The following is a 56,263-nucleotide window of genomic DNA, read 5'->3' on the forward strand; positions in this document are numbered from 1 at the left end:
GCGGAGTACCGCTCGACCCACCCTACGAATGGAATTGGCTGGTTGTTGGAAAAATTGCCGCTGGTGGATGTGACGTTGATCGTTCACCAGTGGCTGACGCGGAGTGTCGCTCGAGCTGACTGCCGCGGCGGGAGAGCGGCGCGCGACCTGGCAATTGGTCGGCGCGAGTTTCTCGAGCGAAGCAGGCAGCCGTTGCGCACTGCAGAGCGTGGCTACTGGCTGGCCGCGGGTGACGAATCGCATGAACGAATTCACGCGTTCGTCGGCAGGTCCGCGGCAGAACAAACGAACGAAACATCCCCCTTTGGCGTTTTGGCGTTGAAAGCTTCCGTTGGGAAACTTCCGGTTGATGGACGGGAGTCGAACCCGTAACTGGCAGATTCTTGGTCTGCTGCTCTACCTTTGAGCTACCTTGTCGTCGATCCGGTTCAAAACCCAGTGAGGAACAAGCGGCGATGACGGCTTATTGGCCGACCGCGATTGCCCCTGGCGCCGGTATCGTCGTTGCTTGAAAACACTTGGAAGCACGAGCGCGAGGAGTCGAACCCCGTGAGGCAGTTTTGGAGGCTGCTGGCCCACCCAGGAGCACACTCGTGTAAAAACCGATCTGGTAGAAGAGACGCTGCAGCAGCTGGCAGGTTCGATGGTGCGGAAAAAATCGCGGGTACTGCTCCGGCAGATTCAGGCGACTTTTGACCGTGAGCGTGTAAAATGAGTCCATGAATCGGCTTGCGCCGTCCCTCGACCACCATTTTCGGGGGCCTGACTGGCGAAAAGAGTACTTCTCACTCGGCTCTGCGTTGTTGGTCTTGGAACATGAAGTCCGCACCCTTATCCACCGCGACTGGGTTCGATCCCGTCCGCCTGATAGAAACCTATCAGGTCGGGATCTGGCGCTATTTGCGGGCCCTGGGTTGCGATGCGGCCCAGGCCGAGGACCTCACCCAAGAGACCTTCCTGGCTGCGTTGCAACGTCCTTTTCAGGACATCAACCCAGCCGCGACCAGTGCCTACCTGCGAAAGATTGCCTTCAACTTTTACATTTCCTATCGTCGCCGGGCCGGCAAGGTCACGGCGGTCGAAAATGTAGAAGAGCTCGACCGAACCTGGTCCCACTGGGCCGGCGAGGACGACGGCGAAGGGTTGTTGGATTTGCTACGAGATTGCTTGAAAGGGCTCACCGAACGAGCCCGCCAATCGCTGGAGATGCGGTTTCGCGACCAAAGCTCCCGCCAAGATATTGCCACTGCCCTCGATATCTCCCCCGACGGAGCCAAAAACCTGATGCAACGCGCCAAGCAACAGCTGCGCGACTGCATTGAGAGCAAAATAGACATCAAATGAGTTCTGCAGGAAAAGACAACCGCGACGACGACCATCTTCTGGATGGCTGCTTGGATGAAGTCCTGGGTGGACGCACTCCCCAGGATCTCTCTGCGCGCATCATGCAGGCCTGGGCCATGCGCCGACAGGCGAGTGCCATTGATGTCATCCTGCCGCCGCTGCCGGGCCCGCCGATCGAGACCCTGCCGCTGGAAATCGCTCCGCACGCGCTTCACGAAGTCGAGCCGCCGCTGCCGCAGTCCGCTGCAGTGACAGCCGCGAATGGTCATTACTCGACCGTTCGTCGCACTGCCGCGCGTAAGCGCAAGCCCGATAACAGTTGGCTGTGGTGGGCCGCTGCCGCTTGCGTTGCTGGCCTCGGCGTGACCGTCACCATTGTGGCTCTCAACCAAAACCCTGCGGGCCGAGCGCTCGTCAAACCCGCCAAGCCGGAGCAGCCGAAGCAGGAACAGATTGCCAAGGCTAACAACCCCAGCAACAACTCCGCGAATAGCGGCGGGAACTCGGTTGCTGTCAAGCCGCAGCCAAAGACGCCGAATCAAAACATCAAGCCGGCTCCACAGATCGTCGACAAGGGACCACCTTCCGACGGCATGCCGACGGAAAATACCACGCCGCGCGAAGTCACTTCGCCGAATGTGCCGACCCCATCTCGCCAACCGAAGCCCGCGGTCAACGTGCATCAGTTGGTCGAAAAGAAACCCGGCCAAGCCCTCAGTGATGCGGAAGTTGTTTCCTACATCAACTCATCGCTCGCTCAGTCGTGGAAAGACAACAAGGTCCAGCCTTCACCCGCGGCCAGCGACGAAGAATGGTGCCGCCGCGTCTATTTGCGCACGCTCGGTCGCATTCCCACGGTCGATGAGGTTCGCAAGTTTGCCGTCGATCGCAAAAGCGACAAGCGCGAACGGCTGGTCAATCAACTGATGGATAGCGACGGCTATGTCGAACAATTCGCCGGTCACTGGGCCGGTGTGTGGTCAAATCTGCTCGTCGGTCGCACGCTCGGCGGCGATGCCGAAGCGCTCGCCAGCCGTGATGGTCTCGAGCAGTTCCTGCGGCAATCGCTCGCCACGAAGAAGCCGTACTACGAACTGGTGTACGACCTGCTGACGGCAGAAGGTTCGGCTCAGCCGGGCACACCTGATTACAACGGCGCGGTGAACTTTCTGGTGGCATCGCTGGGCAAGGATGGCACGCTGGCCACGGCTCGCACGTCGCGGATTTTCCTCGGTCAGCAGCTGCAATGCGCCCAATGCCATCAACATCCGACGAATGACTGGAGCCAGCAGAATTATTGGGCGATGAATTCGTTCTTCCGCCAGGCCCGCGTGCAGCAAGTGGCTGGTGTGACGCGCTTGAGCGACGAGGACTTCGTCAATCGCAAGACAATCACGACGACCGGCGAAGTCTATTTCGAACGGCCGAACGGCACGGTCGGTGCCACCGGCCCGATGTTTGTCGATGGCACGAAGATCGCGCCGAGCGGCAAGCTCTCGGATGTGAACCGCCGGCAGGAACTCGCTCGCCTGGTGATCAACTCGCCGCAGATGAGTTCAGCCCTCGTCAATCGTCTGTGGTCGCACTACTTCGGCTACGGTTTTACGCGGCCCGTCGATGACATCGGCCCGCAGAATCTGCCCTCGCATCCCGAGTTGTTGGCCAAGGTCTCCGAACAGTTCGCCGCACACAACTACGACATGCGGAAGGTGATGAAGTGGCTCGTCCTGAGCGACGCCTTCGGCCGTTCGAGTCGCATCACCGGCAACAACCTGGCCGATGCTCCCGATGCCGGCAGCGTGCCGATGTTCAGCCATTACTACACCCGCCAACTGCAAGCCGAGGAAGTTTACAACTCGCTGCTGATCGCAGCCGACCTGCGGAAGAAAGCGCCGAATCAAAAGGAGCTGGAAACCGCCCGCGTCGATTGGCTCGCGCAGTTCAACCGGCCGATGGGTACTGACGACTCCGAAGAAGAAACGAACTTCAACGGCAGCGTTCGTCAATCGCTGATCATGATGAACGGCGACCTGATGCGTCGCGCCGTCAGCAGCAGCGATGGCAGCTTCATGAAGAGTCTGCAGCAGAGCAACCTCAAGCCTGAAGAAAAGGTCGAACACCTCTTCCTCGCCGCTCTTTCACGTCAGCCCAGCAAACGCGAGCTCGACGCCGTCCGCCAGATCGTGGCCCAAAACCGCAACAATCCCGCGGCTGCGCTCGAAGACATTTGGTGGAGCTTGCTCAACAGCAACGAGTTTATTCTCGATCATTAGTCGTCGATCCGCTCCGCGGTCGATGAACGCAGTCAAGAATCTTCGTCGCAGTTTTGGCGGCAATCTCCACGGCCTATCGCGTGTCGCCTCCATTCATCGACCGCGGAGCGTTCGACGACTACGGTTCGCCGAACAAGATTTTCTTCTTATCCCGATCAATCCCAACTAAGCCGCCAGTCACGGGATCGAACGCAATCCCTTGGCCTGTGAATGGCGATTCTTCCCGACGGACGAACTCCAGAACCTTTCCTTCGCGCGGCAGACGTAGCCGATACAGCACGCGGTGGTCGTGATCGGTCACAAGCAGATCGCCCTTCTGCCACACGCCGCCGCTAACGCTCATTGTGCCGATGTGGCGGAGCATCTCGGCAGGATAGGTCCAACGACCCAGCTCTTTCCACTCGCGATCGAATCGGACGAGGAACGTCTTGTCGTTCGTCGCGCCGTAGTGAGCAAAGTTGCACCACCAATCGGTGTTGCCTTCTTGCTTCACGCACCAGGTGAGACTGCCGCCGAAGTTGCCGAAGTCTTTGTAGATCTTTAGCTCCATCGTGGCGGGATCGAGCACGCGGATCTCGCTTTACTCCGGCAAACGCGGATAGTTGGAATGGGCGCAGTACAGCAGACCGTCGACGAAGAAGCCGCTGTTGAGATGCTTGGCTTCGCCGGTGCTTACGCTCAATCGCTCGCCTGTTTTGCGATCGTACTTGGCGATTTTTTCGCTGGCGATCGCGTACACAAACTTCGTATCGGCAGCGGCGGCTTGATGTGCTTCGGCAGCGGCGAGCTGGTGTGTCTGTCGCCAGGTGATTGCTGGCTCCTCGGCTTGCGTCGCCAGAAAACTTCCTGCTACGCCGAGCGCCGGCAACAGCAGAGCGAGCAACAGTATCGAAACGGCGGAGCGGTTCATAGAAGCTCGGCGAAATAGGCAGCACGGCTTGTAAGGGGAATGCTCATCATAGTATTGTCTGCGGTGGTTCCTGTCGCTGTGTCGCTGCATTGAGTCACTGCCATGAAGATCGACCGCCTCGATTTGTTTCACGTGGCCATGCCGCTAATCTCGCCGTGGCGAACGGCGTATGGCGAGGATGCTGCGATCCATACGGTGCTGTGCCGCATGACCAGCGGTTCGGTCGTGGGTTGGGGCGAGAGTTCGCCGCTGGCGGCGCCGTGCTACAGTCCGGAATGGGGCGGTGGCATCTTTGCGGTCTGTCGCGATTGGCTCGCGCCGGCCTTGCTTCACCAGGATGTGACTAGCGGCGAAGATCTGCAGCGCCGCCTCAGCCATTTCAAAGGGAACCCGTTCGCCAAAGCCGTCCTCGACACGGCTTGGTGGAGCCTGGCGAGTCGCATGCAGAACAAGCCGGTTCATCAGTTGCTGGGCGAATACGCCGGTTGCACGCCGCGCGAGGAAGTCGCCGTTGGTGCTGACTTCGGCGTGCTCGATTCGGTCGACGAATTGCTGAATTGTGTCGATGGCGCGGTCGAGCAGAAGTTCCCGCGGATCAAATTGAAGTTCCGCCCCGGTTGGGATTTGCCGATGCTGCACGCCGTGCGCAAGCGTCAGCCGACGCACCCGATTCATATCGATTGCAACAGCGGCTATCGACTAGGTGATCTGCCGTTGTTTCGCGAGATCGACGAATTGAATCTCGCCATGGTCGAACAACCGCTGCAGCACGACGACCTGGTCGATCACGCCGAACTGCAGCGCTCGATTCGCACACCGGTTTGTCTTGATGAGAGCCTCATCACGGTGCGACAAGCCCAGCAAGCGATCGCGCTCGGCAGTTGCCGTTATGCAAACATCAAACCGGGTCGCGTCGGCGGACTGACCAACGCCGTGCAGCTTCATAATGAGTTCCAGCGCGCCGGCATACCCTGCTGGGTTGGCGGCATGCTCGAAAGTGCGACCGGCGCAGCTTTGTGTGTTTCCCTCGCGATGCTGCCGAACTTCACGTATCCCGCCGACATTTTTCCCAGCAGTCGCTTCTATCATCACGACCTGAGTGATCCACCGCTCGAACTGATCCGCACGCAAGAAGGCCTACCGGGAGTGCGTGCGCCTCGCGAACTACCGGAACCAAATCTGGATCGGCTGGCCAAGGTTACGGTGCAATCGGCCTAGAGTCGTCGACCGCTCCGCGGTCGATGAATGGACGTCACCGCTTCAAACTCCATTCGCCGAAGTGCCGAAAGTCGCTACCGCGCCCTTTCGGCGGCGCGCGATGAGTTAATCTCCGTTCATCGACCGCGGAGCGGTCGACGACTTTGATCTGCTAAGATTTAGCATGGCGAGTGAGAAGAGTACCGGAATCGTGCTGCGGCTGGTGGAGTTTAGCGAGACCAGCCTGATCGTAACGATGTTCACGCGTGAGTTCGGCAAGGTAACCGCTCTCGCCAAAGGGGCCCGTCGGCCGAAGGGGCCGTTCGAATCGGCGCTCGATCTGTTGGCGGTGGCTCGCATCGTGTTTCTCCGCAAGTCGGCCGATGTGCTCGATCTGCTGACCGAAGCCAAGCTCGACCGGCGGTTTCGCGCAGCGGGACGCGATCTCAATCGCCTCTACTCGGCTTACTATGTCGCCGAGTTGCTCGCCGAACTGACCGACACGCACGACCCGCATCCCGAGCTTTTCGATGGTGCGAATCAGGCCCTGCTAGCGCTCGATGGCGAGGTGCCGCCAGCCACCGTCATTCTCTGGCTCGAAATGCTGGCACTCGCGCAGGTCGGTCATGCCCCGACGCTCGATCAATGCGCTGCTTGCAGTCGCGAGGTGGAAATCACGCCTCGCGTACCCTTCGGCTTGCTAGCAGGTGGGTTGCTCTGCGCGAATTGTCGCAGCGGCCAACGGCAGGTGGTCAGCGTGCGGGCCGAAACGATTCGCACCCTCAAGCAATTTGCGTCTACAGCGGAAAACTGGCAGCAATTGGTGGTGCCAGCAGCCGAGCGAGGCGAACTGCGCGGGCTGCTGAATAGCTACATCAACCACCTGACGGGACATCGCTTGCGCTTGCAACCTTTTCTGCATGGACTCACTGCGGCCGATCAGGTAAAAGACCGCCCCTGAACGTTTTCTGCACTCACCTGGGGACGGTATGCCAAGGACACGGATGTCCAAAATCGGCAACTTCGCCTGGCCGCTTTTGCTGGTCGCGCTGCCTGCTGCGCTGGGTTGCCAGTCGATCGTCCCACGGTCTACCAAGCCCGATCAGGTGGTGGTCGCGAAGGACATGTTCGACGAGTCCGATGATTCGATCGCTGGTGATGCCCTCGAATCGATCACTTGGGACGATTTCAAGCTCGATAATGTCAAACGGTTAGCTGCCAAAGCCACCGGCAATGGTCCGAATCGCAAGACTGCCAAAAATGAGTTCTTGAAGGCCGAAACGCTCTACAAGCAAGCGGCGGAAAAACCTGAGAACGAGCGCGCCGCGCTGTTTGCCCAGGCCGGTGCTGCTTACGTGGAAGCCGCCGACAAATGGCCTGGCTCGGCGCTCGAACAAGACGCGCTCTTCATGGCCGGCGAGAGCTATTTCTTCGCAGACTACTATCCCACCGCGAATGCCAACTACGAACGTCTGATCAAAGCCTTTCCCAACAGCCGTTATCTCGACACTATCGACCAGCGTCGGTTTGCCATCGCACGCTACTGGCTCGAAACTCAGCGTAAGAACCCCGAAAGCTGGTACGGGGTGAACATGTTCGATCAGCAACGTCCTTGGCGCGATACACACGGCAATGCACTGCGGGTGTACGACAAGATCCGCGTCGACGATCCGACCGGTCGGCTTGCCGATGACGCCACGATGGCGGCTGCCAACGAGCACTTCCTCAATCGCAAGTACGAAAAGGCCGACGACTACTACAGCGATTTGCGCAAGGCTTATCCCACGAGCGAGCATCAGTTCAACGCGCACTTCAGCGGCATGAAAGCCAAGCTGCTGAGCTATCTCGGACCGAACTATGGCGGCACGGCGCTCGATGAAGCCGAAAAACTGATCAAGCAAATGAAGCGGCAGTTCCCCAAGGAATACGCCGCCGAGCAGGATTATCTCGACCGGGCTGCCGCGGAAATCCGCTACAAGAAAGCCGAAAAGCTCTACAACATGGCGGAGTATTTTTACCGCCGCTCAGAATACGGCGGCGCTACGCATTACTATCAACGCGTGATCAAAGAATACGAAGATACGCCGCTCGCGCAGAAGGCCCAGGAACGCATCGGTGAAACCTCCGGCAAACCGGCCAAGCCACAGCAATATGCTCCGTGGCTGGTCGATCTGCTGCCGAAACGCGACAAGATCCAGCGCATGCTCGATTCGGTCGACGAGTACGAAAAGACTCACCCGCGCAATTCGCAGGGCACGAGCGGAAACGAAATCCTGCCCGCTTCGGCTCAGCAACCCGTGGGAACGGGGAACTAGTTCGTGGTGCGCTTCCTTCTCATCGCCGTCGCTTTGCTCGCAGCCAACACCGGCTGCGCGGGGTACCAATTCGGCACTCGCTCGCTCTATCGTCCCGACATTCGCACCGTGCACGTCCCCATCGTGCAATCCGATAGCTTGCGGCGAAATCTCGGCGAACGGCTGACCGAACACATCTGCAAACAGATCGAGCTGAAGACGCCGTACAAACTGACCGATGCCGCCTCGGCCGATAGCGTGCTGACCGCGCGAATCATCAGCGAGAATAAAAAGGTTCTCGCCGAAAACGGTTTGGATGAAGCCCGTGACGTCGAGACCGATTTCTTCGTGCAAGTTCGCTGGGTCGATCGCCGCGGCGATCTGATCATGAGTCACACCGACGTGCCAGTGCAGCCATTACTAGTCAACGTCAGCCAGGCCACCAACTTCGTCCCCGAAGGTGGCCAGTCACTCGTCACTTCGCACGAAGAGGCCCTCTTCCGCCTCGCCGATCAAATCGTCGGACAACTCGAAATGCCCTGGTGAGCCGCTTTATTCACTCAAGCGGATTCGCGGATCGAGCCAGACGAAGAGCAGGTCCAGCAGCAGGTTGAGCGAGACAAATAGCAGGCAGATGACGATCGCGCCGGCTTGCACGGCGACGTAGTCCTTGTCGCCGAGAACTGCTGTCGCGATGTACGTTCCCATGCCGGGCCAATCGAAGATCGTTTCGGTCAGCACCGCGCCCGAGAGGAGCAAGCCGACCTGCAGCCCCGCGATGTTCACCACCGGCACGGCCGCATTCGGCAAGGCATGTCGCCAGACGCAGCGCCACAGGCTGCAACCTTTGGCGCGGGCAGTTCGCAGATAATCGGCCGCGAGAACGTCGAGCATGGCTGCGCGGGTGATCTTCGCGACGATCGCGGCGGGAATCGTCGAGAGGGCCAGCGCTGGCAGAATCAAATGAGCCGCAGCCGACAGCCAGAGATCGGGGCGGCCGCGCAGCAATGTATCGATCAGATACAAACCGGTGATCGACTGAAAGTTGCCCGAGATGGAGAGCAGCGGATCGATGCGCTGGGAAGTCGGTAAGAAGACGAACACCTCGCGCAAACAGATGCCGAGGAAGAAGACGGGAATGCTCACGCCGATCAGCGAGCCAGCCGTACAGAGCCAATCGGGCCAGCGATTTCGCCAGACCGCCGCGGCCACTCCCGCGATGACGCCCAGCGGCAACGCAATGAAGCACGCCGCCGCCGTGAGTTCGACAGTGGCTGGAATGCGCTGGCGCAGTTCGTCGTTCACGCTCGAATTGACGCGCGACAACGAATTGCCGAGATCGCCGGTTGTCGCCACTTGCCAAAAGAAACGGCCGAGCTGCTGATAGATCGGATCATTCCAGCCGTATTGTTCGCGCAGCTCGTTGATCTTTTCGATGTCTGGATGCTGGCCGAAGCGCGCGAGAATCGGATTGCCCGGCAACAGACGAACGGCGATGAAGACCAGCGACACGGCCACGATGACCGTCACCGCGGCATGGGCAATTCGCCAGCCGAGGTAACGAATCACGGCTGGGCCTCCGCGTTGAGCTTCACCTTTCCGAGTCGCACCAGACCGGTGGGATGCAAGTGATAGCCCGACAGCCGTTTCGAAAATGCGGCCCGCAATTGCATATGGGCCAGCGGAATCACCGGCACTTCGCGAAAGACGATCTGCTGGGCTTCGAGATACAACGGCAGCCGCTTCTCGAGGTTCATCTCGCGCTGGCCGGCGAGCAACAGTTCATGAAACTTTGGATCGCGAAAGCGACTGAGGTTGTTTCCCTTTTCATTGATGTTGTCGGGATCGAGCAGCTGATACAGGAAGTTATCGGGATCGCTGTTGTCGCTCGTCCAACCGGCCAATCCCAGTTGATGGCGGCCCGACATCAAGTGATCGAAATGCTCCGTCACGTCGCGCCCGCTCACGGTCAGATTGATGCCGATCTCGCGCAGCGAATCCTTCAAAAAGCCGGCGATGATCGTCGGCTGCGGCATGTACGGTCGCGCCTGGCTCATCACCGATAGATTGAGATCCAGCGGCAATTTGAACTTTTCCTCAACGGCCGCTTCCATCATTAACTTCTTCGCTTGAGCAACATCGTACGGATAGCTTTGCAAGCTCGCATCGTGACCCCACATCGCCGGCGGCACCATGCTGACAGCCGGCGCGGCATGGCCATCGAAGCCGGTTTTGATGAGAGCATTTTTATCAATGGCGTGGGCAATGGCTTGGCGAACCTTGCGGGAGTTGAGCGGCGATTTTTCGACCTGTAGCGACAGATACGACACATTCATGCCGCTCAGCTCCTGAGCGACGAGTTGCGGTTCTTTCGAGACGGCATCGAAGTCATGCGGCGCGAGGCTGTCGACTAGATGGACCTCGCCCCGCTTGAGGCGTTGCACGCGCGTCGTATTGTCCTTCACCGGGACGATGATCAGCTTTTTCAGCGGCGGTGCACCGCGCCAATGTTTGTCAAAGCCCTCGAGCACCAGTTGCTGGTCGCGGTTCCATTGCACCATCTTGAACGGCCCGGTGCCAATCGGCATGTCGGCGAATTTTTTGCCGAGCTTGGCGAGGGCTGCGGGGGAAACGATGCTGGCCGGAAACATCGCCAAGTTCGTGAGAAAGATCGCACTCGGTTCTTTCAAATAAAATTCGACGACGAGCGGATCAGGCGTTTCGATGCGATCGATCATCGCGTACGCCGATTCGTATGGCCGCACATCGTCGAACAGCAGCGGATGTTTCTTCAGACGCAGCCGATCGAAGGTGAGCTTTACGGCAGCGGAATCGAATTTCGTTTCGTCATGAAACAGAACGCCGTCGCGCAGGTTGAACGTCCACAGTTTGCCGTCTTCGCTCACGGTCCACTTCTCGGCGAGCGACGGTACGAGCTCGATCGTTTCGTCGTGGTACGAGACCAGCGTATCGAAGACATTGGTAATGACGTGCACCGATTCGGCGATGTCGGTGTTGACCGGATCGAGCGTGCGCGGGTCGCTGGCTTGAGCGTAGATCAGGGTGTCGGTTTGCGGGGGAGGCTGCGTGCAACCGACGATAGCGAGGATGAAAACGAGAGGTGAGACGCGGGAGGTGAGAGACGAGGGGTGGGAAGAAATCACTTTGAACTCGCGAAAATTGGCAGTGACCGGCAGGCGGAGCAGTTTCGATTCTACGCAAGGCCGCGGCCTGCCGACAGGCGATGCAATCGTTACGACCGGCGCGAGCAGGTGTGAAAAGGGCTGGCTGGGCCTGATCGCAGCAACCGGCATGGGTTGAACAGGCCGCAGGATTTGACACGCATCCCAAGTGACCTAGTGTTTGGTGCAACCGCGCCTCGGGGAGGGGCGTTGGTTCTGGGCACGGCGGGGATAGCTGGGAGCTAGAGGGGACCCCGCCGTGCTTTTTCTTTTTTTAAGTTCGCCCTTCGTGCAGCGAGGATGAGCTCGGGAGCCAGGAAATGCCTGCCAGCCGAAGCCATTTCGTTCGCACTTTGCCCAGCCAGCGCCGGCGCGGCTTCTCGCTCGTCGAAGCTCTCGTCGCGCTCACGATCATGACCATGGCAGGGAGCGTGATGTTGCTCGCCATCGAGAGCTGCCTGACCAGCACCAGCGATGCGGTCGATAAACTGATCGCCGATGGAATGGCCAATCAGCTGCTCGACGAAATCTCGGTGCGGCGGTTCATGGCAGTGGGCGATACTCCGCTGACCATCAGCGGCCCCTCGGCCACCGAAGCGGCCGCCAGCGGCCGGCAACTTTTCAATGATCTCGACGACTACAAAAATGTCTCCTCCATGCCCGCCAAGGGAATCTGGGGAGAAACGCTCGGCACGGGGAACGACAGCGGCGGCGCGCGGAACACGAACTTCTGCATTCCCAGCACGCAATTCACCCGCTGGCGACAGCGCGTCGACATTTACTTTGTCAGCGCGACCGATCATTCGCAAAAGCTGACTTCGGGCACCAGTTATTACCGGGCCGTGGAAGTGAACATCGAATATGTCGCCACAACCGGCAGCGTGAAACCTCTTGCCAAGCGGAGACGCGTTTATGCGTATTTGCCTCCGCACACTTAAGCGCTCCCGCCGTTCGCAGCGCCATGGATTGTCGCTGCCGGAATTGCTGGCTTCGGTGCTGATCCTGGGGATGATTGCGGCTTCGCTAGGTGGCGTGGCATCGGCGGTGCGCACTGCGAATTCCTATTGCAGTGGCTATACGCAAGCCGCGCAACATGCGCGGGTCACGCTCGCGCGGCTTGAACGAAACATCTCGCTCGCGACGGCCAATGAGAGCTTTCCTGGCTGCCGGATTTTCTCGACCACGGTCAGCGGGGCGACGTTTCCCGATGCTGTGGTCGTGTGGAAACCGCTGACAACGGCTGCAGCGCCAACGGGCTTGCCGCGCGTCAATGAATTGCTGCTGTATACGTACAACCCTTCGACGCCGAGCCAGTTGCTCGAGATTCGGGATACGACGAATACAGCTGCTGCGCCTGCTGCTACAGCTACAAGTGCATGGAACACGCTGGTCAGCACACTGCTGACGAGCAACACGGCGACGCGGACAGTGATCACCACGCGGCTATACACCGCCAAGCCGAATGCTGCCGCGGCGACGCGCGGCGCGGTGCGGTTTCTGGCGATTGCCGGGCCGACCGACGCGCAATGGACCAGTTACCGCGCGGGAACGATGGCTTGGGACGATCTCGATTGGCCCATGGATCGCTACGGCGGCAGCTATGGCAGCCGGATGGTTTCGCTGCAGATCGAACTCCTGGTCGATGCCAACGATGGCGTGTCGAGCGGCAACATCCTGCCGTTCTTCGGTTCGGCGACTTACTCCTATCAGCTAAGCCGTTAAACATGTCACGCGCAAAATTCCTGCGAGCAAAACGCAAACAACGCCGCGGCATGGCCGTGGTCGTGGTGCTCGGCTTGCTCGCGATTACGCTCTCGCTCTCTTACGCGTTGCTCCGCACGCAAGGCACTGCTTCGCTTATCGCCCGCAACAGCTCGCGGCAACTCGATGCCCGTCTCGCTGCCGAAGCGGGCCTGGCCGCCGCGCTGCGCAAGATGCACGAGGATGGCTGGGCCGGCGTGAGCAGCACGCTGGCGGCGAACGTCGATACCAACACCAGTTACGCGGTGGCTTACACCACAGGCGATGCTTCGCTAGCCACGACCGATGCGAACTACGCCGAGTATCCGTTTCGCGTTACGATCACTTCGACTGGCACCGCGACTGATCCGCTGCAGCCATCGATGCAGACCATCTATCGCCTGCAAGCCGTCGTGCAACTCGTGCGGCGAGCGCTGCGCAGCAGCAACCCGACCGGCTGGTCGAACTATCTCACGCCGACCGTTTATCAGTGGAGCAGCAGCGATGCTCATCTGAATTTTCCGCTGCGGATCGAAGGGCCTACGACGTTTCTCGGCCGTGTGCGACTGGCTACCAACTATCCCGGCACGACGTCGACGCGCGATTTGTATTTGAAAGACCTCAACACGATTCGCACCTCGACCGGCGTCGACAACCGGCCGCTGAATAGCACCGTGACTCTCGGTACGACTTCGCAAACGTCGGACGTGACCAACAGCCTGTCGAACAGTCTCGGTCTGAGCATTGCTACATCAACGGCGAGCACATCGGCGCCGTTGACTCGGCCTGGCACCGTGACGACGTATCAACTCTATCCGGGCGGCACGAGTTACAGCATTCCGTCGATCACCACGACCTATGGTTCGACGCCGAGCAACATCACACTGGCTGCTGATCCGGTAGCGAATCCGCTCGGCGTCTATCGGAGCGAAGGACAGGTTACGCTCGGAAATAACGTGAAGATCACCGGCGTGCTGCTGGCCGGTGAATCGTCGGCCGAAGTGAGGATCTCCGGAACCGGTGTGGCGATCAGCGGCCGCAATCTGCCGCTGCTCGATGGGAGCACGACGAACTATCAGATGCCGGCGATCATCGCTGGCGATGATCTGCGCGTGATCAACAGCGGCAATGCCACGATCCGCGGTTTGACGATTGTGTGGGATGAATTCGAACTGGCCTACGGCAGCTACCTGCAGACGCTCGATTTTCAAGGGAAGCTGCTGACCGCGAAATTCCTCGGTCGCGGCCGGCAGGAATGGGACATCGACGACACCTACTGGGATCTCGATAAGTTTCTCTATCAGTACCAATATCAGAATCCGCCCGAGCCGAGCACGGTGACGAGCTTCCCCGAATGGATGCGGCGGCGGTATGGCTACAACTACACGCCGCAGTTGCTCAAGCTGCAGGCCAACACCGACGGCGCGCAATATCGCTGGCAAGATTGGACGCAAAGCGTCTATGTCAAAGGAACCAGCGACGCGGGGCTGCGCTGGAATGTCGTACGCATCACGCCGCTGCCGTAGCGCGATTAGATCTCTAGATATCCAACTCGTCGAGTTTATCGAGCAGATCATCGAGCTCGTCTTTCGGCTGAGCTGTTCCCGCTTGCCGCTTCGGCAAGCCGACACTGCTCCCGACGGCAGTTCGGCCGGCAAGTTGCAGTTGCTCATCGCGTTCGCGAACAGCGATTTGTTCCGCCGATTCGCCGGTGTCGGGTGCGCCGAATAAACGCGAGAGGTCGATCTTCATGCTGCCCGCCACTTCGGGCGAACCAGCGATCGAGGGCGTTTTGTGTTGCGGAAAGATGATCGCATTTTCGGGGCAAACGCGACTGCAGGCCGGGCAGCCCTTGCGACAGTTGTCGGGCTGTTCGACAAGAATCGTATCGGCCTTGTCGAGGCCATACACGCCGAAGAGGCAGAAGTCGATGCATTCCATGCAATTGGTGCAGCGGCTGTAATCGATGACCGGATACCATCGGCGATCGCCGGTCTCGGCGATGCGCACAACCTGCGCCGGAGCTTCTTCGGCGTGCAGCGGCAGCGCGGTGTCATTGGTTGGTTGCAGGAAGCGGGCGAAAGTATCGACGAGCGGCGGCGCCTTGTTCATTCCGCCGAGGCCACCGAGACCGCCCAAGCCGAGCAGTTGCATCGAGGCTTCGTTGGCGATTCGTTTGACTTCCGCGACAAATGCCGCGGCCTGGTTTTGCACGCGCAGATCCAGGCAGTAGATTTTCCGATTCGGCAGATCGCGCGAGTCATTTACTCGTGCTTTGTCATTGGCAGCTTCTTCAATTGTTTCGGCTGACTCTTCTTCGTCGTCCTCATCTTCCTCTTCGGTCGGCGACTTCAGCAGCGACAGGCCTTCCTTGCCGCGGATGCCCATGCGATCGAGCGTCCAGCGCGTGGCTCGGTCGTAGAGCCAGGCGAGAACGATCATGTTCCCTTTGATGTTGGTCAGCGCGAGCGTGCCCGTGCCATCGGGCTTCAGATCGTAGAGATGCGGCACGATGACCAGATCGAGGCCCGGCTCCATGAGAAGCGCAGCCGCAATGTCTTCTTCGAGTTGCCGTTTGGCGGGACTGGCACTTTGCCCCTGTGACAGGACGACAGCAATGCGTTTGGCCATGCAGCGCTACTCTTCGTGCAGATTGACGTCGCTCGAATCGGTGTCGACGGCCTGGTAATCTTCTTCGCCGAAGACGTGACCGTCGTCGTCGAGCACATGGCCGCCGTCTTCATCATCGACGACTAGCGGCTGCAGCGAATCCTGACGAGCGTCTTGTCGGGCCAGTACATCGGGTTCGTTATCGGGCCGGCCGCGGAGCTTTTGTTCGCGCCGTTGCAGATAAAGCTTGATCGGCACTTCGCCGAAATCCAAATGGTCGCGCAGGTAACCGAGCAAGTACCGGCGATACGAAGGCGTGAACGCACCCGGTTCGTTGCACATCAGCACGATCGTCGGGGGCTGCGTGCTCACCTGTGTGCCGAAATAAATCTTCGGACGCACGATGCCTTGCATCGGCGCCGGATGTTTTTCGAGGGCTTCACGCAACAGGCTGTTCAGCTTGGCCGTGGTCACGCGTTGCAGCGATTGCTTGAAGAGCATTTGCGCGTGATTGAGCAGGGCTTTCACATTCTTACCGGTTTGGCCGGTGATGAACGCGATCGGCACGTGCCACATGGTGCTGAAGGTATCGCGGAGATAATCGACCCACTTTTCCGTCGGCATCTGCCCGTAGAGCAAATCCCATTTGTTGACGACGAAGATGCAGGGCTTGTAGTTATCGGCGATGTATTTGCAAAGCTGCTTGTCGACTTTGCTCAGCCGTTGTGAGCAATCGAAAAACAGCAACACGACGTCGGCCCGGCGAATGCTGCGCTGGGCGCGGTGCGAGCTGTAGAAATCGATATCGGTCTTCACGCTGCGACTGCGTTTGAGGCCGGGCGTGTCGATGGCCATGAACGTTTTGCCGTCGAGCTCAAATCGCACGTCGACGCTGTCGCGCGTGGTGCCCGGCACTTCGCTGACGATGCAGCGCTCGGCGCGGGCCAGCGTATTGACGAACGTGCTCTTGCCCGTATTGCGACGGCCGACGATGGCCATCTTCATTTCGGGTTCGCCGACTTCTTCTTCCTCGTGCGTCTGCTCGGGCAGGCGTTCGAGAATCATTCGCAGCAGTTCTTCCTGATGGCGATTCTGCTGCGTGCTGACCTTGATCATCTTGCCGCGGCCGAGCTTATAAAACTCATCAGCCTGCGGATCGAGATTCTCGGAGTCGGCCTTGTTGGCGACCAGAATGATCGGCTTGTCGATGTAGCGCAGGCGGCGGGCGACTTCTTCGTCGAGCGGGAGCAATCCCGACCGCGTATCGACCACGAAGAGCACAACGTCGGCCGATTCGATGCCCGCTTCGATCTGGGCTTCCACTTCCTTCGTCAGATTGTCGCAATCTTCGATGCCGATACCGCCGGTATCGACGAGTTCGAAGAACCGCCCACCGGCTTCCATTAAGTAGACGATCCGGTCGCGCGTCACGCCGGCCTGGTCGTCGACAATCGAGATGCGGCGGCCAGCGAGCCAGTTGAGCAGGCTGCTTTTGCCGACATTCGGACGACCGACGATCACAACCTGAGGAACGGGCATGGGGACGGAACCAAACGGAGAGGCAGCGGGCGAGATTTGAATCTATGATAGCCGACGAGTAGTTCGTTCGTAATGGCTTGCGCTTGAATCGCCAGCCGAAATCCGGGCGAAAATTTCCGCATGCTGGCAATGCTGTTGCGGTGATTACGTATTGCTAATGCGAATTGACAGCCGGTTGTTGCAGCCTCAGGAATTCCAGCAAAAAGAATTGCCAAGGGCCGAAAGCCCGCTCTATCTTGAGCGTGACAATCGCTTCACGTCGCCAACGATGACGGACCGGACCCTCAATGCTTACGCCTAAAATGCTGCGCCTTGATTTGTTGGCCGTCGTAGCGAGTCTGCTTGTGCTCGCGACGGCCGCATTTGCCGCCGACCCTGTCCCTGCTTCCAAACCTCTTTCTCCCACCGAAGCCCTCGCAGCTTTTCAGCTCGCTGAGAAAGATCTGAAGATCGAACTCGCTGCCGCCGAGCCTGAGGTGGTCGATCCAGTGGCCATTCGCTTTGACGAGCGCGGCCGAATGTGGGTCGCCGAGATGGGCGATTATCCGCTCGGGCCGCCGCCGGGCGAACCGCCGTTGTCGCGGATCAAAGTGCTCGAAGATCTCGATGCCGATGGCAAGTTCGAAAAGGCGACGCTGTTCGCCGACAAGTTGTCATTCGTCACCGGCCTGCAGCCGTGGCGGGGCGGCGTGATCGTCACACTCGCCGGCCGCATCGCTTGGATGAAAGACACCGACGGCGACAGCAAGATGGACGTCGACGAGACCTGGTACACCGGTTTCGCCGAACAGAACTCGCAACTGCGAGCCAATCATCCGCGACTCGCGCTCGACAACCATGTGTACGTCGCCAATGGTCTGCGCGGCGGCGTGGTCGTTAACAAGCGTTTGCCCAACGAACCGCCGATCAATCTGCAAGGCCGCGACTTCCGCTTCGACCCACTCACAGGCAAAGCCGAGTCGATTTCCGGCAACGGCCAATTCGGCATGTGCTTCGACGACTGGGGCAACCGCTTCACTTGCACCAACCGCAACCCGGTCATCCATGTCGTGCTCGAAGATCGCTATCTAAAACTCGCGCCAAAGATTCCGATCGCCGCTGTTGTGCAAGATGTTGCCGCAGCGGCGGAGAAATCCAAAGTCTTTCCAATTAGCCGCGCGTGGACGACATCGAACTTGCATGCTGGAACGTTCACGGCAGCTTGCGGGGTGCATGTTTATCGGGGCGATACGCTGCGCGATGCTCACCGTCGTGGCGGATTCCGGCCGTGGGAAGATCTGCTTGGTGACAACAGCGTCTTCACCTGCGATCCCACGGGAAACTTTGTGCATCGCGAGAAAATGCAATCTGGCAGCCCGACGTTCTACAGTAGCCGTGCCTATGACAATAAGGAGTTTCTCGCCAGCACCGACGAGTGGTTTCGGCCCGTAAGTATCGAAACGGGCCCCGATGGTTATCTCTACATCGTCGATATGTATCGCTGTGTGATCGAACATCCCGACTTCGTGCCAGATGAATTGAAGAAACGACCTGACCTGCGGCTTGGTGATGATCGCGGCCGCATTTGGCGGATCACACTTAGCGATCAACCGAAAGAGGATTCTTCACCGGCTGCAGAAATTCTCAGGGACCGAGAAATGCAGGCCCGCAAGCGCGAACGCGAGAAAAAATCGATGATCGCAGCGGAAACCAGCGGGCTCGTCGCTCTGCTCTCGCATGAAAATGCCTGGCACCGCGAGACCGCTCAGCGACTGTTGCTGGAGCGGGCCGATCCGAAAACGCTCGAATGCGTGGCCGCGTCGTCTGGAGGCACTCGCGAAGCGGTTCATGCATTGTGGCTATTGCACGGACTCGGCCAACTCGACGCCAAATCTTTTGCGACTTACTTCGAGAGTACCAACCGAGAAGTGCAACGCCAGGCGCTGCTCGTTGCCGAAGAGCTTCTGGAGCAAAAGAAAATCGAACCTCATGTGGTTCAGCTGGATTCCGCCTTCCGCGAGAACGTCAAATTTCAATCGCTGCTGTTCAATCTCTCGCAGAAGGGAGACGCGCTCGAAGACGAGATCGATCCCAAAACGATCCCGCGCGATTGGGATTCGAATTGGCTGAAGTCCGCGGCACTGCTCCGCTATCATCAACAGTTGCTCCCGGTCTTTCGCAAATCAGCCGAATCGAATTTCGAACACTCTTCCTTTCAAACTGATGTCGCCCGCTTGATCGGCAGCAACAGCGACGATCGCGATGCCATGCGGGTCATCAAAATCAGCGGGCGCTTTCCAGCCGAGAAGATCATCACCATCGTCGAGGCCTTGGCAGCCGGACTTCAAAAGCGAAATCGAAAATTGGAAGATGTGCTGCGCGAATTGCAACGGCTGCAAGGAAATGACCAAGCCAAGCTGTATGCCAACGTCAGCCTCGAAATTGCTGGCGATGCCACGAAACGCTCGATTGATCGCCTGGCGGCAGTGCGCCTGCTCGGCTACCTGCCAGGAACTCAAGCCAGATTGCGCGCCCAATTGCAGGACGCTGCCAAGTTCCCCGCCGAATTGCAAACTGCACTCGTCGCCGCTCTGGCCCAGCGCGGTAATGAATCGGACCGCGAATGGCAGGAGTTGCTCGGCAGCTATGAAGCGAATTCCCTCCCCATCAAACGGTCCCTCATCGACAACAGCTTCCGCCGTACCGGCGGTCCGAAGCTGTTGCTGGAACAGGTGAAGACCGGCGTCATTCAGGCCGCTGAAATCGATCCGCTGAGACGCAAGCAACTGCTCGAAAGCAAAGATGCAGCGATCAATAAGCTTGCCGAGGAATTGTTCGCTGCGCTCAACCCTGCCAATCGACAGCAGGCGCTCGAAGATTATCAAGCTGCACTCAAGTTGAAAGGTGACTCGAAGCAAGGAGCGATGATTTTTGAAAAGAACTGCAGCACCTGTCATCGCGTCGGCGAGATTGGCGTGAATGTTGCGCCGGATATCAGCGATACGCGGACAAAGACGGCGGCGCAGTTGCTCGGCGATATCATTCAGCCGAATCGGGCGATCGACAGCAATTTCATCGGCTATCAGCTGCTGCTGAAAGACGGCACTGCCGTTTCGGGATTGCTCGCCGCGGAGACGAGTACGTCACTCACGGTGAAGCAACCCGGCGGAAAAGTGCTGACGATTGCGCGCGATGAGGTAGAGCAATTGAAAGCTACCGGCGTGTCGCTGATGCCCGATGGTCTGGAGAAGAACATTGCGCCGCAAGCGATGGCCGACTTACTGTCGTATCTAAAGAACTGGCGTTACCTCGACGGCAAAACGCCACTCTCGCCCGGCACGCCGTAGCTCCGATCTTAAATCGCCAAATGCCGGAACGTCGCGGAACGCGTTCCGGATTCACTTGGCGATTGACTTCGATTTAACTTTCGCGGAGCGAAAGTCGACGATGGGTTCTTACGAAACCTTGACGACGATCTTGCGCGGCTGCGCTTCTGGCTTCTTCTTGAATGTGAGATGCAGCACACCGTCGCGGAGTTCGGCTTCGATCGATTCTGGATCTGCCGTTTCGGGCAGCGTGATCTGGCGCTCGACCTTGCCGTAGGTCCGCTCTTGATGATGGTATTTGCGATCCTCCGGCGCGGGGCGATCGGCAACGATCTTAAGCAGGTTTTTCTCCAGCGTCAGCTCGATCTGCTCTTGCTTGATGCCGGGGAGTTCGACTTCGACGCGCCAAGCGCCATCTTCTTCCCACAGATTCGCCGGCGCGGCGAACGCGCGAACGTAATGGCTTGCCGTGCCGACGAGTTGATCAAAGGCTTGCTCGACATCGCGCGTCAAGCCATCGAGTGAACGAGGAAAAGCAACGGTCCAACGGGGTTTGCAGCTGTGCGCCATGACAACACCTCTCGACTGATTACGGAACAATAAGGAGCTAGTTTTTGCAGTGATTGCACCGTAGTCCTCAGCACTTCGCTGCGGCTCGGCGTTGAAGTTCTAGAAAGCAACAGCTGTGCCAAATCGCGAAGAGCATTTCGGCTGCTGTTTGCAAGTCGTTGATTTTCAGCGGCTTGCGAGTGGATTCAAAAATTGAAATTTCACCGCAGCGAGCAAACCGGCTCTGTCAAACTGACAGTTCGCTCCAGCGAGGCTGCGATCGGGAATGGTATATTCGTCATTCCCGCCCTTCCTTCCTGGAAACTCCGCCATGAAACGCCCCGCCTCGCTCTTCGTTTTGCTGGCTTGCCTCGTAGTTGCTGCAAGCGCTATCGCCGATGAAAAGTTAGCCGGCGTTGCTTGCCGAAGTGTCCACTGGCAATGGCGCGGAGCGGCGGGAACGGCTTTTTACAACGAGGTGATCGTCGATCAGTCGGCGCCGGGGACTTATTTTTGCGTCTGCGGTTTCAACCACGGCTACTTCGGCATTCAGCAGCTCGATGACAAGCGGAAGGTGGCGATCTTTTCGGTCTGGGATCCGGGCAAGCAGAACGATCCGACCAAGGTCGACGAAAACAATCGCGTCAAGTTGCTCTACAACGACGACGCGGTGCGGGTGAAGCGCTTCGGCAATGAAGGAACCGGCGGCCAATCGTTTTTGGATCTCGATTGGAAAGTCGGCGAGACGTATCGCCTAATGGTGACATGCGAGCGGAAGGATGACCGCACTGCCTACACCGGTTGGATCTATATGAACGAAGCCAAGGAATGGAAGAAGCTGGTGACGTTCAGCACGCTCACCAAGGATGAAAAGCTCGGCGGCTATTACTCGTTCGTCGAAGATTTTCGCCGCAACAAGGTTTCCGCGACCCAGCCGCGAATGGCTCGCTTCGGCAACGGTTGGGTGCTCGTCGATGGCAAATGGCAAGCGATCGAGCGCGGCCGGTTCACGGCCGATAACAATCCAGCCAAGACTATCAACGCCGGCTTGAAGGAACAGCTATTCTTTCTCGCCACCGGTGGCGAAACGGCGAACAGCGATCTGGAACTCAGCAAATCGATCGACCTGCCCGTTGCTGACCGCCAACCGCCCGCCGATGTGGCAAAGCTGCTGGCATCACCCGCAGAACCGGCACAACCGGCGAAGTAGAACAGTGATCGCGCCGCAGAACCCGCATCAGCCAGACGAGTGAAGCTCCTCTCCAACAGCACGACGTAAGTTCTCATTGGTCGAGAGTCTCTTTCCACCTGAGCTTTGCTCTTGAGGGCCCGTCATGCGCACTTACCTGTTCACCCTGTTTGCATTCGGCTTGGCCGTTGTGGGTCTGGCGGGATGCGGCGCCGCACCGGTGCAAGTGGCGGGGATGGACGTGCCAGAATTGCTGGAGTTGCTCGAAGACGAGCAAATGAAGAAGAACCCGCACGCCTACACCGAGGTCGACCTGGGGCAATTCAAAGTCACTCGCATGTTGCCCGCCGACGAAGGTCAGCTGGTCGTCCGCTTTCATCTCATCGGCGTCGTACCCGAAGCCAAACAGGAAGAGTTCACTGGGACGATGCCGAAGTACGAGACGCGGCTGCGGGATTCGATCTTGGCGCTCGTGCAAAAAGCCGAGCCAGAACATCTGTCGGACCCGGCTCTCAGTTATCTGAAGGCCGAAATGATGGCGACCATCAACGAGCAGATGCACACCCGCTTGCTGCGCAGCGTGGTCTTCAGCGATCTGTCGATCCAGCGGAAGTAGGTTTCGCGCGGGAATCTCGCTTGTCACTCTTTTCGGCGCGCCTGTCGCGCCCGGCGACAAGCGTGCGGCGGAATCGACTCGTTTTGACGCATAAAATGCGATTGTTACGAATTGCAGCCGCGGTATGCGCCGTGCTACGTTGAGGCGAAGCGCGACATTTCCTGCGCCACTATTCCACTCGGTCTTTTCGGGAATTTGATTTATGCAAGCGAAGCAACTTCAGCGGCGTCTGTTCTTGGCAGGTTTGGGGAGCGTGGCTCTGGTGGCCGCGACCTCGCGCCTTTCCTTGGCCCAGGAAAAGAAAGATTCCGCACTGAGTGCCGACGAGACCAAAAAGCTGAACACGGCCGTCTCAAAAGGCTTGGAGTTTTTGAAGACCAAGGGCCAGTCCGAAGACGGCTCGATCTCGCGCGGCATTGGCATCACGTCGCTCGGCATCGCGGCCATGCTGCAGAACGGTCTCACGCCGCAGGACCCAGCCGTGGCGAAGGGTTTGAAGCTGATCGAATCGTCGGCTCAGCCGAGCGGCGCCATCATGTCGCCGAAGAGCCGGTTTCAGAATTACGAAACCTGCCTCGCCGTCGTCGCCCTCAGCCTCGCCAACAAGGATAAGAAGTACGACGAAATCCTGAAGAAGGCCGACAAGTTCATTCGCTCGAACCAATTCGACGGCGAAGAAGGCCACGACAAAGACAGCGTGATGTTTGGCGGCGGCGGCTACGGCGCTGGCGGCCAAGGTCGCCCCGATCTGTCGAACACGGCCTTCATGGTCGAAGCTCTGAATGCCGCCGGTGCGAAGGCTGATGATCCTGCCATCCAAAATGCACTCGTCTTTGTGTCTCGCTGCCAGAACCTGGAATCGCCCTACAACACCACCAAGTACGCGGCTCTCGAAAACGACGGCGGATTCTATTACACCGGCGCTCTCGACAAGCCGAAGGAAGACGAACTGACGGCCAAGGGTGGCCTGCGGAGCTACGGCACGATGAGCTATGCCGGTCTGAAGAGCTTGATCTTCGCTGGTCTGAAGCAAGACGACCCGCGCGTGAAGGCCGTCAACGGCTGGATCAGCAAGAACTACGACCTGAAGACCAATCCCGGCATGGGCGGCTCGGGCTTGTTCTATTATTACCAGACGTTCGCCAAGACCTTGGATGTGGTCGGCGAAGCGAACATCAAAGATGCCAAGGGCGTGGAACACAACTGGCGAAAAGAACTTGTCGACGAACTGGCCAGCCGCCAGCGCGAAGACGGCGCGTGGGTGAACACCAACGGCCAATGGATGGAAGGCGATGCTAACCTCTGCACCTGCTTCGCCCTCCTCGCCCTGAGCCACTGCCGCGGGAAGTAGTACCGCATCCGGCAGAAGCATTTCGAAAATCACCAGCGGCTGGAACAAGTAATTTGTTCCAGCCGTTGTGCGTTGGAGGGAGATCGGTTCTGCCGCGACGAAGAAACGAGTTCAAGCGAGAATACTGTATACTCGCCTTTTCGTACTCTTCGGATCGAATTGCCAGCTCTGAATTCTGGCGAATTCAGCTACTTTAAAACGCATTGCTCCCATGTCCGCCTACCCCGTCGGCCTCAGTCAACCGCAACCCGATCGTCTGCTCATCGAATGGAGCGACGGCGAAAAGCGGTTATGCACGATCAAAGAAATGCGCGAAAACTGCCCCTGCGCAACGTGCCGTGAGAAGCACAACGCGCCGCCGCAGCCGGTGAATTTGAAGTCGCTGACGATTTTGAACGACGCCCAGCTGCAGCCGCTGCGGATCGTGTCGATGCGGCCGCTGGGAAATTACGCGTATAACGTCTCCTTCAGTGATGGGCATGACGCGGGGATTTTTACGTTTGAGTTGCTGCGGGTGTTGGGAGAAAAAACGTAGCCTTGAGTGATGCGTGCAGGGCGGTAGCTGACACCCGCTGCAAACGCTCTCCGCGAGAATTTCGAAGAGTCGATCTCATGAATGACGAGCCTTGGTATGGCGCGAAGTGCATCTTCCTTCATGCGAAAGGTGCTGGTCGTTCCAAGCAGTTTTACGAAGAACGAGTCGTCTTAATAAAAGCCGAGAACTTTGACAAAGCCGTTTCGCGGGCTGAGGTCATGGCAGAAGAGTATGCGAAAGGCCTTGATGGGTGCGCATACGCTGGATTCATGAATGTTTTCCACATCTTCGATGAGCAGATCGGCGATGGCACGGAGGTCTACTCGCTCATGCGAAAAAGCGATTTGAGCAAGGACGAGTACCTAGACAAGTTCTACGACACCGGGGCTGAGCGGAGCGGCGGCGCGGAAGCGTCGTCCTCCTGATGTGTCACTCGTTCTGTTCCGTTTAGAATCCATGGATGAAAACCGGCATCCAGGCAATGCTCGAGCTGCTGCATGGCAGCGGCGTGAAATATATTTTCGGCAACCCCGGCACGACGGAGTTGCCGCTCAATGAAGCGCTTGTCACCGACAAGCGGTTTCAATACATCCTTGGCCTGCAGGAAGTGCCGGTCATGGGGATGGCCGACGGCTACGCGATGGCGTCGGGCAAGCTCGCGGTGGTGAATCTGCACATCAGCTGCGGCCTCGGTCATGCGATGGGCATTCTTTACAACGCCTTTCGCGAAGGAACGCCGCTGCTCGTCACGGCGGGGCAACAAGATCGCCGGCTGAAGTTCGAAGAGCCGATTCTTGCCGGCGACATGGTCAGCGTCACCAAGCCGTGGACGAAATGGTCGTGCGAAGTGAACCGCGTGCAGGATCTGCCGAACGCGGTTCGTCGCGCGGTGCAAATTGCGCTAACACCTCCGACGGGGCCGGTGTTTTTGTCGCTGCCCATTGATGTGCAGATGGAACTGACCGAGGGGCTCGACCTCACGCCGCCGCAAGTGCCGAACACGCGCGTCAGGCCGCCGATGGAATCGCTGCAGCGGGCCATCGAAGTGCTGCTGAGCGCGAAGAACCCCGCCATTCTCGCCGGTAGTCGGATTGTCGAGCGAGATGCCGTGCAGGAATTGGTCGATGTAGCCGAGCGGCTTGGCGCGCCCGTCATCGCCGAGCCCGGCACCACGCACGGACGGCTGCCGTTTCCTTGCGACCATCCGCTCTATGGCCAGGGCCTGCCGCTCTGGTCGCCGGAAGTGCGCGAGCGTTTGAAAGAGTACGATGCACTCCTCGTTGTCGGCATGGATCTGCTGCGTCTGTATGTCTACTACGATCCGCCGCGGCCGTTGCCGGAGCATATTCGGCTGGTGCATCTCGACGAAGATCCGTATCAGCTCGGCAAAAACTATCCGCTCGATGTCGGCGTGCTTGGCGATACCAAAGCGGGCCTCGCCGATTTCGGCTCGATGCTGAAAATGATCGTGCCGCAGCTGCCGCCGGAACAGCGCGAGCTGATCGCCAATCGCAAACTGCGGCACACGGCCGAACACCTTGCCGCCCGCGAACGATTGAAAACGCAAATCGCCGCCGATGCCGACAAACGACCTCTCACGCCACTGGCACTCATGGGTGCGCTCGCGAATATTCTGCCGCCCGATGTGGCCGTTATCGAAGAAGCCGTGACAACGACGAACACCACCTTCGAGCGTCTCGGCGCATTGAAAAACACCACCGGCTACTTCGGTCATCGCGGCTGGGCGCTCGGCTGGGGAATGGGTGTCGCCATCGGCGCCAAACTCGCTTGGCCCGATCGGCCCGTTCTCGCCCTGCTCGGCGAAGGCGCAGCGGGCTACGGCATTCAAGGGCTCTGGTCGGCGGCGAAATACAACCTGCCAGTTGTCTTTGTCATCTGCAACAACGCGCAATATCAAATCCTGAAAATCGGCGCGAAGGGTCTGCAGCTGCCGCATGCGTTGAATGATCAGTACGAAGGCCTCGATCTCGTCGGCCCGGAAGTTGACTTCGTCAAAGTCGCCGAAGGTTTCGGTGTCGCTGCCAAACGGATCAGTGAGCCCGATGAACTTTGCGCCGCGATTCAAACCGCCTGGCAAGGGAATCGGCCGCTCCTGATCGACGTGCCGATCAGCCGCGTGACGCAACCGCGTTTGCAATACGGTTAGCGCGAGCCGTGGATTACAATGGATGGCTCGCAGCTCCCTTTCCCGCGCCGGCTCCATCATGACTTTGCAGATCATCCACAACGCCACGTGCACTGCTTGCAGCTGCGTCTGCGACGATATCGAGCTGCACCACGATGACGTCCGCATTCACGAAGCCAGGCGAGCCTGCGAACTCGGTACGCCTTGGTTTTTGAATTACACCACGGCGAAGAATTTTCCTGCGGCGTTGATCGACGGCAAAGAAGCGACGCTCGATCAGGCTGTCGCGGCGGCAGCGGACTATTTGCATGCTGCCGATATGCCGCTGATCTACGGATTGAGCAACACCAGTTGCGAAGCGCAGAAGGAATGCGTCGCGCTCGCCGATCAACTCGGCGGTCTGCTCGACAGCGATCGCCATGATCTGACACAAATCGCCGTGCAGATGGGTGGCAAGGTAACGTGTACCCTCGGCGAAGTGAAGCAGCGGGCCGACCTGGTCGTGTATTGGGGCGTCGATCCGGAGGAGAGTTATCCGCGCCACATGTCGCGCTACACCGTCATGCGAAAAAGCAAGTTCCTGCCGCACGGCCGGGCCGATCGCACCATGGTGCTGGTGAATGTCGAAGAGAGCAAGAGCTCGGAAGAAGCCGATCTAGTGCTGCGGGTCACGCCAGCGAGCGACTTTGAACTGATCGCGATTCTGTGCGCGATGCTGCGAGGCCATGAAGTCGCCGACTCCGCCATCGCCGAAACGGGACTGAATCGCGAGCAGCTGGTCGATTTGATTACGCGCATGAAGAGCTGCAAGTTCGGCTGTTTTTTCTTCAGCACCGGCTTGTCGATGACGCGCGGCAACTACATGAATAGTGCGTCCATTCTTTTGCTCGCCGCCGAGCTGAACGCGTTTACTAAGTTCGTCGCCATGCCAATGCCAGGCCATGGCAATGTCACTGGCGCCGACGCCGTCATGCGTTGGCAAACCGGTTATCCCTTCAGCGTGTCGTTTAACCGCGGCTATCCGCGCTACAACCCGGGAGAGTTTTCGACCGAAGAAGTCCTCTCGCGTGGCGACTGCGACGCCGCGATCATCATCGGCGCCGATCCTGTTCCCGCGCTGCCGCCGGCTGCAATCGACCATCTCCGACGCATTCCCACCATCGTGCTCGATCCGCAGATCACGCGCACCAGCCAACTGGCCCGCGTACACATCACCACTGCGCCGCACGGCCTTGCCGCTGGCGGCACTGCTTATCGCATGGATGAGCTCTCGATGCCGCTCAAACCGGCCCTCACGTCGCCCTATCCGACCGATATCGAAGTCATTCAAAAAATCAAAGCCGCCGTCGCAGAAAAGCCGTTCTGGCTCGCAGAAGGAAGCCAGCCGCGAATGCTGCACGCGGAATAAGCGACGTGGGATTCGATCGGCCGTTGATCTACAATGCGGTAGGAGGAACCAACATGGCGACTGGCACGCTGCAGCGGCACCTCGGCCACGACGATCACGGCCGCGAGCTGACGTACGAAGAATTTCTCGCAGGAGATTACGAGGAAGGCTACCGGTACGAACTCATCGAGGGGAGGTTGTACGTGTCGCCTTTTCCAAATTATCCGCATGACTGGATGCTGTCGCATGTAAACGAGTTGCTAACGATTTATCGCGTAAAGAATCCGGCGGTTGTCGCGCGGCTCTCGAGTGCCTCTCGGGTTTTTATCCCAGGCAAGACAAAGACGACTTGCCCCGAACCCGATTTCGCCCTCTATCAAAGCTGCCCGCCAGGCCGAGAGGTCAAGTGGCAAGACATCAGCCCCATGATCGTGGTAGAAATTGCCAGTCCGTTCAATTCCGAAAAGGACTACGTCCGCAACGTTGAGCTCTATCAACTCGTGCCGTCCATTCGCGAATATTGGGTCTTCGATAAATACGCCGACGACAACGGCCCGACGTTGCGTGTTTATCACCGCAGCGCGGCGCGGCAGTCGTGGGAGATTTCCGACTACGGCCCGCGCGATGTCTACACCACCGAGCTCCTCCCCGGTTTTCAATTGCCAGTTTGTCCGCCGAAGTGAGAGATCATGCTGCGTATCACGGGCGGAAAAGTCTACGACCCAGCCAATGGGATCGATGGCAAGATCAAAGACATCTTCATCGGCGATGATGGGCGGTTTGCTGCGGCTGCCGAGGGCGGTCGCACGATTGATGCGAGCGGCATGATCATTTTTCCCGGCGGTGTCGATGTACACACGCATGTCGCCGGCGGCGCGATCAACTTTGCTCGCGCGATGACCCCCGAAGATCATCGCCGTACGCAAGCCTTCATGCGGACGAAGACCCGCCGCAGCGGCCTCGGCGGCATGGCCCCGACGACTTTCGCTACGGGCTATCTGTATGCCGGCATGGGTTTCACCACGCTCAACGAAGCCGCCGTGCCGGTGCTGAATGCTCGACACACACACGAAGAGCTTGCCGATATTCCGATTGTCGACAAGGCCTCGCTCACGCTGATGGCCAACAACGAGATCATGCTCGATCAACTCGAGAAGGGGGAGTACGAGCGGGCCAAGCAAGTCGTCGCCTGGTATCTGTGGGCCGCGAAGTCGTACGGCATTAAAGCGGTGAATCCTGGCGGAGTCGCAGCGTGGAAGTGGGGTAAAGACGCCAAACAGCTCACCTCGCCCGTCGAAGGTTATCACAATCTCACGCCCGGCAGCATCGTCACGCAGCTCGCGCAGATCTGCGACGATCTGGGTTTGCCGCATCCGATTCATTTGCATTGCAACAATCTTGGCGCGCCGGGCAACATCTCGACGACGCTCGACACGCTCAAGCATCTCGAAGGCCGTCGCGCTCACATCGCTCACTCACAGTACCACGCTTACGGCGGCGACGGCTGGGACACCATGTGCTCGGCCACGATGGAACTAGCCGAGTATTTCAACACGCATCCGAATATCACCACCGATGCCGGCGCAGTCGTCTTTGGCGATACCGTCACCATCACCGCCGATGGGCCGTGGCAGCATTTGCTGTACAAGTTGACCGGGCGGAAGTGGGGCAACATCGATGTCGAAAACGAAACCGGCTGCGGCATCGTGCCGTACACCTATCGCCCCAGCAACCTGGTGAACGCGGTGCAATGGGCAGCCGGCTTGGAATTGCTGCTGCTCATCCAAAGCCCTTGGCAAGTCTTTCTGTCGACCGATCATCCCAACGGCGGTTGCTTCTGGCGATACCCGGAAATCATCGAGCTGCTGATGCGGTCCGATGTTCGCAAAGAAGCCCTGAAGCGATTGCCGGACAAAATCAAAGGAAAAATCAAGCTGCCGGAGATCGATCGCGAATACACACTGCTCGATGTCGCCACGGCGATGTCGGCTGGTCCGGCGCGAGCGCTCGGTTTGCATCACAAGGGAAATCTCAGCGTCGGCAGCGATGCTGATCTGGTGATTTACGATTACGACGACAACGTCGCGCGCATGTTCAGCCATCCGCGTTACGTGATCAAAGGTGGCGAGCTGGTGCTCGAGGACGGCGAAATTCGCGAAGCGCCGCAGGGTCGCGAATATCTGGTCCGTCCTGCTTACGACCCGAGCACCGAAGACTTCATGCGCCCGCTGTTCGAAGATTGCTATACGATGTCGTTCGAAAACTATCCGGTCGCGCTGGAGCGAATCGATCGGCCGCATTTGCAAAACTGCGTTCCTGCAGATCAACCTTGAGCGCAGAGCTTGTCCAACTCATGACAATCACCTTCTATCTCAAACGCGAACCGACCGTACCTCTCGAAGCTGAAGTGCTGTCGCCGGACGTCATGGCCGATTTGTCGAATGCCGAGATTCGAGCCCTCACCGTCTTTCATGGTAAACGGCAAGTTCGGCTAGATGAGTTTTTTGACGTCGAGGGAGAGCGAAGTGCCGATTTGGAGTTACACGGCGGGTTGCACAAAGTTCGTTGGATCGGCCATCGCATGTCGCGCGGCAGCGTTGTCATCCGCGGCTCGGCTGGCACGCACCTGGGCGCGTACATGCGCGGCGGCAGGATTGAAGTTCACGGCGATGCCGGCGACTGGATCGGCGCTGAGATGCGCGACGGTCTGATTCATGTCCACGGCAACGCGGGTGGCCAGATCGGCGCTGCCTATCGCGGTTCGCTGCGGGGCATGACCAATGGCACGATCATTGTCGACGGCGCGGCGGGTGTGGAGGTCGGCATGCGGATGCGCCGCGGCACGATCGTCGTCGGCGGTCCGGCTCAGGACTTCGCCGGTCTGCAAATGAAGGGCGGCACGATCATTCTGCTGAGCGGCGCCGAGATTCGCACTGGCGCGTGGATGAAGCGCGGCACGATCATCTCGCTCAAGCCGCTGCACCTCATGCCGACGTTCACGCAGGCGGCAGATACCAATCCCACTTTCGTCAGCTTGATTGCGAAATATCTGCAGCCACTCGGCGTTAAGCTTCCTCACGGCGACAATAGCGTGTATCGCCATTATTCCGGCGATCTGGCCGTCTCTGACAAGGGCGAGATCCTCGTGTGGCAAGCGGCTTCTTAGGCTTTGTCTTTTCCTAAATCAAGAATCACAGCCCCAGCCAAGTGCCGCCTTGATAGGCGATGAACGCGCCAACGTAGGCCAGGCCGGTCATGTAGAAGAACGTGAAGATCGGCCACCAATAGGAGCCAGTTTCGCGTTTCATGATGGCCAGGGTCGACGCGCACTGAGCACACAGCGCGAAGAACACCATCACCGACAGCGCGACGGGCCGAGTGTAAACCGGTTTGTCGGTGCCGTCCCATTTGGCGTCTTTGAGTTGTTCGTGCAGCGGCGTCGAATCTGCTTCAGCACCTTCGCCCAGGTTATAGATGGTGCCCAGAGTCGCCACTATCACTTCTCGCGCAGGGAACGAAGCGATGGCAGCTGAGCCGAGCTTCCAATCCCAGCCGAGCGGTTTGACGGCGGGTTCGATGGCTTTGCCCGCGCGGCCGAGGTAACTGTTTTCAAGCAGTGTGCCAGCGATGTGTCCCTGCACGTCGTCGAGCTCTGCTTGCTTGGCTTCAAAGGCTTCTTTTTTGGCGACGTAGGCAGAGTCCTTCTCCTTTTCTTTGTCGCTGATTTTTGCGGCATTCAGCTTCGCATCGTACTCTTCGAAATCTTGCTTCAACGGTTCCACTTCCGCCAGCAAAGCTGCTTCGCGATCGCGCACGCCGGCGGCGAGCACACGCTCATCGTGCGGATAATATGCCAAGGCCCAGACGACGATTTGCACCAGCAAAATGAGCGTTCCCGCGCGATAGACAAACGCCCAACCTTGCTCAAACATGCGATGCAAAACGATCCAAGGGCCAGGCCATTTGTAGCTCGGCAGTTCGAGGACGAACGGCGGAGTGGGGCCGCGGAGAATCGTCAGTTTCAACAGCCAGGCGATGCCGATGCCGACGACCGCGCCGAGCGAATACATGGCGAGGTAAACGAGTCCTTTGAGACTGATGACGCCCCAGAGCCATGTCCTGTCAGGAAAAAAGGTTTCAATCAGCAGCACATACACAGGTATGCGCGCACTGCAACTCATAAGCGGTGCAACGAGCATCGTTACCAGGCGATCGCGGCGGTTCTCAATCACACGGGCTGCCATGATGCCGGGGATAGCGCACGAAAACGAAGTGAGGAGCGGAATGAAACTCTTGCCGCTCAAGCCGACGCGGACCATCAGCTTGTCCATCAGGTACGCAGCGCGGGCCATGTAGCCGCAGTCTTCGAGGATGGCGATGAAAAGAAACAGCGTGAGAATCTGCGGCAAGAACACGATCACGCCACCGACTCCGGCCACCACGCCATTCGCGAGGAGCGATTGCAGCGGACCAGCGGGGATGAGCCATTTGACGAAATCCCCCGCTGCGCCGACCAACCAATCGGTGGCAGCTCCGGCCGGTTCGGCGATCCACGACACAGATTGGAAGAGAACAAACATCACCACCATAAAGACGAGCGTGCCATAAACGCGGTGCGTCAAGACACGATCGACCTTATCGCTGAACGTATCGGTCCGTTCTTTCGGGCGCGCGACCGCGGACTTCAGCACTTCGCCAGCCCATTGATAGCGGGCCATGGCTTCGACAGCGGGAACCGGCGCGCCGGCCTGCTTCAATCGTTCGCGAGCGGCGGGAAGTTCTTTGAGCAATTCCTGCGAAACACCCGGCAATTCCGCACCGGCGAGATAGCCGCTGGTGTCGAGCAACAAGCGCTCAGCGAGATAGCGGGGCAGTGGTTCGGCGTTCTTCTGCGTCAGCACGGACAGCTTGCGCACTTCCTCCTGAAATGCCGCCGGAAACGGGCTGTCGATTTTCGTCGCCGGCTTTTCTGCAGCCGCGGCGAGCGCTTGCTTCAGCTCGTTGATTCCCTTTCCCTGATTCGCTTGCACCGCAACAAACTGCACCGGCACTTTGGCGGCCAACTTATCGAGCGAGATCTTCACGCCGCGCGATTCGGCGAGGTCCATCATGTTGACCGCAACGACCGCCGGCAGCCCCAGATCGAGAACCTGACTCAGCAGATAAAAATTGCGTTCGAGATTGCTCGCATCGACGATGCACAGCACCACATCGGGCTGCGGCTCGTCTTTGCGACGGCCGAGGAGCACATCGACCGCGACCATTTCATCGGGCGACTTCGGCGCGAGACTGTAAGTGCCCGGGAGATCGACAAGCCGAAATTGCCGGCCGTGGAACTCTGCTCGGCCTGACTTTTTTTCGACCGTAACGCCCGGATAGTTTCCGGTGCGAACGCGGCCGCCCGAGAGAGCGTTGAAGAGAGTGCTCTTGCCAGTGTTGGGATTACCAATCAGGGCGACGCTGATCGTCGCCGGGGAAGTTGCCGCTGCAGTCATGAAAATCCGGTCTCACTGTCTCTAGTTTGCGGATGGGGGCGGGACACCGAGTGCCTGAAAAGCCGAGTCGATCGCAGTTACGAGATCGGCTGCACGTCGAAACTCGGGGCGTTTGCAAACGACCAGTGGAAGTTGACTCTTACTCTCCGGTAGTTCAATCCAGCCTGCCCACTCCACATGTGATCGCTTTGCATTGACGCCGGTGCTGACGAATTGATTCACGAATGGCTCAGCCCAATTCCACCCCGTTACCAAGACGACGCGCCGCGGACGCCAGATCTCGAGTTCGCTCGTGAAATAATTTTTGCAGGCATTCTCTTGCGCCGTACATAAGCGATTGCCTGGATTTCCACCGTTGTAGGGCGCCACTTTATAAAGGTTCGACCAGATCAGGTGACTGTACCAACCAGTTTTGGTCGAAGCTGCTTCATCGCTCTCGCGTTTCGATTGGATCAATTCATCGCGAAGAAAATGATGTGTCAGTTGATACATCAACCGGCTGAACGCGCTTCGTTTCCAATTCCAGTCTTGCGGCTTTTCCACCCAGTACATCGGGCATTCAGTGGAAGTGAATTCTTCAGTAGCGGCAGCCACGACCTTCGAACAGTACGACGAATCGGCGATATCGGCGACCGTCCAAGGTGTAGCCCAACCATTGGGAGCGCGACCGACAATCATCAGTCCGTTGTGACGAGCAGCAAGTCCTCGCCGAGGAATGAACGTCGTCAATTGCTGATCGGCAAACCTGTCACGCTTCGTGTAGGTTGCCACGGCTGCCAACAATTGGCTGTGCATTTCCGACAGGCGTTCGAAATTTTCAGCAGAACCAAAGATGGATGCGATGTGCTCGCTCATAGCGCGACCTGTTCTCGGCGAGGTTAGGTCGTCAATTGCACGCGGGCGGCTTCGCTCTTGCGAATGCTGAGGCGGTAGCCGCGAACTTCGATTTCCAGAGGATCACCCAGCGGCGCGACGCCGAGCACGGTCAATTCAGTGCCGGGGATCAGCCCCATTTCCATCAGGCGAATGCTGATCTCATCGGCGTCGGTCACGGAGGCGACGGTGGCCGATTCGCCGACCGCGAGCTGCGCGAGAGTTCTCATGCCGACCTCGCGCTGGCGAGCGGCTGCACCAGAATCTGAAACAGGTTGGCATCGCGCAAACAAACCTTCGAGCTGCCGAGTCGCACGATGCAGGGGCTGCCAGGCTGGACCATTTCGATACTGGCACCTTCGCGCAGGCCCATCTCCTGCAACCGCTGCACATCGTTCGGATCGCCAAGCAAATGATCGATCCGCGCGGCCTGACCGGCGGGCAACATCTGCAGAGGAATGAGGTCCATGACGAGCTCGAAGAGGCGGGAGAGTGCAGCGGCGGGCTAACTGAGAACGGGTATCAATATATGCCGAATGCGTCGGCAAAGCCAGTGAGGCAACTGGCACATCACTTGCTTAAGTTTGCTGCGGGAAAACGCACAGCAAGGAAGTCAACACCATCGATTGACAACTGGAAAGGCACTTTTATGCGGATCGCAGGACTAACTTTGATCGTGCTCGGTATTCTTGCTCTGCTGATTCGGAGCTTCACTTTCTTCTCGACCGAGACCGTTGTCGGGCCCGCAGGGTTGTTCGCGTGGGACGTTTCGCGACCACACACGATCTTTATCAATCCACTAGCTGGCATCCTCGCAGTGATCGCTGGCTTTGTGTTGCTGACGATGAACCGCCGGCAGCTGACGGCCTGAGTATAGCCATCACGCTCCGCAGTAAGGCTGAGTGTAGTCATCACGCTCCGCGTGGTGAGGCGATGTGCTGAGCCCATCAAGAAACAAAAACCGGGGCCGCAATTATTGCAGCCCCGGCGTTGATTTGAACTGTGGTTAGTCCTCACGCGGAGAGCGTAAGAGCTACACGCTTAGTACAAGTAGATGAAGTCGAGAGCGACCAGCGACTGATCCGACCGCGTGCCATCGCCGTAAGGCTGGGCAGCGGCACCGGCAACGGCGTTGCCATCGAACTTGTCGTAGCGGTATTCAGCCCGCACGGTCAGGTTTGAAGTCGGGGTCCAGTTCAGGCCCGTCGTGACTTCGTAGAAGCTGCCCGAGAAGCCCGAGCCGGCCAGCGGCTGGCCAGCGTCCGGACGCAGGCCGGTCACGCGAACACCAGCATCGTCGCGGAACCATTCGCCACGCAGACCCCACTTCCAGCAATCGTTGATCTTGTAGAAGAGGTATTGGTTCACGCCGTACCACTGAGCTTGATTGGCACCAGCGCGATCGGCGTTGTCCTGGCTGGCGAAGTCATGCTGGAAGATGTACTGCCAGCTGTCGCTGATGTTCCAGGTATAGACCAAGCTGTGCATGTAGCGATTGGTGTAATCGTTCGCGTTGTTCACGGTCGGCTCTTTGCCGAACATGACGTTGAACGCAAGCGTATCCCGTTCGCCCGTCCAGGTCAGACCGAGAATGAAACCTGGATCGTCTTGCGAACGATTGAGGGCATCCCAACCATTCACCAAGGCGTAGTTCAGGTTGATTTCGTCATTCCACTTGTACGAACCCAAGATACCCCAGTGGGTGAAGGGTTCGCCGTACTGCATCGTGTAAGCGTGCGAGTAGAAGAAGTTGCCGTTGGCGGGCACCACTTCGTAACCGATCACGGTGTAGAAGTGACCGATCTTGATCGAGTTCTGCTCGTTACCCACTTCGGCGTAGAGCTGCGGAATGGCCAGGCCGTAGAACGGGCTGCCGTTCCACTTCGGTGCGCCGACGATGTCGGTTTCCCAGCCGTTCGACTGTGTGAAGATGTAATCGCTGCCGTACAGAGCATCGATGCGGCCACCCCAATTCCAGCAGCAGGTTTCGCGATCGATGGTCTTTTCGCCAACGATGTACAGTTGGTTCAACATCGCTTCGTTGCGATCGTTGAAGGTCACCGGACCGTTGTAACGGCTCGGGGGGCTGTCGGGGTTGCCGGTCCAGCCGCCATGCACGAAGCCGTTGATGTTCCAGCATTTTTCCTTCTGGCAGAACAGCCGCCAAGGATCGCACTTGGCTTCTTCTTCCTCGGCAGGTGCTTCGGCCGGGGCGGCAGCTTGCGGTTCCATGCGCGGAGCCGGCGGCACGGCGCCATGGGGCCGAGCCTCGACGGGCGGCTGCGGCGGCCCTTCGACAGGTTGGGTAAAGTCAGCGACCGTATAGGTGGTCTGCGCGCCGGCAATCAGCGGCAGGCCCAAAGATGTCGCGATGCTCATCGTCGCGGCAGCAAGCCAATTAAATTTCATTCCAAGTTCCTCGTGGTGCATGTGTCATGCACGCTGCTTATTGTCCGTGTTGGTCGAGTGACCAACTTGCACCGCAACCGCCTGCGGTCCCCGTGCAGAGCGACACCCGCTAATGCAGATGTTCCCACCGCTCTCGGACTTCAGTTCACTCGGGCAGGCACAGAACTCCTGTCCCGAGTTCCTGGCCGTATTAACTGTTTCGTGCGGAGCTTTTGGAATAATTAATACTCGCGGAGCTATCGAAAAGGTCTGCTTGCGGCGAAAGGTCGCCGCAGCTTGCCCGGCTTCCGTGAGCGGAACAACTTCTTGCCTGTGAATGGCCAGCGAGGCAATTATGGGGCTCATGCCAGCCCCCCTTTCGTACCCCCAGAATATTGCAGCTGACTCAAATCGCCGATTTCTTACTAAGTCATTTCTATAAAAGACTTAACGACGAAAAACGGGTGCAATACCTCGCTCCAGATATCGCACATTATTGCCGCTATTTTGGGTGGTTCGTCTGGTCTGAGAATCAGCAATACGCCCGTGACGCCTCCAGCCCAGCTTTCAATCCTGCGACCACCGGCCTCGTGCCGGTGGGGCGATCACTGGTCAGCTACCAACGCCACCACCGGGTGCATTCTCAGCGGCTCGCTACTCTTCCTCTTCTTCATGCAGCGTCGTCTTGCTCACGATGTCTTGCTGCACGCTGCTCGGCATGATGTCGTAGTGGGCGAGCTCCATCGTAAAACTCCCCTGTCCGCCGGTCATGCTGCTCAGCGTGCGGGCATAGGTGGTGACTTCGCGCAGCGGCACTTCGGCGAAGATCGTTTGATAGCCGCCGCCAGCCGAGTCGGTTCCTTGCACGCGGCCGCCGCGGCCTGACATGTCGCTGTAGAGATCACCCATGAACTTCTCGGGAACGGTCACTTCCATCCGCACGATCGGCTCGAGGAGCGCGGGCTTCGCTTGTTGAAAAACATTTCGGAATGCCATCGAGCCGGCGATCTTAAACGCGGCTTCGCTGCTGTCGACATCGTGATGCTTGCCGTAGTGAACTTCCACGGCAACGTCTTGCACCGTGTGACCAGCGATCACTCCCTTTTCGATTCGCTCTTTGAAACCTTTCTCGATGGCAGGCAAAAAGTTGCCGGGAATGCTGCCGCCGACGACGCTGTTGACCCACAAGAAGCGATGCGTTTCGTCGAAATGAAATTCCTTCATCTGCGGAAAGCGTTCCTTCGTGCAGAACTGCTCCGGCGTGACGTTGCGCGGCAGCGGATACATGCGAATGTGGACCTCGCCGAATTGACCGCGACCGCCCGATTGTTTTTTGTGGCGGTAACTTCCCTCGGCACTCGCCATGATCGTTTCGCGGAACGGAATCTTCGGCACTTTGCTGTCGACGTCGAGTTTGTCGCGCCGATGCAACCGTTCGCGAATGATCTGCAAATGCAGATCGCTCATGCCGGTCATGACTAGTTCTTTGGTCTGCACATCGCGCTCGATCTTCAGCGTCGAATCCTCTTCGACGAGCTTATGCAGTGACGTCGAGAGCTTGGCTTCGTCGGTATGGCTCTTCGGCTTCACGGCCAAGCCGACCATCGGTGTGGGGAACGGAATGCGCGGCATTTCAAATTCGCCCAAGGAATTACCGGTGTGCAGATCTTCCATCTTCGCCACGGCGACAATGTCTCCCACGCCGGCACTCTCGACGGCTTTCGTTTCGGCCCCTTGCACGTCGAGCAGTGGACCAATCTTGACCCCTTTCTTCGCGCCGCAAACATGCACCTGATCGTCCTTCTTCAGCGTGCCGGAATAAATCCGCAGATAGGTAAGCTTCTGCACAAAGGGATCGATCCGCGTCTTGAAAACCTGTGCGATCAGCGGCGCCGCCGGATCGGCTTTGATCTTGATCTCGTCTCCCTCGATTCCATCGCGATGGCCTTCCTTGTAAGCAATCCGTTGAATGTGCCCCGGCGGCAAGGCTTCGTGCGCGAGAACTTCGAGCAGTTCTTTCAAACCGACGCCGGTCTTCGCCGAACAGCAGACGATGGGAATCAGTGTGCCGCGGGCGATGGCTTGCTCGGTGAGCTCTTCGACCTTTTCGTGCGAAGGCTCTTCCCCTTCGAAATACTTTTCCATCAAAGCTGCATCGACTTCGATGATCGATTCGATGAGTTGGGTGTGTGCTTCCGATACTGGCAGCAGCGCGCCGGCGTCATCTCCTTTATCCAGCGTCGTAATGACACCTTTAAAGCCGGCGCCATGACCGATCGGAATGTTGAGGAGCGCGCACGCGTTGCCAAAGGTGTCGCGAATGTTTTCGATCAGCTTGGGGAAGTCGATATTGATGTCGTCCATGCGGTTGATGATGATCATCCGCCCGACGCCAGCCTTGCCGGCTTCTTGAAAGACGCGGCGAGTGTTCACCTCGATGCCGCTGTGAGCATTAATGACGATGGCAGCCATCTCGACCGCGCGGAGAGCGCCAATCGTCTGCCCGATGAAGTCCGAATAGCCGGGGGTATCGATCGCGTTGATCCGCTTCCCCTCGTGCGAGAAGTGCACGATGCTCGACTCGATTGTCCGCTTGTGAGCTTTTTCTTCCGGATCGAAGTCGCAGATGCTGCTGCCGTTGTCGACGCTCGGTTCGCCGTGGACCGCGCCGGTGAGAGCGAGCAGGCGATCAAGCAGCGTGGTCTTGCCGCTCGCGCCATGCCCGCAAAATGCAATGTTTCGAAGTTCCGCCACAGTGACCTTAGCCATGCCTGAATCCTTCGCAGAAAGGGAGAGAAAAGCGAGGCGTCGACGGTGCAGGTTCGTTGCGTGTGCATTCGCATCATGCGAGGTTGTTCGTCGGGGAGTTCCTTGTTTTTTAGTTCGTGGTTCTTAGTTCTTTGTTGTTGGTTCTTCGTTAGCCGTTCACTGCGGCGAGCGCGGCGGGAAGGGTCAATGTTTCTTCGTACAATGCGCGGCCGATGATCGCTCCGGCCATCGGCACTTTGGCGAGCGCCGTCACATCAGCTGCCGTAGTCACGCCGCCTGAGGCGATCACGGAAATCTTTGTCGCGTTCTTCATCTCGGCCATGGCAGGCAAATTCGGTCCCTGCAGCATGCCGTCGCGAGCAATGTCGGTGTAGATGATCGCGCCGACCGCATCGCCAGAGAACTTCTTCGCGAAATCGACCGCCAGGGCGGTGCTCGTTTCTAGCCATCCGTCGGTCGCTACCTTGCCATCGCGAGCATCGATGCCGAGGGCCAGCTTGTGCGGATACTTGGCGCACATTTGCTTGAACCAAGCCGGTTCCTTGAGCGCCTTCGTGCCGACGACGAGTCGCGAAATGCCCAGACCGAGCAGCCTGTTGATGATCGCTTCGTCCCGGATGCCGCCGCCGAGTTGGATGGGGATTTTGACGGCAGCGAGAATCGCCGTGATCGCGGCTAGATTCGCTTGCGCCCCGTCGCGTGCTCCATCGAGGTCGACCAAGTGAAGGCAGGTCGCACCCTGCCGCACCCAGTGCCGAGCCATTTCCGCGGGGTCTTCGCCGTAAACGGTTTCCCGCTGATAGTCGCCTTGCTTGAGGCGGACACACTTACCGCCGCGCAGGTCAATCGCCGGCCAGATTTCCATCACACAATCCAATCATCACTCGAACAGAGATACCTCGCGCAATATGCCACAGCAGGTGTGGGAACGCAAGGACGCGGTGGAGTGCGGATCCCGAGTGGTGCGCAGCATTAGCTAGGTGGAGTGATATTTCTGAGCGAAGAGTCTGCCGGGCGTTAGCCACCGGCTTCAGCCGGTGGGAAGCGTCGCGATGCATCCGGCTTTAGCCATCGTTAAGGCCATGGCTAAAGCCGGGGACGAATGGATCGGCCCACCACCGACTGAAGCCGGTGGCTAAGAGCATCGAATTCGGCTCGCTCGAATTCTATCCCGAAGGGATGGATTGCCGGCGGTGGTGCGGCGGTGAGTTCCCTCTGCTCGGTGCTCCGGTAAGAGGGGTAGGGTGAGGGGTTGGAGTGTAAACCGAATTTCGGATCTTCGGGTTCCTTTGCTACAATCAAGGCATGTCGCCACAAACCGAAAAATTGCTCGAGGAAGTCCTCCGCTTGCCGCTCGAGGAGCGCGAACTATTCGCCAGCCATTTGTTAGAGAGTCTCGACGACGAATTTGCCGATGAAGCAGCTTGGTCTGCAGAAATCAAGCGGCGGGTTGACGACATCACTGCAGGCAAAACGCAGACGACCCCTTGGTCCGAAGTTCGACAACGAATGTTGGACTACAAGGGCGAATGAATTGAACGTTGAATTTGATCCTGCCGCCGACCGCGAAGTCAACCGAACTTATCGCTGGTATTACAAGCGAAGCGTTACCGCAGCGCACCGATTTCTGAATGCGCTCGATCATGCAATTGAGCAGATTGTTGCCAATCCAGGCCTATGGCCAGAACACTTGCACGGCACCAGATTCCGCAATCTGGAACGGTATCCGTACTTCGTTGTTTATCTTGAACTTGGTGACAGCATCAAAATTATCGCGGTCCAACATGCCGCACGACGACCGGGATACTGGATCAAGCGATTGTAGTGAGCGACATTACTTCTTCGCTTCTGCCCGTGTGATCGTCCCGCCTTCCGAAAGCATTTTCGTATGATCGGCACTTCTTCTGCACGAGCCCCGCGTCTCCAGTTCTCGCTCCGTGCTCTGTTGGTCCTGATGGCTGCGGTGGGCATTTCTTTGGTGGTCTATCGCCTGCCGTGGGTCGAGACGACTCAGAAGTCGTACATGCGGACGCACCTGTACTACACCGAAGACAGTCCTGGGCACGATTTGACGGTCAGAGACACGTCAGGCAGATGGCAACATTTCTGGACGAAGGAGTTTGGCGTCTTTGGAATGAATGACGTTGACGACCAGCACTTATCGACGCGGCTGGAATGGGAAGCCGCAGCTGAATGGCGTGCGCCAATATTGGCGGCTACCTAATCCGGATGCGATCACTGAGAAAGCCACATCTCCGGTGCTCGTTGTCGAAAAACACTACGTCGACAACGATCTTCGGCGCGTGACTTTCTTAGACGTCGAAACGGGCGAGACCGTCTACTCCAAGGGCTACCTGAATGGACTTCCGCACGGCAAATCAACTGGCGGCGCGTATCACAACGGCAAACGCGTCGGCATCTGGCACGAAATACCCTATTACGCAGGGACCGAAGAGATCAGCGTGCAGAAATCGTACCGCGATGGTTACTTGCACGGTGAATGGATCTGGAAAGGCGCGGGGGGCCGCACGCTGCAAACAGCCAAGTATGACGACGGGCGACTCATCGAATGGAACGGACTGCCGACGAAGCAAGCGATCGAATTGCTGCTCAGGAAATGTGAACTAGATGACGCTGACTTCAGTAGGTTGCAACGCCCTGCCGCCTGCGTGGAGTTGATCAGCCAACCTTCCCTGGACAATAGTACCAAGCGCGGGCAACCGCGTACCAACCGCTGGCAATTGCATGTTGATGGCCAACGGACGAACCTCACGCTCGCTGAGCGCGTGCTCGATCCTTTCGATTTCTTCCCGCCCCATCGCAACATCACCAACTTCTTACCTGGCGATCCCATAATTGAGTCGCTGTTGGCAACCTGTCTCAACTCCAACGAAACTCTCGTCTTGCGCGAGCACACGCTTTACTTTGTAGAAATCTCGTCGGCTGAGTTGATACCTTAGGCTGCCTGAAAGCGTACCTCGGTTGCTCTCAAAATCTACTTCTCGGCCCGCGTGATCGTGCCGTTGATCGTGCCGCCGTGTTCTTTGTTTGCGGTTTCCCACCAACGGCCGGCGTAGACGTCGTCGTGGAACATGACGCGGGCTGACCATTGGGCGGCGCCGGGGCCGGCTTTGACGTTGTCGAGAATCAAGATCGCCGTGTCGCCGGCGAATTTCACCTGGCAGGGAATCGGAAACTCGATCGTGCGGTCGCCGAGCTTGAAGACCGAGACAACGCTCCATTTCCCTTCGGCGCTCTTTTCAGCGCGAGCGATTTGGTAGCTGTCGTTCCCCTTTTCCGAGCCGAGCTTGCCGCCGGCGACCGGGGCCCAGGTTCCCTTGAGCGTGGCGTTTTTCAGCATGGCCACAAACTTGGCTTCGACGTCGCCGTCGCCTTGGGCGAAGATGAGCGCGGGGCTCGCCAGCCAGGCGGCGAACAAACAGGCAGTCAGCAAGGCAACGCGAGATTTCATGGCGGCAACTCCGGGAAGGCTGAAGGGAATCGCCCGATTCTATGTTGCGGCGAAGTCGAATTCCAAGCCGGGGAACTTTTGCAGTCGCTAAAATCACACGCATGATCAATCGATATTACATCCTGATTGCCGCGCTGCTGCTGACCACTCCTGCTACCGGTTGGTCGGCGGAACCTGCTGCTGATCGAGTAAGAATCTTCTGCGACACCGACATGCTCACCGATTGCGACGATGCCGGTGCGCTCGCGGTGCTGCATGCATTGGCCGATCAAGGGGAATGCGAAATCCTCGCGACGGTTTGCAGTGTGAGCGACGTCGATTCTGCCGTGACGGTCGCGGCGATCAACGCCTACTTCGGTCGGCCTGATTTGCCGCTGGGTGTCGTGCGCGGCAAGAGCGTGATGATGAAATCGAAATTCGCCGGTCCGGTGGCGAAGGAGTTTCGCGAGCGGACGAAGTTCGCAGCCAAGATCTCAGACTCGGTTGCCGTTTATCGCGAGGTACTCGAGAAACAGCCCGATGCGAGCGTCGTGATCGTCACGCTCGGCTATCTCACGAATCTAAAGACGCTGCTCGAGCAGCCCGCAACGGCGGATCGACTGAGCGGCGTAGAGTTGATCAAACGCAAAGTGAAAACGTTCGTCTGTCTCGGCGGTAATTTCGTCGGCCATCCGCCGCGCGATGATCTCAAGCTCGGCAATGTCAACTTTCAGCGCGATGCCGAGTCAGCTGCCTTCGTCATCAAGAGTTGGCCCGGCAAGATCGTCTTCGTCGGCCGCGAGATCGGCTCGGTCCCGAGCGGCCTTGAGTTGGGCAAAAGCCTCGCCAAAACGCCGGCCGATAATCCGGTTCGCCGCGCTTACGAGCATTACTTCGACGGCCAACTGCGCGATCGACACGTCGCCGATCTTACAGCCGTCCTCTATGCCGTGCGCGGTCTGCGCGATTATTGGGAGATCGAGGAGCACGGCTACATGGACCTGCAGCCCGATATGAAGTTCACTTGGAAATTCGACGCCGATCGCAACCAGGCGTATTTGAAGAAGAGGCTCCGCGATGGCAAGCCGAACGATGACTACATCGAAGGCGTGCTCGATGAACTGCTGATCCACATGCGGCGCGGCAAGTAAGCGAAATTACTCTTCGCGCGGGTTGCCGATCTGCCGGAGGTATTCCGACAGGCGCGCTTGCAGGTCGATCAGCCCCTGCCATTGCCGCAGGTCGAGCGTGATCTTGCTCGTCTTGTTTTCGACCGAAGCCGACAGAATCAAGTTGCGCAGCCGCACGTGGAGATATTCCAAAATTTCGGCCAGCTGCGCGGCCTGGCCCGGCGTCATGCGGTCGGGAAGTTCTGGCGGTTCGAGCGCGTGCAGCGTGGCTTGCATGTCGCACTCTTCGTTCCAGTTCAGTTCGAAGTCGAGCGAGGAGAAGTTCGCGGCCTTCTGCATTTGCTCGGGATCAGCCGTCATCGCGGCTTCGCCATCGTCGCGCAAGCGCGCCAGGCGGCCGGCGATCTGCTCGCGCGAGCCAAACAGCAGCACGCTGCGGCCAAGGGCGATCATGTCGCCAAACTTTAAAATCCGCAGCTGGATGTCTTCGCCGTTGACCTTCGTACCGTTGGTGCTGTCGAGATCGGTGAGGACGAGGCGGTTGTTGTCTTCTTGAATCTTGATGTGGTAACGACTGATCCGCTCGTCATTGAGCTGGATCGTGTTCCCCTCTTCGCGGCCGATGGTGATCGGTGGGCCGACGTTTTGAAAGATACGCCCGCGGTCGGCGCCGTCGAGAACTCGAAGTGTGATTCCGGACATCGCGCGCGTGCCAGCCTAACCCGAAAGGGCGGTGCGAGGAGACCTGTTGCTACTTTCGCTTATAGCATCCGGGTGAAAGCAGGGTCAAGCGCCAGCACCGGTGCTGTGCCGCAAAATCGCCGCGAAACATGCGATTTCCGCAAAACATTAGTGGCCACCCTGCGGCAGGTGCGCGACACTTTGGCCGGTGAGCATTTCGGCGGCCGGCAGGTCGCGAACAATCCAAAACGAGATCTGCCGCATCATCCAGGCAATCGCCGGCAGCAGCGGCGTGATGATCCACAGCAGCGCCTTATAGCGTTGGTAGTCGCGCAGAATAAATTCGATCTCAGCCCAGCTTGAAAAATCAATTTCCAGCGTCACGATGAGCGCCACCAGCGCGGGAAGCGCCATCATCACTCCCAGCGAAGCCGGCAGGAGCAACAGTGTGAACATCGCCCGCCGCGCCGGCTGCGAAACGCCCGCCCGCGACAAAAAGCCCACTCCAAACAGCCACATGAGCGTGACAGCAAAGATCAAGAAGCTGAGCACGGCTGGGAACAACCGCTTCTGCTCCACGCCAATCCAGGTGACGCAAAAGCCGAGCGCCAGTTGCAACTGAAATAAGAGCCAGACGAAATCGGTGAGCAGAAACTGCGTCGGCGCCTGTAAGCGGCCACCTTGGGAGTTGATCGGCTCGAGCATCCAGCGGCCTAGCAGCGTCGCCACAACGACGAAATAAATCAGCAACAGCAATGCTGTGATCAAAAACTGCATGGATGGCCGCCGACGATGAGAACGAGAGGAGAAGAGAGTTCGGCAGAGGTTACGCTACATTCTACCACAGCGTGTATCCACCGTCGATCACGAGGCCAGCGCCGGTCATGTAGCGGCTGGCATCGCTGGCGAGATAAACGGCCAAAGGACCGAGATCCTGCGGCTCACCGTACTTCCCCATGGGAATCTGTTGCTGAAAAGTTTCGACCACTTCGGGATGCAACTTTTTCCATCGCTGATTCGGCTCGGTCATGAAGCCGCCAGGCAAGATGGCGTTCACCGTAATGCCATGCGGCGCCCAATCGGCAGCCACCGCGCGGGTGAACTGCAGCACGGCGGCCTTCGCCGTTTCGTAGTGACGCCCTTCGATCTTTCGGCCAGCGACCAGCGAGTTGATCGACGCAATGTTGATGATCCGGCCACCCTCGCCGCGGGCGAGCATCGCGCCGCCGATGAGCTTCGTACATAAGAAGGTGCTGGTCAGATTCAAATCCATCAGCTGCCGCCAGGTCTCCAGCGGCATCTCGTGCGTGGGGATGTTCTGCCGCCGGCCGCCGACATTGTTAATCAAAATATGAATGGGCCCATACTCGGCTAGCGCTCGTTCGCACGCGGCCTGACATTGCGCCATGTCGCCGACGTCGGTCTCGATCGTGAATGCCAGTCGGCCGAAGGCGCGAACGTCATCGGCGGTCTTATTCAAACTCTCCGGCTCACGGCCGAGCAAAATCACATCGGCCCCCGCATCAGCACAGGCGAGTGCCATTTCTCGGCCGAGGCCGCGACTGCCACCGGTGATGAGCAAGCGTTTGCCGGTGAGACGAAAGCGATCGAGGATGGTCATGGCAGGTTCCTGGGGAGAATTGGAATCAATCCATCTATGAAGCAGTGTATAATTCGTAAGTTGCACTCGTCATAGTCGAGGAATTACGCATGCCAACACTTTCGATCGCCGAAGTCCAAGCTCGCTTGCCGGAATTGATTGACCAGTTGCAGCCAGGGGAAGAACTGGTGATCACACGCAATGATCAGCCAGTCGCAAAGCTGGCGGTGCAAGGTGCACGTTCGGTTCCCGTGCCAGGATGGGGGCAAGGCATGGTAATTATTCATACTGAAGACGATGAGCATCTCCGCGACTTTGCGGAGTACATGCCAAGAACATTCCACTCGTGAGTGGCGATGTGGCTTTCGACGCTTACGCCGTACAGCGGCTGTGGTAGTTACGACTTGTTCTCTTCCGTGAGTTCCCCATGTCCACCACGTCCGCCAGTTTGCTCGAACGGATTCGCCACGATCCCGCGGCCGAGCAATGGCAGACGCTGGTCGAACTCTACGATCCGCTCATTCGCGGTTGGCTCAAACGCCAAGCCGTGCTGGCCAACGATGCCGATGATCTGGTGCAGGACGTGCTCACCATCGTCGCGCGACGGCTGAAAGACTTCGAGCACAACAGCCGGCCCGGCGCGTTTCGCACCTGGCTGCGGACGATCACCATCAACTGCGTTCGCGATTTCTGGCGCTCGCGCAAACGCGAAAACGCCGGCGGTGCCGAAGTGCAACAGCTACTCGATCAACTGGCCGATCCCAACAGCGGTCTGACGCAGGCCTGGGATCTCGAGCACGATCGCTTCGTCACGCAGCAGCTGCTCGCTCGACTTCGCAGCGAGTTTGAACCGGCCACTTGGCGCGCCTTCGAACGAGTCGCGCTCGACGGCGCGTCAGCAGCAACCGCGGCGAAAGAACTAAACCTCACCACCAACGCTGTCTTCATCGCGAAGAGTCGCATCCTAGCGCGATTGCGACAGGAATCGCGCGGGTTGATTGATGAGGAGTAGGATATGCAGTCACCCGCTTATGGCCACTCCGCCAGATCAATAATCGGATAATTCGGCAAAGCAGCAGCAAGTCGCGCATCTGCGGTAATTAGCTCGCAACCTTCTTTCTCAGCCAGCGCTACATACAAGCAGTCGTAGACGCCAATCCTCGCGTGAGTCGAAATTTCCATCGCTCGCGAGAGCAACGGCAGATGCGGGTGCAGAATGGGCGCAACCGCCAGTACGTCGACTAGTCTGACGATTGATTCCAAATGGGGAACAAGGCCGCGACGTTCGGCCTTCGACAAGGCGTGCGCGACTTCCACGGGGAAAACGTCTGGCGCGATGAACTCATGGATCTGCTTGAGAAAGTCATCTCGCAATGAGAGGGCTCTAAGAGAGTCACTTTCGGGGAGCACCCATTTGATCGCGATGTTCGAATCAAGAACGAACTTCATTGGTCGCGGGCATTTCGGATCAACTCAACTGCGACAGCTATCGTCCCGATCTTATTTCGCAATTCTTCACGCATGCGATCCATCCGCTCCGCAGCTTTCTCGGCGGCGTCAGCATCATGAACACCGGCCTGTATGCGAGTGATCGCTTCATGAAGTTGATTGACGGCGCTGGTGGTTGTATCGATGGTCATAACTTAATTCTGGACCAGGAGCTGTCGATGTCAACTGCGAATCGGTCAAATCGCCGCACCGGATAATTTCTTCTTTTCTTCCCCACAGTTGACAAGCAATGCCGCGGGAGAGCGAATAGAGAAGGATCAGACCGATTGTTTCATCTCTGGATGGGCTCATGTTTGCTGCGTGGCGGTTCAAGCTGAAAGAGGCCGAGACTGCGCTCACGCAGGGGCGGTTGGAACATGCTGCTGCCATTCTGCAGGCCGATGAGCTGCTGACGTATCTCCCCATCAAGCAAATGCTGGCACAGGTGGCCGTTGCTGCTGGCAAGCGGGCGGCGGAGCGGAGCGAACGAGGAGAATTTGACGCGGCCTGGCGCGATTTGGAACAAAGCAAGCAATGGGCCGGTGAGACGAATGAATTTCTCGCAGCGGAGCGGGGCGTTGTCGATGCCGCGCTGGCCGATGTCGTCCGTTCATTGGCGGCCGATGACTCGAATGGCGCGCTCGCGCGGATCGATGCTCTCGCTCGTCGTCAGGTGAAGATCGGCACGCTCGATTCGCTGCGCGAAGTCGCCCGTCGGCTGCAATCGGCCAGCAAACTGCGAGAGCGGGCGATTTTCGCCGAAGCCATCGAGCAACTACAAGCGGCCGTGGCGATTCGTCCCGATCTGCCGCAACTCGAAGAGCTGCTGAAAAGAGCACGCGAGGCGAGCGAGCAAAGTCGCGTCGCCCAAGAGCAACTGCATGTTGCGCTGGCAACCAACGATTGGACGCAAACGCTGAGTCTCGCCGAGCAGATCTTGCAGATCTCGCCGCAGTGCCGACTGGCTCGCAATGCGCGGCGGCAGGCTTGGTCGGAAGTTGGCGGACAACTGGGCGATTCGCGTGTGGCCCGCGATACGCAACCCTGGTCCTCGTCACTGCGACGCAATCGTGACGATGAAGATGAAGGCACTAGCGGCGCGAGATTCTTATTGTGGGTCGATGCTGTCGGCGGTTATCTCGTCTGTCTCGGCGATGAAATCGTCATCGGCCAATCGCATCCGGGCAATCAAGTCGACGTGCCGATCCAAGCCGATATTCGCCGCCGGCATGTCAGCATCCGTCGCCAAGGCGAAGGCTACGTTCTCGATCCGCTGGCAGCGAACGAAAACTTCGCTGGCGCCGCGGCCCAGCGACAGGGACGAGTGCGGATCGACGGCAAAGAAATCAAAGCACCGGCCCTGCTGAACGACGGCGATGAATTCGAACTGGGCGAAGGAGTGCGTCTGCGATTCCGCAAACCGCACGCCCTCAGTGCTTCGGCTCGGCTGGAAATTTTGAGCAGTCATCGTACGCACCCGTTCGCCGATGCGGTGCTGCTAATGGCAGAATCGGCCGTCCTCGGACCGAAGTGGCAGAACCATGTCATCTGCCGCGACTGGGCGACCGATGTCGTGCTCTATCGCCAGGAAGAAAACCTCTTCTGCCGGGCGATGGAGTCCCTGGAGATCGACGGCCGGCTGCAGGAAGGCCGCGGTCGCCTCAGCGTCCGTTCGCGGATCGTCGGGCCGGACTTTTCGCTCAGTTTGGAACCGGTGGGCTAGAAAGAGGTTAGGGGCCAGAGATTAGAGGCTAGAGAGGCAGGAACGACAGCACTCCTCACCTCTAATCTCTAGCCCCTTTCTCTCCCGCAAGTTCGATTAACCGCAAACGGGAGCTTCACTTACGTCAAATCCGAGGGAGGGCCAGTTCGCTCCTTGAAACGCCGCCGCTGCCGGCGGAGTAGAACTTATGAAGATCCGCTGCGCGCCGATTTTGCCGATTCCGGCGGTCAGCCGCCAAGATTTTCGTCGCCAGGGCGAACACCTAAGCACAGAATTGGTCTGTAGGTTGAATTGCCGGCTACAGCCGGCTGAACTGCAATCGCTCACAAAGATCGGCTGAAGCCGGGACTCCAGCGATGGCAGAATCAATGATCCGCCCACGGGATCAGAAGAAAGTGGACCGATGAATTCGCGAGCCGCCACCATGTCCGCCGACAACGAGAACAACGCTGACAAGCCTGCCGGTCTGTCGGCGGGCGTGCCCGTTGCGAAACCAACCGGCGGCATCAAATTTACCTTCGCCAGCGGTACGCGCCCGTTCGATGGCTTTACGCTCAAGCGCGGCATTGGTCGCGGCGGTTTCGGCGAAGTCTATTTCGCCACGACCGACGCGGGCAAGGAACTTGCGCTCAAGCATGTCGAGCGCAACTTGGAGGTCGAGCTGCGCGGCGCGAGCCAGTGCCTCAATCTCAAGCACCCGAACCTCATCGACCTGTACGACATTCGTTACGACGACCACGGCGACGCCTGGATCGTGATGGAATATGTCGCCGGGCCGAGTTTGAAAGACGTTCTCGATCGCAACCCGAACGGCTTGCCGCGCGACCAGGTTGAGTTTTGGTTCCGCGGCATCGCGGCGGGCACGGCGTATCTGCACGACCACGGTTTGATTCACCGCGACCTGAAGCCGGGGAACATCTTCGAGGACCAGGACTACGTCAAGGTCGGCGACTACGGCCTGAGCAAATTCATTTCGACCAGCCGTCGCAGCGGTCAGACAGAGAGCGTCGGCACCTTCCATTACATGGCCCCCGAAATCGGCAAGGGTGTGTATGGCAAGGAAATCGACATCTACGCGCTGGGCGTGATCCTGTACGAACTGTTGACTGGCCGCGTGCCGTTCGATGGCGAGAGCAGCCAAGAGATCATCATGAAGCACCTCACGGCAGATCCCGATCTGACCGCGGTGCCAGCCTCGTATCGCGCGGTGATTCAACGGGCTTTGCTCAAGGATCCCGAAAAGCGTTTCGCCAGCGTGAGCGAAATGCTCGCCGCGATGAATACGGAAACCCCTGTTGCCAAGGGCGTCAACCACAGCAGGCCGACTGCCTTCGCGCAGCCCGTGGTGATTGCGGCCCCGGTGCAGGCTCCTGCCAACGACTCACCGATGTATATCGGCGACGACGAACGCGAAATGCAGTTCGGCCCGATGCAACAATCGCGACACAGCCAACGGCCGCGCGTCATCCCAACTTCGATGACGGCGATTCCCGTGGCCACGCCCGTGCAGCCGACCGAACCGATCGCGCAAGCGATGTTCGCCGGCGGCAATCGTCTCGCGCAGTGGTGGAACCACGGCAGCATGAATACGCCCGTGAAAGTGGCGCTCATCCTGGCCGTGACCGTACTCGCTGTCTTCAACGGCTTTTGGCTGGTGCCAGTGCTCATCGCGCTGGCCGCCGTGTATGTGCTGTATCTCGGCGTCCGGATGCTCGCGCTCGCGGGTAAGGGACCGCCGACCGCCGTGCCGGCTCCCGCGCCTGCGACGACCGTGCAACCCGCGCTGCAGAACCGTTCGCGCAAGCCACTGACCATCGAACAACTGGGGCGTCACGCGTTGACGATGAAGACCGGCGGCGATCGCGCGGGCGAACTCTCGGGTTCGATGCTCGCCTCGGCGCTGATCTCAGCCGTCCTCTGCTTTGTGATCATGATCGTCAACCATGAGGATCTGCACCACGGCGGCATCGGCACCTGGAACTTCTTCACCTGGCTCACGCTCACGGCGACGGCGGGTTCGTGGCTGGTGCTCGTCGCCGGCAAGTTCTGGGAGCCGCGCGCCGGTGAGCCGTGGAAACGGCGGTTTGCTCAGCTGGTTCTCGGCCTTGGTCTGGCCGGATTTTCATTCCTCGCCAGCCAAGTGTTGATGGTCGGCACTTCGGCGGGTCACGCCTTTCATGCTCAAGATATCAGCGAATCGCTGGCCAGTCGCAGCATGTATGACTCCAGCGGTGTGCCGGGACTGACTGCGTTTCTGGCGTACTTTGCCGCCGTGTTTGCCACGGTGGGTTGGTGGAAACAAACCGATCCGCTCCGCACATCGCGGCTGCAAGTCGGTCCGCTCGTCGTGACTTTGCTCGCGGCCTTTTTGTGGAGCCTGGCTTGGCCGTTCCCGCAACCGTGGGGCGTGATGCTGATCGGCGCGATCAGCGTCAGCGTGCAACTGTCGGCGGCGTGGTTTACGCCGCAGGATCGCACTGCGCTGAAGACGAATGCGGGCTTGAGGACGTAGGGACCATTGCAGATTTAAGATTGCAGATTGCAGGTTGAATTCGGAGGAAGAACGTTATGGAAATTTTCATCATTGTCGCTCTGCTGAGCCTGGCCGTGGCGGTTCAACCGTTGGCTGCGAAGCGTTTGCCGCCGCTGGTGCATGGCGCGCTCGGTTCGCTCTGCGTTGCCTTGTCACTCGGTCTCACAGCTTTGTTTGCCGGCGGCTTTGTCATGTCTTCGCCCGTTCGCGCTGCGTTGCCCGATGTCGATCGTCCTGCGCCGAAAGAAAAGGCATCGCCGTCGCCCGCAGTTACGCCGAAGCAAACTCCCGATGATGAAAGTCGGTTCTTCGAGCAACCGACCGAATCCTCGGATATCGAAATCAGCACGCCGCCCGATGGCGTGATCATTCCGCCGGGCCGGCCTTCGTGGGTCGAAGCATTGCCGATCCGCGAGGGGAGTGTGCACATGACTTCGGTTTGCTCCGATCCGCATTCGACGCAGCGCGAAGCCATGCTGGCCCTCGATGCCAAGCTCCGCGCCGCGACCTCGGAATACATTGGCGAGTATCTGCAATCGGAACTCGCGCCGCAGCTGATCCGTTTCAGCTTGCCCGAGATCAAGCAGAAGCTGTTGCACACCAACGGGCTGTATCAAGAGAAGATCACGGTCTCGATCGGCGCGATGCATCAGGTGCATGCAAAGCTCGAGTTCGACAAGGAGTTTCGCGAGTTGCTCGATCGCAAATGGGGCGAGCTCACCGCGACTTATCGCCTGGCCGAGACCGGCCTGGTGATGGGAGGCGTGCTGCTGCTGCTCGCTACCGTGTTTGGTTACTTCCGTCTCGATAACGCGACGCGGGGTTACTATACGGGCCGCTTGCAGTTCATGGCTGCCGCAGCGATACTGGCCATCGTAGCCACCGGCGCCATGGTTTCGCGGTGGATTCACTGGTTGTAAGCGTTTCGTAGGACGGACTTTTGTTCCGCCTTACCTCTTCAGGATCACTTGCTTTGGCCGATGCCGACACGCTCCTCATCGATCGCATCCGTCAGGGCGAAGCTGCAGCTTGGACCGATCTGATTGCCCGTTATGAAGGACGGCTTCTCGCGTTTGTCGAAAGCCGCCTCGGCCGCCGCGCACCCAGCGAAGACATCGTGCAAGAAGCTTTCCTCGGCTTCCTCAACAGCCTGCCGAACTTCGACGGCAAACGGCCGCTCGAAGGCTATCTGTTTTCGATCTGTGCCTACAAACTGACCGATCACTTGCGCCGCGAAGGCCGCCGCCCCGCCGTGCCGCTGTCGAGCAGCAACGACTCTTCGGGCGAATGGCACATCGCCGGCAGCGAACGCCCGGCCAGCAGCATCGCCCGCAGTGGTGAACGCAAAGACCTCGAAGAAAAAGCCGTCACCGCCGCCCTCCGCGATCAAATCGAACGCTGGGCCGAAAAAGGTGAATGGCAGAAGTTGATGTGCGCTGAACTGCTCTTTGTCCGCGGCTGGGCCAACAAAGAAGTCGCCGAAGAACTCGGCCTCAGCGAGCAGCAAGTCGCCAATTACAAGTTCGACTTCATCGCTCGTTTGCGGACGATGGTGCAGAAGCAAGAACTGTCGGCTGAAGTTTTTCCGGAGCTTGCCGACGAGGAGTCGCAACCATGAGTACGCCCGCGTCCTCGCAACCCAACCGTCGCTTAACAGATGCCGAACTCGAAGCCTATCTCGAGGAGCTGCTCCCCTCCGAAGCGATGGCAGCGATCGAACACGAGCTGCGCGAGCGGCCCGAAACACTCCGCCGACTGTCGAACATTCTCGGTCGTCGCGAAGCGGGCGTACACAGTGTCGGCGAAATCTGGCGCAAGCATCGCCTGAGCTGCCCCGACCGTCAGCAACTTGGCAGTTACCTGCTCGGCGTGCTCGACAACGACCACGCCAACTACATCCGCTTTCACCTCGACGAAATCGGTTGCCGCTACTGCCAGGCCAACTACGCCGACCTGCGATCACAGCAGGAAGAAACGCAAGAACTGATCATCACGCGGCGGACGAAGTATTTTCAATCGACGGCTGGGCATTTGCGGCACACACCCTGACCTGCATCTTCACAAACCAGCCGATGCTCAAGCAAGCCGTGCGTCGGATGGCGAAAGTGCTCAATAATAAGAGTGATACGCGGGCCGCGGTGATTTCCTAGCAAGGCAAACTTCTTAGTAGCATCCGATCCTTAAAGGCGCGCCATATATCGCCGCCAACGGATGTTTTTTATAATCCAGCGCACGATTCTTTTCGTTGTGCTCTGGAGGCTCTATGTCTCTGCGTTCCTATTCTGTCCAGGCGATTTTCTTCGCAGCTGTATTGAGCGCTGGTTGTACGTCCAGTGAACCGGCCGCACCCACCGCGACGAATGTTCCGTCTCAAGTGGAACACAAACCACCTGTGGCTGAGCCGGTGAATCCAGAGTCAGTCCCCGAACCGTCAGCACCTACTGTCGTTCCGAAGCCGGAACCCGCCCCCAAACCAGCAGCCGACCTCTCCGGCGATATGGACACGGTGCAGGCCTTAAAAAAGCTCGAAGTGAGTTGCGAGCAGCAGCCTGAAGGGTGGAAGATCGAGCTTCCTTACGGAGCCAAAGTCGATCCTTTGCTCGACATGATTCAGAAGCTTTCGTTGGTGAAGAGCTTCGCAGGTCGCGACGTGACCGATGCGCAGTTCACGAAAATCGTTCAGCTGAACGGTTTGCAGGAACTGACACTCAGTGGCGAAAACCTCACCGATGCGGGACTCGAGCCGCTCTCCCAGGCTGTCAATCTGAAACGACTCGACCTGCATCGCGCCGAGCAAATCACTGCGATGGGCCTCGCCCACGTCGCTAAACTATCGCATTTGGAAGGGTTTGGCCTGGGTTCGACTTCGCATCACGGCGAACTTGGGCCCCTGGATCAATTGAAGCAGTTGAAGTTCTTGTCAATCGGCAGCGCTTCCTTGACCGACGAGGATCTCGCTTGTCTGGCCAGCATGCCCCATCTGGAAACGCTGCACTTAAACATCAACTCTGGAATCAACGGCGAGTGTCTGAAGAATCTAGCCGGTGCAACGCATTTGAAACAACTGTGGTTGCCACTGACCTCCGTGACGGACGAAAGCCTCGCTCCCCTTGCCAATCTCACCGACCTCGAAGATCTCCATCTCGGATCCGAGCACATCACCGACGCCGGACTCGTCCACATCGCGGGACTCACGAAAATCAAACGCCTGGATCTAGGGGGCACGCATGTCGCCGGTCCCGGGTTGAAGCACGTGAGCGGAATGAAACAGCTCGAACGAATTGAGTTCGGTTTTCTCGGCTTTACTGGAGAAGGTTTGCAATATCTGGCGGACAAGCCCGGAATCAAGGAGTTGTACCTGGGTTGGTGCGGAATCACGGATGATGGTTGTGCCGAACTGAAAAAGCTTCAACAGCTGAAAAAGCTCACGATGCCAAAATACGGGTATCAAGGAAATGATAACGAACAAGCGCCTTGGAAAACTCTCCATCCCGAGAAATTGACCGATCGAGGCATGAAACATCTTGGCGATTTAGTCAATTTAGAAAGCCTGGAACTCGCCGGCGGCGGAATTACCGACTCTGGACTTGAGGCACTCTCGAACTTGAAGAAACTCCAATATTTGACCTTTGGAGCGCTACCTAACGTGAAAGGACCCGGGTTGGAAGCGCTCAAGGATTTGCCTGAGCTCACCGACCTGACGTTGGAACGGACAGGTGTCGATGCCGAAGGTCTTCAACATCTGAATGGTTTACCCAAGCTCGGTACCCTTAAGCTTCCAAGACAAGTGGACGGCAGCGCGCTCAGCCATGTGTATAAACTAAAGAGTCTGCGCGCCGTTTCGATCTGGAAGGAAGTGACGAAGGAGCAAGAGGAGGAATTCAAGCGCCAGTTGCCAAATGCGTACGTCCGCCGCGAGATTTACTGACACGCGGCGGACGAAGTATTTTCAATCGACGGCGGGA

54 protein-coding genes and 1 tRNA gene are annotated in these 56,263 nt (G+C 58.6%); 34 read left to right on the top strand and 21 right to left on the bottom strand.

Translation table 11 applies throughout. The features are described 5' to 3' along the window. A partial coding sequence (locus tag M9Q49_RS24805) for a hypothetical protein (protein WP_254511912.1) occupies positions 1–372 on the top strand: 372 nt, incomplete at its 5' end. Here M9Q49_RS24805 and M9Q49_RS24810 read toward each other — a convergent pair. Further along, positions 347–412: transfer RNA gene (locus M9Q49_RS24810), tRNA-Leu, on the bottom strand. The genes M9Q49_RS24805 and M9Q49_RS24810 overlap by 26 nt on opposite strands. A 404-nt stretch (positions 413–816) precedes the next feature. Here M9Q49_RS24810 and M9Q49_RS24815 point away from each other — a divergent pair. Together M9Q49_RS24815 and M9Q49_RS24820 are read left to right on the top strand one after the other, a co-directional pair. Beyond that, positions 817–1,344: an RNA polymerase sigma factor gene (locus tag M9Q49_RS24815; RefSeq protein ID WP_254511914.1), complete on the top strand. Its 528-nt coding sequence runs from the start codon at positions 817–819 to the stop codon at positions 1,342–1,344. Further along, entirely contained in the window at positions 1,341–3,617 is a 2,277-nt protein-coding gene (locus M9Q49_RS24820; protein ID WP_254511916.1) for a DUF1549 domain-containing protein, read from the top strand. Before M9Q49_RS24815 ends, M9Q49_RS24820 begins: the two co-directional genes overlap by 4 nt. A gap of 118 nt (positions 3,618–3,735) precedes the next feature. Here M9Q49_RS24820 and M9Q49_RS24825 read toward each other — a convergent pair whose 3' ends face one another. Beyond that, positions 3,736–4,185 (bottom strand): hypothetical protein, encoded by a 450-nt coding sequence (locus tag M9Q49_RS24825; protein WP_254511917.1) that lies wholly within the window; start codon positions 4,183–4,185, stop codon positions 3,736–3,738. Between the two features lie 12 nt (positions 4,186–4,197). Beyond that, positions 4,198–4,527, bottom strand: coding sequence for a hypothetical protein (locus tag M9Q49_RS24830; RefSeq protein ID WP_254511918.1), 330 nt, complete (start codon positions 4,525–4,527; stop codon positions 4,198–4,200). 102 nt (positions 4,528–4,629) lie between these two features. Here M9Q49_RS24830 and menC point away from each other — a divergent pair, with 102 nt between their 5' ends. The 4 genes from menC to lptE all read left to right on the top strand — a co-directional run bounded on the left by menC (position 4,630) and on the right by lptE (position 8,564). Then, positions 4,630–5,745, top strand: coding sequence for an o-succinylbenzoate synthase (gene menC / locus M9Q49_RS24835; protein ID WP_254511920.1), 1,116 nt, complete (start codon positions 4,630–4,632; stop codon positions 5,743–5,745). A gap of 163 nt (positions 5,746–5,908) precedes the next feature. Next, entirely contained in the window at positions 5,909–6,685 is a 777-nt protein-coding gene (recO, locus tag M9Q49_RS24840) for a DNA repair protein RecO (protein ID WP_254511922.1), read from the top strand. Between the two features lie 43 nt (positions 6,686–6,728). Then, positions 6,729–8,039: a tetratricopeptide repeat protein gene (locus tag M9Q49_RS24845; protein ID WP_254511924.1), complete on the top strand. Its 1,311-nt coding sequence runs from the start codon at positions 6,729–6,731 to the stop codon at positions 8,037–8,039. Between the two features lie 3 nt (positions 8,040–8,042). Then, positions 8,043–8,564: an LPS assembly lipoprotein LptE gene (lptE, locus tag M9Q49_RS24850; RefSeq protein WP_254511926.1), complete on the top strand. Its 522-nt coding sequence runs from the start codon at positions 8,043–8,045 to the stop codon at positions 8,562–8,564. 6 nt (positions 8,565–8,570) lie between these two features. On the opposite strand, the gene M9Q49_RS24855 is transcribed toward lptE, so the two are convergent. Together M9Q49_RS24855 and M9Q49_RS24860 are read right to left on the bottom strand one after the other, a co-directional pair. Beyond that, complete coding sequence (locus M9Q49_RS24855; RefSeq protein ID WP_254511927.1) at positions 8,571–9,587, bottom strand: ABC transporter permease; 1,017 nt, start codon at positions 9,585–9,587, stop codon at positions 8,571–8,573. Continuing rightward, entirely contained in the window at positions 9,584–11,182 is a 1,599-nt protein-coding gene (locus tag M9Q49_RS24860; RefSeq protein WP_254511929.1) for an ABC transporter substrate-binding protein, read from the bottom strand. The genes M9Q49_RS24855 and M9Q49_RS24860 overlap by 4 nt, the downstream gene beginning before the upstream one ends. A gap of 338 nt (positions 11,183–11,520) precedes the next feature. Here M9Q49_RS24860 and M9Q49_RS24865 point away from each other — a divergent pair, with 338 nt between their 5' ends. From M9Q49_RS24865 to M9Q49_RS24875, 3 genes are read left to right on the top strand one after another with little or no spacing between them, the layout of a single operon-like run. Beyond that, positions 11,521–12,138, top strand: coding sequence for a type IV pilus modification PilV family protein (locus tag M9Q49_RS24865; RefSeq protein WP_254511930.1), 618 nt, complete (start codon positions 11,521–11,523; stop codon positions 12,136–12,138). Then, positions 12,113–12,922: a hypothetical protein gene (locus M9Q49_RS24870; RefSeq protein WP_254511932.1), complete on the top strand. Its 810-nt coding sequence runs from the start codon at positions 12,113–12,115 to the stop codon at positions 12,920–12,922. The genes M9Q49_RS24865 and M9Q49_RS24870 overlap by 26 nt, the downstream gene beginning before the upstream one ends. A gap of 2 nt (positions 12,923–12,924) precedes the next feature. Beyond that, positions 12,925–14,466, top strand: a complete 1,542-nt coding sequence (locus M9Q49_RS24875) for a hypothetical protein (protein ID WP_254511934.1) — start codon at positions 12,925–12,927, stop codon at positions 14,464–14,466. 13 nt (positions 14,467–14,479) lie between these two features. On the opposite strand, the gene M9Q49_RS24880 is transcribed toward M9Q49_RS24875, so the two are convergent. Then, positions 14,480–15,571 carry a 4Fe-4S dicluster domain-containing protein gene (locus M9Q49_RS24880; RefSeq protein WP_254511936.1) on the bottom strand — a complete coding sequence of 364 codons (1,092 nt, stop codon included), beginning with the start codon at positions 15,569–15,571 and terminating at the stop codon, positions 14,480–14,482. A gap of 6 nt (positions 15,572–15,577) precedes the next feature. Beyond that, positions 15,578–17,089, bottom strand: coding sequence for a ribosome biogenesis GTPase Der (gene der, locus M9Q49_RS24885; protein WP_254511938.1), 1,512 nt, complete (start codon positions 17,087–17,089; stop codon positions 15,578–15,580). Positions 17,090–17,376: 287 nt separating this feature from the next. Here der and M9Q49_RS24890 point away from each other — a divergent pair, with 287 nt between their 5' ends. Next, the gene (locus M9Q49_RS24890) at positions 17,377–20,415 is read left to right on the top strand and encodes a PVC-type heme-binding CxxCH protein (protein ID WP_254511940.1); all 3,039 of its coding nucleotides are present in this window, start codon (positions 17,377–17,379) and stop codon (positions 20,413–20,415) included. Positions 20,416–20,523: 108 nt separating this feature from the next. Here the strand turns inward: M9Q49_RS24890 and M9Q49_RS24895 are convergent, their stop codons facing one another. Beyond that, on the bottom strand, positions 20,524–20,964 hold the full coding sequence (locus M9Q49_RS24895; RefSeq protein WP_254511942.1) for an Hsp20/alpha crystallin family protein: 441 nt from the start codon (positions 20,962–20,964) through the stop codon (positions 20,524–20,526). Positions 20,965–21,274: 310 nt separating this feature from the next. Here M9Q49_RS24895 and M9Q49_RS24900 point away from each other — a divergent pair, with 310 nt between their 5' ends. The 10 genes from M9Q49_RS24900 (at position 21,275) to M9Q49_RS24945 (ending at position 31,333) form a co-directional block, all read left to right on the top strand. Then, the gene (locus M9Q49_RS24900; RefSeq protein ID WP_254511944.1) at positions 21,275–22,153 is read left to right on the top strand and encodes a DUF3472 domain-containing protein; all 879 of its coding nucleotides are present in this window, start codon (positions 21,275–21,277) and stop codon (positions 22,151–22,153) included. Positions 22,154–22,277: 124 nt separating this feature from the next. After that, entirely contained in the window at positions 22,278–22,748 is a 471-nt protein-coding gene (locus M9Q49_RS24905; protein ID WP_254511946.1) for a flagellar basal body-associated FliL family protein, read from the top strand. Positions 22,749–22,950: 202 nt separating this feature from the next. Beyond that, positions 22,951–24,099, top strand: a complete 1,149-nt coding sequence (locus M9Q49_RS24910) for a prenyltransferase/squalene oxidase repeat-containing protein (RefSeq protein ID WP_254511947.1) — start codon at positions 22,951–22,953, stop codon at positions 24,097–24,099. A 211-nt stretch (positions 24,100–24,310) separates the two neighbouring features. After that, positions 24,311–24,634, top strand: a complete 324-nt coding sequence (locus M9Q49_RS24915; RefSeq protein ID WP_254511949.1) for a DUF971 domain-containing protein — start codon at positions 24,311–24,313, stop codon at positions 24,632–24,634. A gap of 77 nt (positions 24,635–24,711) precedes the next feature. After that, positions 24,712–25,059, top strand: coding sequence for a DUF4288 domain-containing protein (locus tag M9Q49_RS24920; protein ID WP_254511951.1), 348 nt, complete (start codon positions 24,712–24,714; stop codon positions 25,057–25,059). A 35-nt stretch (positions 25,060–25,094) separates the two neighbouring features. After that, the gene (locus tag M9Q49_RS24925; protein ID WP_254511953.1) at positions 25,095–26,801 is read left to right on the top strand and encodes a thiamine pyrophosphate-binding protein; all 1,707 of its coding nucleotides are present in this window, start codon (positions 25,095–25,097) and stop codon (positions 26,799–26,801) included. A gap of 22 nt (positions 26,802–26,823) precedes the next feature. Continuing rightward, the gene (locus tag M9Q49_RS24930) at positions 26,824–28,188 is read left to right on the top strand and encodes a formylmethanofuran dehydrogenase subunit B (RefSeq protein ID WP_254511955.1); all 1,365 of its coding nucleotides are present in this window, start codon (positions 26,824–26,826) and stop codon (positions 28,186–28,188) included. Between the two features lie 53 nt (positions 28,189–28,241). Next, complete coding sequence (locus M9Q49_RS24935; protein WP_254511957.1) at positions 28,242–28,850, top strand: Uma2 family endonuclease; 609 nt, start codon at positions 28,242–28,244, stop codon at positions 28,848–28,850. A gap of 6 nt (positions 28,851–28,856) precedes the next feature. Then, positions 28,857–30,500 (top strand): formylmethanofuran dehydrogenase subunit A, encoded by a 1,644-nt coding sequence (locus M9Q49_RS24940; protein WP_254511959.1) that lies wholly within the window; start codon positions 28,857–28,859, stop codon positions 30,498–30,500. 20 nt (positions 30,501–30,520) lie between these two features. Next, on the top strand, positions 30,521–31,333 hold the full coding sequence (locus M9Q49_RS24945; protein WP_254511961.1) for a formylmethanofuran dehydrogenase subunit C: 813 nt from the start codon (positions 30,521–30,523) through the stop codon (positions 31,331–31,333). Between the two features lie 25 nt (positions 31,334–31,358). On the opposite strand, the gene feoB is transcribed toward M9Q49_RS24945, so the two are convergent. The 4 genes from feoB to M9Q49_RS24965 are packed head-to-tail and all read right to left on the bottom strand — an operon-like array spanning position 31,359 to position 35,004. Beyond that, positions 31,359–33,662 carry a ferrous iron transport protein B gene (gene feoB / locus M9Q49_RS24950; RefSeq protein ID WP_254511962.1) on the bottom strand — a complete coding sequence of 768 codons (2,304 nt, stop codon included), beginning with the start codon at positions 33,660–33,662 and terminating at the stop codon, positions 31,359–31,361. Between the two features lie 21 nt (positions 33,663–33,683). Next, positions 33,684–34,517 (bottom strand): hypothetical protein, encoded by an 834-nt coding sequence (locus M9Q49_RS24955; RefSeq protein ID WP_254511963.1) that lies wholly within the window; start codon positions 34,515–34,517, stop codon positions 33,684–33,686. Between the two features lie 23 nt (positions 34,518–34,540). Beyond that, positions 34,541–34,765: a FeoA family protein gene (locus tag M9Q49_RS24960; RefSeq protein WP_254511964.1), complete on the bottom strand. Its 225-nt coding sequence runs from the start codon at positions 34,763–34,765 to the stop codon at positions 34,541–34,543. Further along, entirely contained in the window at positions 34,762–35,004 is a 243-nt protein-coding gene (locus M9Q49_RS24965) for a FeoA family protein (RefSeq protein ID WP_254511965.1), read from the bottom strand. The genes M9Q49_RS24960 and M9Q49_RS24965 overlap by 4 nt, the downstream gene beginning before the upstream one ends. A gap of 180 nt (positions 35,005–35,184) precedes the next feature. Here M9Q49_RS24965 and M9Q49_RS24970 point away from each other — a divergent pair, with 180 nt between their 5' ends. Further along, on the top strand, positions 35,185–35,406 hold the full coding sequence (locus M9Q49_RS24970; protein ID WP_254511966.1) for a hypothetical protein: 222 nt from the start codon (positions 35,185–35,187) through the stop codon (positions 35,404–35,406). 170 nt (positions 35,407–35,576) lie between these two features. Here M9Q49_RS24970 and M9Q49_RS24975 read toward each other — a convergent pair whose 3' ends face one another. The 3 genes from M9Q49_RS24975 to hisA form a co-directional block, all read right to left on the bottom strand. After that, positions 35,577–36,944 carry a porin gene (locus tag M9Q49_RS24975; RefSeq protein WP_254511967.1) on the bottom strand — a complete coding sequence of 456 codons (1,368 nt, stop codon included), beginning with the start codon at positions 36,942–36,944 and terminating at the stop codon, positions 35,577–35,579. A 633-nt stretch (positions 36,945–37,577) separates the two neighbouring features. Beyond that, positions 37,578–39,692: an elongation factor G gene (locus tag M9Q49_RS24980; RefSeq protein WP_254511968.1), complete on the bottom strand. Its 2,115-nt coding sequence runs from the start codon at positions 39,690–39,692 to the stop codon at positions 37,578–37,580. A 148-nt stretch (positions 39,693–39,840) separates the two neighbouring features. Then, positions 39,841–40,557 carry a 1-(5-phosphoribosyl)-5-[(5-phosphoribosylamino)methylideneamino]imidazole-4-carboxamide isomerase gene (gene hisA / locus M9Q49_RS24985; RefSeq protein ID WP_254511969.1) on the bottom strand — a complete coding sequence of 239 codons (717 nt, stop codon included), beginning with the start codon at positions 40,555–40,557 and terminating at the stop codon, positions 39,841–39,843. Positions 40,558–40,997: 440 nt separating this feature from the next. Between hisA and M9Q49_RS24990 the strand changes: the two genes are divergently transcribed. The 3 genes from M9Q49_RS24990 to M9Q49_RS25000 all read left to right on the top strand — a co-directional run bounded on the left by M9Q49_RS24990 (position 40,998) and on the right by M9Q49_RS25000 (position 42,652). Next, entirely contained in the window at positions 40,998–41,225 is a 228-nt protein-coding gene (locus M9Q49_RS24990; protein WP_254511971.1) for an addiction module protein, read from the top strand. 1 nt (position 41,226) lies between these two features. Continuing rightward, entirely contained in the window at positions 41,227–41,517 is a 291-nt protein-coding gene (locus M9Q49_RS24995; protein WP_254511973.1) for a type II toxin-antitoxin system RelE/ParE family toxin, read from the top strand. Positions 41,518–41,836: 319 nt separating this feature from the next. Further along, the gene (locus M9Q49_RS25000; RefSeq protein WP_254511974.1) at positions 41,837–42,652 is read left to right on the top strand and encodes a toxin-antitoxin system YwqK family antitoxin; all 816 of its coding nucleotides are present in this window, start codon (positions 41,837–41,839) and stop codon (positions 42,650–42,652) included. Between the two features lie 35 nt (positions 42,653–42,687). On the opposite strand, the gene M9Q49_RS25005 is transcribed toward M9Q49_RS25000, so the two are convergent. Beyond that, complete coding sequence (locus tag M9Q49_RS25005; protein WP_254511976.1) at positions 42,688–43,164, bottom strand: hypothetical protein; 477 nt, start codon at positions 43,162–43,164, stop codon at positions 42,688–42,690. A gap of 101 nt (positions 43,165–43,265) precedes the next feature. Here M9Q49_RS25005 and M9Q49_RS25010 point away from each other — a divergent pair, with 101 nt between their 5' ends. Next, on the top strand, positions 43,266–44,294 hold the full coding sequence (locus tag M9Q49_RS25010) for a nucleoside hydrolase (RefSeq protein ID WP_254511978.1): 1,029 nt from the start codon (positions 43,266–43,268) through the stop codon (positions 44,292–44,294). A 6-nt stretch (positions 44,295–44,300) separates the two neighbouring features. Here the strand turns inward: M9Q49_RS25010 and M9Q49_RS25015 are convergent, their stop codons facing one another. The 3 genes from M9Q49_RS25015 to M9Q49_RS25025 all read right to left on the bottom strand — a co-directional run bounded on the left by M9Q49_RS25015 (position 44,301) and on the right by M9Q49_RS25025 (position 46,575). Next, positions 44,301–44,975: an FHA domain-containing protein gene (locus M9Q49_RS25015; RefSeq protein WP_254511980.1), complete on the bottom strand. Its 675-nt coding sequence runs from the start codon at positions 44,973–44,975 to the stop codon at positions 44,301–44,303. A 147-nt stretch (positions 44,976–45,122) separates the two neighbouring features. Then, complete coding sequence (locus tag M9Q49_RS25020; protein ID WP_254511982.1) at positions 45,123–45,731, bottom strand: hypothetical protein; 609 nt, start codon at positions 45,729–45,731, stop codon at positions 45,123–45,125. Positions 45,732–45,792: 61 nt separating this feature from the next. After that, the gene (locus M9Q49_RS25025) at positions 45,793–46,575 is read right to left on the bottom strand and encodes an SDR family NAD(P)-dependent oxidoreductase (protein ID WP_254511984.1); all 783 of its coding nucleotides are present in this window, start codon (positions 46,573–46,575) and stop codon (positions 45,793–45,795) included. A gap of 89 nt (positions 46,576–46,664) precedes the next feature. Between M9Q49_RS25025 and M9Q49_RS25030 the strand changes: the two genes are divergently transcribed. Together M9Q49_RS25030 and M9Q49_RS25035 are read left to right on the top strand one after the other, a co-directional pair. Next, positions 46,665–46,904 (top strand): type II toxin-antitoxin system Phd/YefM family antitoxin, encoded by a 240-nt coding sequence (locus tag M9Q49_RS25030; protein WP_254511986.1) that lies wholly within the window; start codon positions 46,665–46,667, stop codon positions 46,902–46,904. A 77-nt stretch (positions 46,905–46,981) separates the two neighbouring features. Then, entirely contained in the window at positions 46,982–47,566 is a 585-nt protein-coding gene (locus M9Q49_RS25035) for an RNA polymerase sigma factor (protein WP_254511988.1), read from the top strand. A 17-nt stretch (positions 47,567–47,583) separates the two neighbouring features. On the opposite strand, the gene M9Q49_RS25040 is transcribed toward M9Q49_RS25035, so the two are convergent. Both M9Q49_RS25040 and M9Q49_RS25045 read right to left on the bottom strand, forming a co-directional pair. Beyond that, on the bottom strand, positions 47,584–48,003 hold the full coding sequence (locus M9Q49_RS25040; RefSeq protein WP_254511990.1) for a type II toxin-antitoxin system VapC family toxin: 420 nt from the start codon (positions 48,001–48,003) through the stop codon (positions 47,584–47,586). Next, on the bottom strand, positions 48,000–48,194 hold the full coding sequence (locus tag M9Q49_RS25045) for a hypothetical protein (RefSeq protein WP_254511992.1): 195 nt from the start codon (positions 48,192–48,194) through the stop codon (positions 48,000–48,002). The genes M9Q49_RS25040 and M9Q49_RS25045 overlap by 4 nt, the downstream gene beginning before the upstream one ends. Positions 48,195–48,352: 158 nt before the next feature. On the opposite strand from M9Q49_RS25045, the gene M9Q49_RS25050 reads away from it, so the two are divergent. The 6 genes from M9Q49_RS25050 to M9Q49_RS25075 all read left to right on the top strand — a co-directional run bounded on the left by M9Q49_RS25050 (position 48,353) and on the right by M9Q49_RS25075 (position 56,226). Next, complete coding sequence (locus M9Q49_RS25050; RefSeq protein WP_254511993.1) at positions 48,353–49,765, top strand: FHA domain-containing protein; 1,413 nt, start codon at positions 48,353–48,355, stop codon at positions 49,763–49,765. 403 nt (positions 49,766–50,168) lie between these two features. Then, positions 50,169–52,277, top strand: a complete 2,109-nt coding sequence (locus M9Q49_RS25055) for a serine/threonine-protein kinase (protein ID WP_254511995.1) — start codon at positions 50,169–50,171, stop codon at positions 52,275–52,277. A 56-nt stretch (positions 52,278–52,333) separates the two neighbouring features. After that, the gene (locus M9Q49_RS25060) at positions 52,334–53,218 is read left to right on the top strand and encodes a hypothetical protein (protein WP_254511997.1); all 885 of its coding nucleotides are present in this window, start codon (positions 52,334–52,336) and stop codon (positions 53,216–53,218) included. Between the two features lie 53 nt (positions 53,219–53,271). Beyond that, entirely contained in the window at positions 53,272–53,916 is a 645-nt protein-coding gene (locus tag M9Q49_RS25065) for an RNA polymerase sigma factor (RefSeq protein ID WP_254511999.1), read from the top strand. After that, entirely contained in the window at positions 53,913–54,347 is a 435-nt protein-coding gene (locus M9Q49_RS25070; protein WP_254512001.1) for a hypothetical protein, read from the top strand. The genes M9Q49_RS25065 and M9Q49_RS25070 overlap by 4 nt, the downstream gene beginning before the upstream one ends. A 196-nt stretch (positions 54,348–54,543) precedes the next feature. Continuing rightward, complete coding sequence (locus M9Q49_RS25075; protein WP_254512003.1) at positions 54,544–56,226, top strand: leucine-rich repeat domain-containing protein; 1,683 nt, start codon at positions 54,544–54,546, stop codon at positions 56,224–56,226. Positions 56,227–56,263 lie beyond the last annotated feature (37 nt).

This window comes from Anatilimnocola floriformis (assembly GCF_024256385.1).
In the GTDB taxonomy this organism is placed as follows: domain Bacteria; phylum Planctomycetota; class Planctomycetia; order Pirellulales; family Pirellulaceae; genus Anatilimnocola; species Anatilimnocola floriformis.

What these genes read in the sequence shown, in the direction of transcription:
- M9Q49_RS24815 (WP_254511914.1), top strand. Translation starts at nt 817, where the DNA reads ATGAAGTCCGCACCCTTATCCACCGCGACTGGGTTCGATCCCGTCCGC.
- M9Q49_RS24820 (WP_254511916.1), top strand. Translation starts at nt 1,341, where the DNA reads ATGAGTTCTGCAGGAAAAGACAACCGCGACGACGACCATCTTCTGGAT.
- M9Q49_RS24830 (WP_254511918.1), bottom strand. Translation starts at nt 4,527, where the DNA reads ATGAACCGCTCCGCCGTTTCGATACTGTTGCTCGCTCTGCTGTTGCCG.
- menC (WP_254511920.1), top strand. Translation starts at nt 4,630, where the DNA reads ATGAAGATCGACCGCCTCGATTTGTTTCACGTGGCCATGCCGCTAATC.
- recO (WP_254511922.1), top strand. Translation starts at nt 5,909, where the DNA reads ATGGCGAGTGAGAAGAGTACCGGAATCGTGCTGCGGCTGGTGGAGTTT.
- M9Q49_RS24845 (WP_254511924.1), top strand. Translation starts at nt 6,729, where the DNA reads ATGTCCAAAATCGGCAACTTCGCCTGGCCGCTTTTGCTGGTCGCGCTG.
- M9Q49_RS24865 (WP_254511930.1), top strand. Translation starts at nt 11,521, where the DNA reads ATGCCTGCCAGCCGAAGCCATTTCGTTCGCACTTTGCCCAGCCAGCGC.
- M9Q49_RS24870 (WP_254511932.1), top strand. Translation starts at nt 12,113, where the DNA reads ATGCGTATTTGCCTCCGCACACTTAAGCGCTCCCGCCGTTCGCAGCGC.
- M9Q49_RS24875 (WP_254511934.1), top strand. Translation starts at nt 12,925, where the DNA reads ATGTCACGCGCAAAATTCCTGCGAGCAAAACGCAAACAACGCCGCGGC.
- M9Q49_RS24880 (WP_254511936.1), bottom strand. Translation starts at nt 15,571, where the DNA reads ATGGCCAAACGCATTGCTGTCGTCCTGTCACAGGGGCAAAGTGCCAGT.
- der (WP_254511938.1), bottom strand. Translation starts at nt 17,089, where the DNA reads ATGCCCGTTCCTCAGGTTGTGATCGTCGGTCGTCCGAATGTCGGCAAA.
- M9Q49_RS24890 (WP_254511940.1), top strand. Translation starts at nt 17,377, where the DNA reads ATGCTTACGCCTAAAATGCTGCGCCTTGATTTGTTGGCCGTCGTAGCG.
- M9Q49_RS24895 (WP_254511942.1), bottom strand. Translation starts at nt 20,964, where the DNA reads ATGGCGCACAGCTGCAAACCCCGTTGGACCGTTGCTTTTCCTCGTTCA.
- M9Q49_RS24900 (WP_254511944.1), top strand. Translation starts at nt 21,275, where the DNA reads ATGAAACGCCCCGCCTCGCTCTTCGTTTTGCTGGCTTGCCTCGTAGTT.
- M9Q49_RS24905 (WP_254511946.1), top strand. Translation starts at nt 22,278, where the DNA reads ATGCGCACTTACCTGTTCACCCTGTTTGCATTCGGCTTGGCCGTTGTG.
- M9Q49_RS24910 (WP_254511947.1), top strand. Translation starts at nt 22,951, where the DNA reads ATGCAAGCGAAGCAACTTCAGCGGCGTCTGTTCTTGGCAGGTTTGGGG.
- M9Q49_RS24915 (WP_254511949.1), top strand. Translation starts at nt 24,311, where the DNA reads ATGTCCGCCTACCCCGTCGGCCTCAGTCAACCGCAACCCGATCGTCTG.
- M9Q49_RS24920 (WP_254511951.1), top strand. Translation starts at nt 24,712, where the DNA reads ATGAATGACGAGCCTTGGTATGGCGCGAAGTGCATCTTCCTTCATGCG.
- M9Q49_RS24925 (WP_254511953.1), top strand. Translation starts at nt 25,095, where the DNA reads ATGAAAACCGGCATCCAGGCAATGCTCGAGCTGCTGCATGGCAGCGGC.
- M9Q49_RS24930 (WP_254511955.1), top strand. Translation starts at nt 26,824, where the DNA reads ATGGCTCGCAGCTCCCTTTCCCGCGCCGGCTCCATCATGACTTTGCAG.
- M9Q49_RS24935 (WP_254511957.1), top strand. Translation starts at nt 28,242, where the DNA reads ATGGCGACTGGCACGCTGCAGCGGCACCTCGGCCACGACGATCACGGC.
- M9Q49_RS24940 (WP_254511959.1), top strand. Translation starts at nt 28,857, where the DNA reads ATGCTGCGTATCACGGGCGGAAAAGTCTACGACCCAGCCAATGGGATC.
- M9Q49_RS24945 (WP_254511961.1), top strand. Translation starts at nt 30,521, where the DNA reads ATGACAATCACCTTCTATCTCAAACGCGAACCGACCGTACCTCTCGAA.
- feoB (WP_254511962.1), bottom strand. Translation starts at nt 33,662, where the DNA reads ATGACTGCAGCGGCAACTTCCCCGGCGACGATCAGCGTCGCCCTGATT.
- M9Q49_RS24955 (WP_254511963.1), bottom strand. Translation starts at nt 34,517, where the DNA reads ATGAGCGAGCACATCGCATCCATCTTTGGTTCTGCTGAAAATTTCGAA.
- M9Q49_RS24960 (WP_254511964.1), bottom strand. Translation starts at nt 34,765, where the DNA reads ATGAGAACTCTCGCGCAGCTCGCGGTCGGCGAATCGGCCACCGTCGCC.
- M9Q49_RS24965 (WP_254511965.1), bottom strand. Translation starts at nt 35,004, where the DNA reads ATGGACCTCATTCCTCTGCAGATGTTGCCCGCCGGTCAGGCCGCGCGG.
- M9Q49_RS24970 (WP_254511966.1), top strand. Translation starts at nt 35,185, where the DNA reads ATGCGGATCGCAGGACTAACTTTGATCGTGCTCGGTATTCTTGCTCTG.
- M9Q49_RS24975 (WP_254511967.1), bottom strand. Translation starts at nt 36,944, where the DNA reads ATGAAATTTAATTGGCTTGCTGCCGCGACGATGAGCATCGCGACATCT.
- M9Q49_RS24980 (WP_254511968.1), bottom strand. Translation starts at nt 39,692, where the DNA reads ATGGCTAAGGTCACTGTGGCGGAACTTCGAAACATTGCATTTTGCGGG.
- hisA (WP_254511969.1), bottom strand. Translation starts at nt 40,557, where the DNA reads ATGGAAATCTGGCCGGCGATTGACCTGCGCGGCGGTAAGTGTGTCCGC.
- M9Q49_RS24990 (WP_254511971.1), top strand. Translation starts at nt 40,998, where the DNA reads ATGTCGCCACAAACCGAAAAATTGCTCGAGGAAGTCCTCCGCTTGCCG.
- M9Q49_RS25005 (WP_254511976.1), bottom strand. Translation starts at nt 43,164, where the DNA reads ATGAAATCTCGCGTTGCCTTGCTGACTGCCTGTTTGTTCGCCGCCTGG.
- M9Q49_RS25010 (WP_254511978.1), top strand. Translation starts at nt 43,266, where the DNA reads ATGATCAATCGATATTACATCCTGATTGCCGCGCTGCTGCTGACCACT.
- M9Q49_RS25015 (WP_254511980.1), bottom strand. Translation starts at nt 44,975, where the DNA reads ATGTCCGGAATCACACTTCGAGTTCTCGACGGCGCCGACCGCGGGCGT.
- M9Q49_RS25020 (WP_254511982.1), bottom strand. Translation starts at nt 45,731, where the DNA reads ATGCAGTTTTTGATCACAGCATTGCTGTTGCTGATTTATTTCGTCGTT.
- M9Q49_RS25025 (WP_254511984.1), bottom strand. Translation starts at nt 46,575, where the DNA reads ATGACCATCCTCGATCGCTTTCGTCTCACCGGCAAACGCTTGCTCATC.
- M9Q49_RS25030 (WP_254511986.1), top strand. Translation starts at nt 46,665, where the DNA reads ATGCCAACACTTTCGATCGCCGAAGTCCAAGCTCGCTTGCCGGAATTG.
- M9Q49_RS25035 (WP_254511988.1), top strand. Translation starts at nt 46,982, where the DNA reads ATGTCCACCACGTCCGCCAGTTTGCTCGAACGGATTCGCCACGATCCC.
- M9Q49_RS25040 (WP_254511990.1), bottom strand. Translation starts at nt 48,003, where the DNA reads ATGAAGTTCGTTCTTGATTCGAACATCGCGATCAAATGGGTGCTCCCC.
- M9Q49_RS25045 (WP_254511992.1), bottom strand. Translation starts at nt 48,194, where the DNA reads ATGACCATCGATACAACCACCAGCGCCGTCAATCAACTTCATGAAGCG.
- M9Q49_RS25050 (WP_254511993.1), top strand. Translation starts at nt 48,353, where the DNA reads ATGTTTGCTGCGTGGCGGTTCAAGCTGAAAGAGGCCGAGACTGCGCTC.
- M9Q49_RS25055 (WP_254511995.1), top strand. Translation starts at nt 50,169, where the DNA reads ATGAATTCGCGAGCCGCCACCATGTCCGCCGACAACGAGAACAACGCT.
- M9Q49_RS25060 (WP_254511997.1), top strand. Translation starts at nt 52,334, where the DNA reads ATGGAAATTTTCATCATTGTCGCTCTGCTGAGCCTGGCCGTGGCGGTT.
- M9Q49_RS25070 (WP_254512001.1), top strand. Translation starts at nt 53,913, where the DNA reads ATGAGTACGCCCGCGTCCTCGCAACCCAACCGTCGCTTAACAGATGCC.